Raw genomic sequence first — 46707 nt, 5'->3', positions numbered from 1 at the left:
CACGTACGGTTCTGTAGAGGAGTATGGGCGGTGACGCCTATGTTTACTCAAGGATATGTAAGGAAGTGATATATAATGGATAGCAAGGGAAAATATGAATACTGGTTAGATATTGCCGAGTACGATTTGGAAACTGCAAAAGCTAATTATAAATCAGGAAGATATCTATATGTAGTATTTATGTGCCAATAATCAATAGAAAAAATGGTAAAAGGTCTTCATATATTATATACTGATGAAGAAGCTGATAGAACCCATAATATAGCAAGAATTTTCAATAAGATATTTGATGTGACAGACAATAGGGAAATGATAGAGGATGCTGACTTTGATAAAATCAAGGAAGAACATATGGAATTCTTTGCTGAACTACTATATTATTATATATCTGAAAGGTACCCTACATACAAGCAAAAATTATCTTCATCTATTCCTAAAGAGAAAGCGAAAGATGTTTTAGATAAATCTAAGGAGGTGTTTGCATGGCTACAATCCCTGAGTCAATACAAAATACAATAGAACATTATGTGCAGAAGATAGGAAGACAGATACCTATAGAAAAAGCAATACTATTTGGTTCATATGCAAAAGAGAATTATGACGAAGGTAGTGATATCGATATAGCCATATTTTCTAGGTATTTTACAAACTTGGAAGGTCTAGCAGCTTTTAAATTTCTATTCATGCAGACATTAGATTATAATATAGATTTACAACCTCTTGCATTTACAGTAGATGATTATGAAAAACCAGTTGGAATAGTAGAAGAAATAATAAAAACAGGTATTGAAATTCCATTATAAAGCATAAGGCAAAGTCGCAAAGATACCGGTAAGGGATATTATGTATTACTTAAATCTGAAGTTCCTCAAGATAAAAGTGTCTAATCAATTTTGATTAGACACTTAAATTTATGCTTTGTAAAACTCCTTTTATTTAACACAGTTGATTAGAAAAGCAAAAAGAACAGTCCTCACTGCTTATATAAATGGATAATATTGTAAAACCCTTAAAATAAAAAATATTAACTGTCCTTTATATTTTACAGCATTTATTGCATTCATTATATTATTATAAACATCTTCAGGTGATTGATCTCCTCTAACATTTATACGTTCTAATGCTAAAGGATTACTATTTTTTGTTACAACTCCATAGTCAACACCTAATTGAATATCAAAACCCAATGAAAGAGCAGCAGATTGTGAAAATTCATTATAGTTTCCATAAGGAAAGCAAAAAATAAAAGGCTCCAGTTCTAGATTCTGGACCATTAATTTTCTAGATAATTGAAAATCATCATAGACTTTCTTATAATATTCATCTGTATCATCAGTTTCTTTAAGCCTTATATCTTCATTATGCAGATTATATGTATGACTTCCTATTTCAATTAACCCGCTATCTAGCATTTCTTTAGCTTGTCCCCACGAAAGGTGTTGATAATTTCCTGGTTTTTTTCCTCTAGAGCTTACGATTATATTAATATTTGCTTGGATATTATTTTTCTCTAATATAGGATAAGCAGTGGTATAGTTACTTTCATAACCATCATCAATAGTAATTACTAGAGGATTAACTGGTAGTTTTTCATCATGAAACAAATAATCTCTTAATTGTGATATTGAAATAGTATTGAATCCCTTTTGTTTTAAATAATTGAGCTGATTTTCAAAGAGTTCGGCAGATATAATCTCACCAACTCCTGTTTCGACTACAGTTTCTTCCACAAAGTGATGATACATCAGTATTGGGATTACTACCTCTTGCTCCTTATCTTTAACTATTGACTCAGAAGCTAAAGCTGATAGTGGATTCATAAGTAGAAGACAAATAACAACTGGTAGAATTTTGAATTTCATTTTGACATACTCCTTTGAAATAATATTTTTTAAAAAACTATGTAATACCTAGATTCCAAGTCAAATTTAAATTACCTCCATTTGCAGTTAACTTAGGTGGAATCTGGAAAAAAACCTTCTATATTATACCATTTTCATCGCAGAAGGCAAATTGAATGTTATGACAAGGATTCCCTAATTTTCTAGGATTGCAGCCTTAGAAATAGACATTAGCGAGTAATAAAAATTGCAGGGGCGGTTCTATCTGTTTCTCGACAGCCCCTTAGTTTGTAAAAAGAAAGAGGTCTAGCATTTGCTAGACCTAGAATATAATCTTCTTTTGCTCCTCCTTGCTAAGATTCATAAGATGAATAAAGAATGATTCTAAGGAATCTTCAAAATCATTATTTTTTAATCTAAGCTTATTTTTAGTTATGACTTCTTTTTCTCTATTCGTATTTAGAATTGGAATATTATTTTTCTTTTTGTAATCTGCTACTTTAAGTACAGTTTCCATTCTTTCTTCAAAAAGGTTAACTAATTTTTCATCAATTTCATCTATTCTATCCCTTAACTGCTTTAAGTCTTCCATATTGATCCTACCTTTCTTAAATTATTTAAAGGTTATTCATTATATAACTGAATGACTTAAGTATAGCAGTTTTTTTAGCAGCTTACAATTCTAAAATTGTCTTTGTGATTTCCTTTATGAAAACTTTCTTAAAAAAGGAACCTTTATATGAAATATAAACTTTTGGTCTAGATAGTCACATATATAATTTGTAATGGTTCCTGTAAAAAGTGCTCCTATAATAGTTCCAATACCAACACCATCAATATATCCAAGCATAGAGAGTGAAAGAGCTAAAGTTATAAATACAAATATAAAATCGAAAATAGTTTTTACTTTTTTAATAGGCATCTTAAGGTGTTCAGTCATATCACGAATGAAGGAATCAAAAGGTAATGCAGGTAACTTACATTTAATAAATAAACTGGCACCAATACTTAGCAGCAGTAATCCAACTAGAAAATATAGTGTACGCCAGAAAAAAGAGTCTGACCAAGATAGCATTATAATCTTGTTAACATCTAATAATGCACCAAATATTATTGCCACTAGGAATGATAGTAAGTAGCCTATTTTAAAATGTTTTGTCAATGATACTAATATAAATATGGTTGCACTTTGAATAATAAAGTTCCATGTTCCAAAGGATAGCCAAGTAAAAATATTACTTAGTACTAGAGGTACAGAGGAAAGAGTAGTAATACCAAAATTGCTTTTTGAAATCAGACTAACAGCAAAACTATTAATTATTATAGCTAGAATTAATGCCAGCTCACAGGAAAAAGATTTTTTTTCATTCAAGTTAAAATACTCCTTTCAATTTAAATATGGTTACAGTGTGAAATATTTTCGATCATTATTAAACAAAAGTGGATTCTCATCCACTTTCATTTAATATCCCATTAAGGCTACAGCTATTGGATATCCCACAAGAACAGTCACTATAACCGATATAATCATAATTGCAGAACCGTATTTCATCATTTGTCCCGTAGTTGTCCAACCAGATGCACTGGCTAAAGCAACATTAGGATGTGCAGGTGGAGCAGCAAAGGCATATGCTCCCATCATACCAATAATTGATGCTATAGCAGGAGCACTAACTGTCCCATTTGATGCAAGGCAAATTGGAATTGCAACGGCACAAACTACTGTGATTGTAACCATATTTGAAGATAAATTGGTCTGTACAGCTGCCCATAATGTAAAAACGAGAACGAGTATCATTGGACTTAGATTTCCAATCAATGGCGATATGTTTGAAGTTAACCAATCAGTTAGACCTATTTCTGGATTTGTCATAGCAGATCCTAGTGCTAGTGTAGCGGCAGTCATGATTAAACTTGCCCATGAAACACCTTTACTCATTGCATCCTTAAAGCTTAACAATGATTTTCCATCAATAGTTATGATGCTTAAAGCAACTGCACCAAGTAATGGTGGAAATGCTGTACCAAATGAATCAATATAGTTTGCAATAGTTGGTAAGATCGGTTTTATAAATCCTGGTAACACCCATAATGCTATAACCCCGAAGAAAATTGATAATATAATTATTTCTCGTTTTTCCATGGGATTAGTATCTTTTTTTAGGGAGCCCATATCAATAGTTGATAATTTTGACATATCAGGTTTCAAGAATAATTTAAAAACAAGAATCATAATAACGAAGCATATAATGCCTACTGGGATAGCAAAACCCATATATGCAGCATAGCTAATAGTTAAACCTGTTGCAGCTTCATAAAAACCCATTGCCATTATTGAGAAGACGTGTGCAATTGGAGTCATGCCGGAAGACAGACCACAGCTTATTGTTTGACCCATTACTAAGGTGTTTGCAAGTTTATCGTGTTTTTCCAGTCTAAGTACATTACATATTTCATCTAGAATTGGCAGGTAAATAACATATAATACAGATGGAGACATTACCAATCCTATAATTAATACAGATGCACAATATGAAATTAAAAACCACCAAGGTCCTTTTTTGGCTACTTTACTAGTGATAAATGCAACTGCACATCTTCTGACGAAGGATGTTTGTGATAGTGCATAGGTACACATAAATGTGAACAATAGAAATGAGAATGTTGACCCTCCTATGGAGCCTGATAACATACTATTAAATTTAATTTCAGGAATGAAGGCTAAGGCTGCAAGACATAATAGACTTGGCCAATCAATAGAAATAGTTAACCATAAAAGTATAATACCTAAAAATACTCCTAATACTTGCATTGCTGACGTAGAAAGTCCAGTAGGACCTGGTATAAATCTAAAGATAACAATTAACAATAATGAAATAAATATTATTATATTTTTTTTTAGAATCTCTGAGTTATTTTTATTAGAAGTTAAATCTTTTGACATTTCATACTCCCCTTTATATTAATGCTCCTTGTTTTTTAAGTTCATTTTGAATTTTAACTATATCATATTCTTCTTGATCTAGGGTTAAAGCAGCACTTACTCCTGCACCTTGTCCAGTTACAAAGCTTGTTCCCATTACTCTTACGGAACTATGAGAAATTGAATCACAGGAAATATTTCTACCACAGCACCAAAGATTTATTATATCTTTTGCTTTTAATGTTGATATAGGGATATCATAATAATCATTATCAGCAATATGAATATATATTAACTCTTTTATATCTTTGTGTATTTCTGGACTCCAACCCCCTCTTCCAATACTATTCTCTCTTTTTCTTCCTGATAATATATCTTTATAGTGTAAAGCTTCTTCACCGATAACTCTTCTGCTTTCTCTGATTCCAATTTTAGGACCTGTTGAAACTAATCTTATATCTTTCAAATAGGGTACATATTTTTTTAATACTTCTACATAACTTTGAGCTTGTTTTCTTAAATTAATTTCAGCATTTGTCAGAGTTTCAGCAGTCAAATCATCAATATGTAGACTAGGAATTGTAAGGAATCCATAGTCCTCAAAAGGAATTTTGATGATTAATCCCTTTTCTTTATGTAAATAAGGAATTCCATCTTTCTTTCCTTGAATAATTGCAGCCTCTAAATCTTTTGGATTAATGTCTTCATCCTTTGGCAAATTATCGATTCTAACTGATAAGCTTGCCATTTGTGTCTTACCATCTTCATCTCCCCATAAGGTTTCTAAACCTGTAAGATTTGCTACGTTTCCATCACCTGTTGCATCTATGAAGGCCTTTGCTTTAATATTTATATATCCTTCATCATCCATGCAAGTAATTCCTTCGATTTTGTTATTTGATTTCTTTACTTCTATCATTGTAGCATTAAGTAATAAATCAATACTAGATTCTTCAATTAAACCATCTAATGCAATTTTTAATTTTTCAGGATTGAATCGGATAGATGCATTTCCTGTTGCTTTAGAAATAAAATAGTTCGTATCTTCGTTCATATCACGAAGCTTTTGTAATACTCTTTCTCCAACTCCAAAAACAACTTGGTCTGGTTTTTCACCACGTGTAAAAAATCCACAATAACTTATTACATTTGAATGAGTTGCCTCACCACCTAAATAAGGGTTTCTTTCAACTAATAACGTTTTGGCATTACATTCTGATGCCCCTATAGCGGCTGCTACTCCTGCTGAGCCCCCTCCTATTACTACTACATCATATTCATAATTCCTTATCATATCCTCACCTCTGATGTCTTTATTGTTGTTTTATTTTTATCTTTACTACGTAATTTTTTATTGCTTTTTCACCTCCAACCTTAGGATAGTTGAAATATTTTAATTTGTCTAATTGTTATGTTTATAGTATAATATTGACAAAATCAATACATGAGGTGAACTTATGACTATTAGTCAAATATTATATGCTATTAAGCTAAGTGAGTATTGTAATTTTACCATAGCCGCTAAAGAGTTATTTATAACTCAATCTACCTTATCATTACAAATAAAAAAACTAGAGGATGAGTTAGGTGTTGTATTATTTATAAGGGAAAAAACTGGAGTTAGACTTACAGAAGCAGGGAGAGATTTTGTATATCATGGCAGGAAGGTTTTAACAGCCTTCGATAATTTAAAAATTAATATGGAGAATTATACTGAGTTATTGAAGGGCGAGTTAAGAATAGGGCTTCTATGGACCTTTGGAAGTACAGATATTGGTAGTTTCATATCTGAATTCATGGATAAATATCGTACCATAAAAGTTTCGTTCTGTTTCGATGGAAGTTCAAATTTAATTAGAAAATTAAATCATCGTGAAATTGATATTGCAGTTATAATACTGGATGAACATGAATCTCCAAAGGATAATAATCTAGATATTGATTTAATAGACGAGAGTAATATTATATTAGCTGTAAATAAGGCTCATCGTTTTGCACATAAAGATAGTGTAAGTTTTGAAGATTTGCAAGGAGAAAATGTAATGATGGTTTCCAAATATTCTAATCTATATCCTGAGATTTTTGATAATTTAAATTTGAATGATTCTAATATAAATATTATTGGTGATACAAGCATAGCAGATATTAGCTATCAAATTGCAGAGTATGGCTTTGGTGTTTCTTTTATGTCTTTAACCTCATTTAATAAGATTAATGCAGACTCCAATAAAGTGGTGCCAGTTCCAATATTCCCTGTAATTAAGCGTAATATTTATTTAATTTCTTTGAAGGAGAGTAGAAATAATAAAATAGTTAGGGCTTTTAAAGATCTTATATTTTCTAAGCTTTTGTGATGTTATAGACGCCTATGATACTGAGATAAGAGGACAGGAGTTGGTCCTTATTTTTATGTCTAGATTCACCCATAGTAAATGTCTAAATTTCATTCTATATATATTATCTATATTATATAATTAGTATAGGAGTATAATATTATGGATAGGTTAGGTTTTGATTATGACTGACATATCTTAAGGAGTCAGACGGGTATGTAAGTTCCAAAAATATTATATATAATGTAATATTCATACTTTATTAAACAATATTAAAAGGGAGGGGTATGATGAATAATAAAACAAAAAAATTAGAATTTTATGGTGGGGAATGGATGTCATTTCTGCCCTTTGTTGTATTCTTAGTCATGATTATAATTACAACATTCCATTATAAATCCATATCAGATGGTGCGTTGTGGGTGCCTGCATTTACTGCTTTAGTTGTTGCTTTTTTCTTTGCAAAGGATAAAGCTAAATATTCTAATGCCTTAATCAGTGGTATGGCTAGTAAAGATGCCATAGTTCCAATAGTATGTTGGATTTTTGCAGGAGTATTTTCTAGAATCTTGCGTACTTCAGGACTAGCTATGGGGATTGCTGGTTTAGCTGCTTCTATGGGGATTCAAGGGACTTTTTTCATAGTTATATCCTTTATAGCATCTGCAGTATTTGCTACGGCTTCAGGTACAGGTTTTGGCACTATTGCCGCTGGAATGGGAGTTTTATATCCAGCTGGTATTGCCTTAGGTGCGCATCCAGCCTTATTAGCTGGATCAATAATTTCTGGCGGAGCCTTTGGAGATAATCTAGCACCAGTTTCGGATACTACTATTTGTTCAGCTACTTCCCAAGGTGTTGATGTTCCAGGAGTAGTTAAATCTCGTTTGAAATATGCCATTTCTGCTGGTATTATAGTAATTATTGGAATTATCATAATAGGAAGTAGATATGAAGGTAATATTTCAGCTATTGAAACTATTTCATATAATCCAAAGACATTGTTTATGCTAATTCCAGTTGCATTGACAATTTGGATTGCTGTTAAGACTGGGGATATTATTATTGCTACTACAATAGGTTCTGTATTGGCAGGTGGCACTGCAGTATTATTTGGTCTAATGGATTTTATCCAGGTGGACCCTGCTGGAGATGTAGTTAAAGAAGCTTTAATTAGGATTTCAGGAGAAGGACTTGATAGAACAGTAGAGGGTGTGATTTATACTGGCATTAATAGTATGATGCAAGTTGTAGTTTTAGCTCTCTTATTGTTTGGATCAATTGAAGTTATGAGAGCAGGACATGGGGATATTAAACTGTTAAATGCTTTGGGAAAAGTTGCAAAGAGTCCTAGAAGTGCAGAGTTTGTCATAAGTTTTATGATTATAATACTTTCAGCTTTGATGGGACTCAATGCTCCAGCCATATTGGCAGTTGGTGCTTCCTTTGCAAAGCCCTTAGGTGAAAAACATGGAATTAGTCCCTATCGTATTGCAAATCTATTAGATGCACAATCTAATACTTTAGTTTATTCATTGCCATGGACTCCAGCTATAATTTATACCATAGGTTTTGCCAAAGATAGTGCTGTTCCATTAACAGCTGTTCAAGTGACGCCCTATGTATTATATTCCTATGCTATGTTAGCAGTAATGTTTGTTACAATAATAGTTGGGATTGGTAGATATGATAATATGAAATGCGATAAAAAGTTAAGTTAAAACAGGAGATTTTGATATGATACTTCCAAAATAGACAGTCTAATTAATTAAATATTAGATTATCTACTTGGAGGTATTTTTTATATATTGAAAATGTTATATGTTCTGATATAATTAGGGAGAATGTAACTAATTATGGATAAAAGGGTTGATAATATGGCAAAAATAGTAGTAGGACTTCCTGCTTATAATGAAAGTCAAGGTATAGGGAAGTTATTAAGTAGAATCAATACCGTAAAGGAAAATTTTGATGGAGAATTAGAAGTAATGGTTGTTAATGATGGCAGTAGTGATGATACGGAAGAATATTTAAAGGAATATTCTAGCAAATTCTCCTATATTAAGTATATCAATCATTCTTGTAATCAAGGATTAGCTCAAGGTATGAGAACTATTATTGACTATGGGACAATTAATTTAGAACCTGATGATATTTTAGTAGTATTAGATGCAGATAATACTCATAATCCCAATATTATACCTTCTATGGCTCAAAAAATTATATTAGAGGATTTAGATATAGTCATAGCATCAAGATTTGAAAAAGGTGGACAGGAAATAGGTTTATCATTTTATAGAAAGTTTTTAAGTAGGGGTGCAGGGTTATTTGCTAAAACTATTTTTAATGTCAAAAATGTAAGGGACTATTCCTGTGGATTTAGGGCCTATAGAGTTGAATTTTTAAAGAAAATGAAGGATTATTATAAGGAGGATTTAATTGAAGCCGAAGGCTTTGAGTGTATGATTGAGCTCATAGTCAAGGCAGGACTTTTGGGGGCTAGAATAGGCGAATATCCATTAGTTCTTGAATATAATCTAAAGGAAACTCCTAGTAAAATGAAAGCTGTAAAGACTATAATGGGATATTTCAAATTAGGATTTAAATATAATAAATTAAAAAGGAAGGTGAGGAAATAGTGAGTCAAATAGTATTAATCTTGACTTCTGTTTTTATGGGAGCAATAGGTCAAGTACTTTTAAAAGCAGGGGCTGACAAATTAGGAGAATTTAATTTGTCTTTTAACACTTTTTTTCAAAGTATATGGGCTATAATCAAAGTTCCTTATATATTGATCGGTATGATATTTTTTGGACTTAGTTTTCTTTTATGGATAAAGGTACTTACAAAATCTGAGCTTAGCTATGCTTATCCTATGGTTAGTTTAAGTTATGTAATAGTGGGTATTGCATCTGCAATATTTTTTAAAGAAGCCATTACAGTTAATAAAGTATGTGGAATAGCTGCCATTGTATTAGGTGTAGTTATTCTAAACAAATAATCAAAGGGGAAGTTTTAATGGGTAAAATGAGTAGAAAAGAGTTATTTATTACCATTTTATTATTTATTATTATGTTTTCTATGAGATTGCCATATATAAATAATTCCTCACCAGAATATGTTGATATGTGGAGGCAGGCAGATACAGAATCTATTGCTAGAAATTTTGTTGAACATCGTTTTAATATATTTTATCCCCAATTTAATTATGATGGACCATTACCCAATTATATACAGCTTGAATTTCAAATAACTACTTTTTTAATAGCTATTCTATATAAGTTATTTGGATATCATAATTTTTTTGCAAGATTAGTTCCTACAATGTTTTTCATACTATCTGTATATTATTTATTCTTACTTATGAGAGAAATATATTCTACTAAAATGGCATTGATAACTGTATTTATATATTCAGTTCTTCCAGTAAGTATGTTTTATTCAAGAGCCATTATGCCAGAATCTGCACTATTATGTTTTTTCAATGCTGCTTTTTATTATTTCTATAGATGGTATAGAGATGAAAAAAAATCATTATTGTTCTTGTCAGGACTCTTTACGGCTTTAGCAATTTCGCAAAAAACACCAGCTATTTTTATAGGCTTGGCAATGATTTTTATGTGTATAGATAAATATGGTATATACTTTTTAAAAAAATGGGAATTATGGGTATTTGGACTTATTGCTTTGATACCTCCGTATATTTATATTAAATGGAGTGGAATGATGGCAGAATTTACATTTATATCTGGTATTGGTACGAAACATATAATACCAAAGTTTGCAACTTCATTTTTCACTAAAGAAGCTTTTAACTTCTATAAGATGGGCTTACCTAAGGAGTTCACTTCATTAATACTTATATTGGCAGTCATAGGATTATTTACTATGAGAGACAAAAAAGAGAGGCCGCTTATTTATTTATTGATATCCATTTTATTAGAAGTTGTATTTATAGTATCCGTTATTAAGTTTAGATATTATCTAATTTTATTATCTCCTTTAGTAGCTATTTTATCAGGAAAGACCTTGTATAAATTTTTGGCAAAGAGAAGATTGGGTTTAGTATTTATATATTTCATATTGATATTTATATCTTACAGTTCTATTAATTTGGTAAAGGATGATTTTAAGGTTTCTGATGAAATTATGGAATTTAGTCAAGTAATCAATGAAAATACAAAAGATGGGGATTTAATAGTAGTAGGAACCCTTGATTCCACAAGAATTAGTGTTAGTAATAGACAAGGCTGGAGAGCTAATATAAAATTATATGATTATATACCAAAGGATATAGAAGGAGAGGTAAATTATTTTATAGAAAATGGGGCTAAGTATTTTGTAGTTGAAGATGATTTTATATATAATGACGATGGAAGTTATATCAAATATTTAGAAGATAATTTTAGGAAACTAGAGTTTAATAATAAATATAAGTTTTATGTTTTGAGTGATTAAGAGTCAGGATAGACTTCAATGTTTATCCTGTTTTTTCATGTAGTGGGACAAAAGTTCTTCAAATATATTTACTAATGTCCCGGTATTGACAGGGGTTATTTTGTAATATATAATTATAATAAATTATATGGAACATGTTTCATATAAATGTATAAAAAAGGATATGAGGTTAAAATATTATGCCAAATATTAGAGAAATTGCTAAGAGAGCAGGGGTGGGAATAGCTACTGTATCCAGATATATAAATAATACAGGATATGTAAGTGAAGAGGTAAAATTGAAGATTCAAAAAGAGATTGATGATTCGGGATATACACCTAATGCTTTAGCTAGGGCAATTTTTACTAAAAATTCTAAGACGTTAGGATTGATGATTCCCAATATTACAAATCCATTTTTTAATCAAATGGCTACTGTAATAGAAGAACATGCTAACAGATATGGATATACCTTATTTCTATGTAATACTGAAGATAATAAAGAAAAAGAGATGGAATACTTAGATATACTAAAAAGTCATCGTGTTGCAGGTATCATTGCTTCAAGGACAATGTGCAAAGATGAATATTTAAATATTCAGATTCCTGTTGTTTCCTTTGAAAATCGTATATCACCAGAAATACCCACTATATCTTCTAATAACTATAGCGGAGGAAAGATGGCATTTAGGCATTTATATGATAGGGGATGCAGAAAGATTTTGCATATAAAGGGGCCTAAGGTATTTGATGCTACTGAAATGAGATGCAAAGGATTTGTAGATGCTGCAAAAAAAGAGAAAGTAGAAGTTGATGTTATAGGATTTGAAAGTGATTTTCATGTTAAAATGCTTGATAAGGACTTAAATAATATCAAAGATATAGAAAAGTATGATGGAATATTTGTTTTTAACGATATTGCAGCTGCTATAGTAATGAAATATTTAAAAGAAAGAGATATTAGAATTCCAGAGGATATACAGATAATTGGCTTTGACAATAGTTTTATATGTGAACTATTACAACCTTCTTTAACTACAATTCAACAACCTATTGAGGAATTAGGATTTTTAGTTGTGGAATTTCTAATTAATTTAATTAACGATGAAGATGTAATTATTAAAAACCATTTATTAGAAACAAAGTTAATCCAAAGAGAATCAACACTTTTGTCATCATAAGTAATAGCTTAGTGATTGACATATCATTTGATGTGGTAAATCGTTCAGTATTATACTGAAGTTTACAAATTAATATTATTAGGGGGAAAGTGTAATGAAAAGATGCTCAAAAAGAATACTAGTATTTATCTCACTATTAATGACTTTAACATTAGTAGCAGCATGTGGTCAAAAAGATGCTAATAAGCAATCTTCCACTAATGCTGAAGGAAAAGAGTTCCAAATAGTAATGGTAGCAAAACATGAAGGTATTCCATGGTTTGACGACATGAGAAAGGGAGTAGACGAGTTTAACAAAGAATATGAAGGAAAAGTAAAAGCTTGGCAAATAGCTCCCGAAGGTGGAGACCCTGCTAAACAAGTACAAATGGTTGAAGATCTAATAGCACAAGGCGTAGATGCTATAGCTGTTGTTCCTAATGATCCAGATTCTATGAGACCAGTTTTAGAAAGAGCTAAGGAAAAAGGAATAATCATTATCAGTCATGAAGCTGCAGGTCTAGCTGACGTAGTAGATTATGATATTGAAGCTTTCGATAATGAATCATTTGGAGTACTTATGTTTGATGAATTAGCAAAAGCTATGGATGGCAAAGGTAAATTTGCTGCTATGGTTGGTGGTTTAACTATGGAAACTCATATGGCTTGGTATAATGCTGGAATGGAACATATTAAAGCTAATTATCCAGATATGACTCCTATATCTGAACAACCATATGAAGATAAAAATGATGATAAGATTGCGAGAGATAAATCTCTTGAAATATTAAATGCACATCCTGATTTAAAAGGATTTGTAGGAACTTCAGTTTCTGCAGGAAGCAATATGGCTTCAGTGTTAAAAGAAAAGAACAATACTGATATTAAGGTTGTTAGTTTAGGTATTCCTTCTGTATCAGGTCCTTATCTAGAAGAAGGTTTTATGGCACATGCTCAAACTTGGAGACCAGCAGATGTTGGTTATGCAAGTATGAATCTTGCTTATAAGATGCTTAGTGGAAAAGAAATTAAAGATGGAATAAATTTGGACAGACATGGATATGAAAGCATTAAAGTAGTAGATAAAGTTGTATATGGTAATGCTCCTTTAGAATTGAAAAAAGGAACATTTGAAGCTGGAAGTTATCCATTCTAATTTAGACGGCGTAAAGACAAAGGAATTAAAGGCATTCCTTTGTCTTTATTATCAATAAGATAGGAGAGAAATTAATGGGAAACATATTGTTATCAGCAAATAATATTTCCAAGAGTTTTGATGGAGTTCATGCTCTTAAGAATATTGATATAGAAATTGAAAAAGGTAATATTAAATGCCTTGCCGGTGAAAATGGCTGTGGAAAATCAACCCTTGTAAAAATCCTATCTGGTGTTTATACACCTGATGAAGGAGAGATAAATATTGAAGGTAAAAGTTATAGCCGTTTAACGCCAATAACAGCCATAGAGGAAGGTGTTCAAGTTATTTATCAGGATTTATCTTTATTTCTGCATATGAATATTGCAGAAAATATTGCCATGAATAAAATGATTTATAGCAAGAATACATTTATGGACTGGAATGATATATATAGAATTGCCCAAGAGCAGTTGGATAAAATAGGCGTCTCCTTAGATTTAGATACTCCCATTAGAAATTTATCCATTGCTAATAGGCAATTAGTAGCTATTTGTAGAGCATTAAGCTTAGATGCAAAGGTTTTATTTATGGATGAACCTACTACGGCATTGACTAAAAAAGAGGTAGACAGATTGTTGTCTATTGTCTTGGGATTAAAACAAAAAGGTATCTCTGTTATTTTTATAAGTCATAAGTTGAATGAAATTTTTGAAATATCCGATAATATAACTGTAATCAGAGATGGTGAAAAGGTAGGGGATTTTACTGCCAAAGAGTTAGATCCAAAGAGTTTATCCTATTATATGACAGGAAAAGAAGTTGGATATACTAGATATAAAAAAATAGGATCAGAGAAGAATAAAATTTTAGAAGTAAAGAATCTTACTAAAAAGGGAATGTTTGAAGACATAAGTTTTGATATTGAGAAAGGCGATATTTTAGGTATTACAGGCTTATTAGGTTCTGGAAGAACAGAAATGGCTTTATCTTTATTTGGATTAAATCCTCCTGATAGTGGAGAGATTTTAATTGATAATAACGCTGTTGAGATAGATTCTCCAACTACAGCAATTGAGCATGGAATTGCTCTTTTACCTGAAGATAGATTGACACAAGGGTTATTTTTGGAAAGTAGTACTAAAACCAATATAACGGCTACAATATTAGACAAAATCAAAAATGGTTTTGGAATAATAGATACAAGTAAACAGAAAATAATCTCCACTGAAGTGGTAAATAATATGAATGTAAATAATAAAGATATAGAACTCCATGTAAAAAAATTATCTGGTGGAAACCAGCAGAAAGTAGCTATTGGAAAATGGATGGTGACTAATCCTAAGATTTTCATATTAGATACACCTACTGTAGGGGTTGACATAGGTTCAAAATCTGAAATATATAATAAAATTCAAGAACATGCCAATAAGGGAATGGGAATTATACTTATTTCAGATGAGATAGAGGAAGTATTGGCAAATTGTAATAAAGTAATAATAATGCATGAAGGTAAAATAATAGAATATTTAGATGAGAATGAACTTGATAATGAGAATATCCAAGATAAAATTTTTCAAATTATCAACAATCCGTTAGGGAGGGTAGAAAATGAAGCAAAGTAATAATAATGCAGGAACAACCATTTCTAACAGAAGGTTTAGAAAATTAAAACAAATGGAAAAATATTTAATAAGCATATTAGCAGTATATATAATAATTGTTAGTATGGTAAGTAAAAACTTCTTGTCTATGAATACGTTATTTGACTTACTTAGGACATCATCTGGCACATTAATATTGGCTGCTGGAGTTTTAGTAGTTCTTATATCAGGAGGAATTGATGTTTCTTTTACTGCTATTGCTGTAGTAAGTGGATATTCATCTATAAGATTGATGATTACTTTTGGCATAGACAATATTTACTTTGCTTTATTACTATCAGCTCTTATCGGATGTATTTTAGGTGCTATAAATGCTTTAATAATCCACTTTTTTAAATTATCTACATTTATTGTTACATTAGGAACATCTAGTGCTTTTTATGGGTTTATGACTACATTTATAGGGACAAGCAGTATTTCAGTTGCAGATAAGCCTCAATCTTTATTTAGATTTGGAAATGCACGATTATTTACAATTACCAATGGATCCTCGTCTTATGGAGTTCCATTATTTTTTGTCATAGCCTTAGTAATCCTTATTGTTACTTGGTTTATTCTATATAGGACTATGCTTGGACGAAGTATTTTTGCAATTGGTAATTCAGAAGAATCTGCTCTTAGGGCAGGAATAAATATATTTAAAACTAAGATTTTTGTATATACCTATATGGGCTTACTATCAGGTATTATGGGGATAGTCTATTTTTCTGAAATAGATTTAATTAATCCTGTGTCTTTAGTTGGAACCGAATTGATGGTTATAGCTGCAGTTGTTATTGGCGGAATACGATTAACAGGTGGTGAAGGCACTATCTTAGGTGCAGTTTTAGGGGTATCAATTATTCAAATTTTTAAATCTACTCTTGTCTTTTTAGGCTTGTCGACTTCGCTGAATGATTTATTTATTGGAATAATCCTTATAGCTAGTGTTTCCATAATATCATATCAAGAACGCAAGAATAATAAAGAACAATTGATATTTACTAAATGATTATATGAGAGGTGATTAATTTGAAATCAGTCAGTGATATTCTTAGAAAGGATACAAATATCTTTGTATTATTAGGAGTCTTCACTATAGTTGTCTTATTCCTTGGGGGTATGTTAGGAGGAAGATTCTTTTCTATAAATAACTTTCAATCCATGGCTTTTCAAATCAGTGAGTTTGGGTTTTTAGCCATTGCTATGTCATTAGCCATGCTAACTGGCGGAATTGATTTATCTATAGTAGCCAATGCAGGACTTTCTGGAATCATGGCAGCATTTGTACTATCAGGAAAGTTTTTTAATATAGAGACTATGAACAGTGGAGTTACAATATTAATTGCAGTATTTGCAGCGTTGTTATGTTCCACATTATGCGGATTATTTAATGGGATATTGATATCAAAACTATCTATTCCGCCAATATTAGCTACTTTAGGTACTATGATATTTTACACTGGAATAGGTATGGCTTTAACTAATGGTGAAAGTGTTAGAGTGGGAGTTAAAGGCTTTTCTAAATTTAGTTCAAAAACATTATTTGATATACCTTATATATTTCTTTTATTAGTGATTACATTTATTGTGGTTTCTTTTATACTATCAAAAACGAAGTTTGGAAAACAAATATATATGGTCGGACAAAACTCAGTAGCTTTAAGGTTTTCTGGTATTAATTCTGAAAAGGTTTTAATAAAAACCTATGGTATGATTGGATTTTTAGTAGGGATATCTTCTTTGATTATTATTTCTAGGGTTAACTCCGCTAGAATGGGATTTGGAGATACCTATCAACTTCAAACAATTTTAGTAGCAGTATTAGGAGGAATTGACCCAGATGGAGGCAGAGGAAATTTATTTGGTGTTGCATTGGGAATAGTAGTATTACAATTTCTTCAAAGTGCATTTACAATATTCCAATTCACTCCATATGCTAAAAAACTTATATGGGGAGTACTATTATTATTTGTAATGATTATGAATTTCTTAATTGATAATGGAAAAATATTTAAATTATCAAAGAAAATAAAAAATAATTAAATAGGGGGATATAAGTATGAAGTTTGAGCAAGTTTATAAAACCATTTTAGGAGAACTTGACGAAGTCTTTGAAAGAGTAAATTATAATGATGTGGAAACCTTAATGGACATGATTAATAGCTCCCAGAGAATATTTTTAATGGGAGTAGGCAGAGAGGGTCTTGCAACTCGTGGTTTTGCCATGAGATTAATGCATTATGGCAAAGAAGTACATTGGTGCTGGGATGATACTACTCCTGCTGTTCATGAAGATGATCTTTTTATCTTTACATCTGGTTCTGGAGAAATAGGTCATATTCATTACGTAGTAAATGAGGTTAAGAAAGTTGGAGCTAAGATTGCCCTTGTTACAGGAGTGCCTGATAGAAAGACAGCAGATTTAGCGGATTTTGTTCTATGGGTACCTGCAAGTGTATATAAAGGCAAGGATAATGTGGTGCCATCTATTCAACCTATGGGAAATCTATTTGAGCAATCCTTATTTATACTATTTGATATGATTATTATGGCTCTTGTAGATAGTGGTAATAATACTTTTGAGAAAATGGCACATAATCATAGAAACTTTGAATAATTATTTTAAATAGATATATTGAGAGAAGGGATATAGATGTACTTTATTGGAATTGATGTTGGAACTACGTCAGTAAAAATTCTTGCCATAGATGAATCAGGTGAAATTATAAAAACTGTTACTAGAAAATACCCTATTTATTTCCCTGAACCAATGTGGTCTGAGCAAGATCCAGAAGATTGGTGGAATCAGACATTAGATGGATTAGATGAATTATTTAATGGGATTGACAGAGAAGAAGTAAAATCAATAGCATTAAGTGGACAAATGCATGGTTTAGTTATACTTGATGAGAAGGATGAAGTCATTAGACCAGCTATACTTTGGAATGACCAGAGAACTGAAAAAGAATGTTCTTATTTAAATGATGAAATTGGTATAAATAAAATCGCAAATTGGACTGGTAATGTTGCACTAACAGGTTTTACTGCACCTAAGATACTGTGGTTGAGAGAAAATGAATTAGAGAATTTTAATATGATTAAGAAGATTATGATGCCAAAGGATTATTTGGCATATAAATTAAGTGGTGAATTTGCAACTGATATGTCTGATGCATCTGGAACATTATATTTAGATGTAAAGAATAGACAGTGGTCTAAGGATATGTTAAATATCCTCGGTATATCAATTGAACAATTGCCTAAGCTTTATGAATCCTTTGAAGTTATTGGAAATATAAAAGAAGATATTGCTAAAAGATTAGGTCTATCAAATGATGTAAAGATTGTAATTGGCGGCGGGGATCAAGCAGTTGCAGCAGTTGGCGGCGGTGTAGTTGGGGAAAATACATGCTCAGTATCCTTAGGCACATCTGGGGTGGTCTTTGCCAATTCATCTAAATTTATAATAGATGATAATAAAAGGCTTCATTCATTTTGTAATGCCAATGGTAAATATCATATTATGGGAGTTACTTTAGCAGCAGCAGCTTCTTTAAAATGGTGGGTTGAGAATATAAGCAAATTAAATTTTGATAGTTTATTAGAAGAAGCAAAAAATGCAGAGATAGATAATCATATTTTCTTCCTACCTTATTTAATAGGAGAGAGAACTCCTCACAATGATCCAAATGCTAGGGGAACTTTTATAGGTATGAATATGGTAACAGAAAGAAAAGAGATGACTAGAGCTATTCTGGAAGGTGTAGCATTTTCTCTTCGTGATACCTTTGAAATCATGAAAGATATGGGAATGAATATTTCTGAAATTACCATTAATGGAGGAGGAGCAAAATCCAATCTATGGTGTCAAATCATGGCGGATGTTTTAAATATAAGAGTTAATAAAGTGAATTCAGATAATGGGCCAGCATATGGAGCTGCAATTTTAGCTACTGTAGGATATGGATTATTTGATTCTGTAGATGAAGCTTGTAATGCCTTTATAAAGGTTACTGATAGGATTGAGCCAAATAAAGAGCGGGTTTTATTATATGATGAAAAATATAATAAATTTAGGATGATATATCCTAGTGTTAGTAATTTATTTAAAGAATTAGTTTAGAAGAATAGGGGCTGCCCCTATTTCTTTCTTTATGGACAAATACTGCCCTGTGGGATATAATTATATCAAAATAGCTAAGGGGTGAATTCATATGAAGTTGAAAGGAAAAATTGTCTTATCTTCATTATTAATTTGTCTTGTATCTATCCTATCAATATCAGTTATCAACTACATAATATCTATCCAAAAATTAGAAAAAGAAATAGACAAAAATATGCAGCATGAAACCGTAAGTATAGCTAAGGACTCGGATAAATGGATGGCTCTGCAAAAGGATTCATTAGAAGAGGTTCTACAGGGACTTATTTACAGCGATAATTATGATTATGATTGGGTACACAATTATTTTGTTGAAAAGAATCATATGAATGAGGGCAATGAATATTATGTAGGGTTTCCAGATAAAAGTTTAATAGCAGGGTCAGGCTGGATACCAGATAGTAATTACGATACTACTGCTAGAGATTGGTATATTGGAGCTAAAGGGACTGACGGTATTTACATAACTGAGCCTTATTTAGATGTGGATATGGGTAATATGGTGATTACCATATCAAAGGAATTTAAGACTAAAGATGGAAAAGAAGGGGTAATGGCTTCAGATATTACTATAGATTACATATTAAATTTAATATCAAATATGGATTTAGAAGAAGGGGATTATGCATTTTTATTAGATAATAAAGGTAATATAATTATGCATTCCAATGAAGAATTTAATCCCTCAGAGGAAAAATTAACTAATATAGGTGAGATATTAGATGGCAAAATAGAATCCATAATTGGCAAAGAGTTAAGTATGAGAGATAGAACAATACGAGACTATGATAATGAGGACAGAATGTTCTTTTTTGCTAATATACCTGAATCAGATTGGACAGTAGGTGTAGCTTTATCCAGTTATAGAATCATGGATGCTGTTAATATTGTTATAAAATATACAATAGCAGCTGCAATTGCTATAATTTTAATTTCACTGATATTATCGAATTATGTAGTAGGTACTATATCTAAACCTATTATAGAGTCTGTGAAAATTGCAGAAGATATTAGTAATTTAAATTTATCTATGGCTATTGATGAAAATAAGCTAAAGAGAAAAGATGAAATAGGAGCTATGTATAATTCTTTCCAATTGATTATTGAAAAGTTAAGGCATTTTGCAAAAGAGATGAATTCCTCTGTGGCTACAAATCATCAAATATATACAGATACACTGGATAAGCTGAATTTTTTAGTAGGACAAGCAGAAGAAAACTCAGCCACTACAGAAGAATTATCTGCTGGAATGGAGGAAACATTGGCTGCTAGTTTAGCAATTAATGAATCTGCATCAGAGATAGACAAGGCCATATCGGATTTTGCTGAGAAAACTAGTGAAGGCTCAAATACATCATCTGAAATTAGCAATAAGGCAGATAAATTAAGTAATCAACTTATAAATGCTAGAAATATGTCTATGAATATGTATGATGAAGCAAAAGAAGAAATAAGAAAAGCTATAGAAGCTTCAAAAGAAGTAGAAAAAATTAATATATTATCAAATGCCATATTGGAAATATCTGAACAAACGTCTTTATTGTCTTTAAATGCAGCCATAGAGGCAGCAAGAGCTGGAGAATCCGGCAGAGGTTTTGCAGTAGTAGCAGAGGAAATAAGGAAATTAGCCGATAATTCCAATGCAACAGTTGGAGAAATACAAGCTGTAACAGATATTATAACTAAATCAGTGAAGCAACTAATAGACAAAGTGTCTCAAGTAATGGAGTTTTTAGATAAGGATGTAATAAAAGATTATGAGTTAATTGTTGAAGCAGTTAATAACTATAAAGATGATGGACATTTCTTAAATAATATAATATCTGACCTTAGTGCCACGTCAGAAGAGCTATCAGCTACAGTAAATGAAATATCCAATTCTATAAATGAGATGTCTATTACATTGGAGGAATCAACTTCAGCAACTACTAATATTGCAGAAAAGAATATGAATATGGTTGAGGCAATAAATCATATTAATTCCATAATGGAATGTAATAAATCTGTATCTAATAGATTGGAAGATCTGGTTTCAGAAATTAAGCTTTAATATATAGGACAGTATTCCTATCTAGGTGGTACTTTTTGACAAATGGGCATAGGTATATTACAATATAATTAAAGGAAAAAAAGAGTTAAATAAAAAATAGGAGGGAGTAGAATGAAGAAAAAAATTGGCAAGAAGCAGGTGCTATTTATTGCAACTATAGTCATACTTAGTTCATTTTTAGTATCTACAGCATTTGCAGCTGATACATATGCTACGTTAAAGGGAGTGTTTGCAGATATTAAGATTTTTAGCAATGGACAACAAGTATATTTAGATACTAAACCTTTAATCATCAATAGCACGACTTATGTACCTGTAAGAGCGTTAGGAAATGTACTTAACAAAGAAATTGGTTGGGACCAACAGACTCGTAGAATTGATATCAATGATAGATATGATGAAGGTTATAACTATACATTGATTCAATTAAATGAGAAACAGAATCAAATCCTTAAATTAGAGGCAAGGATAAAGGAACTAGAAGAAGAAACTTCAGGAAGTAAGAAAGGTAAAATTTCAACTTTATCTGATATGGAAAAATACTTAAATAAAGAATATGATGTATATGAAAAAGTTAACTTCGATATTAGATTATCAGGAAGTACAAAGAACGTAAAGGTAAAGATTTACGTAAATAAGAAGGATGATTCAAGATGGAGTTCATTATCATCATCAGAGATTAAATACTATCTTCAAGATATAGTTGATGATATTTTAGATGAATTTAAAAATGCAGATATATCTGGATATATTGAAAATGAATATTCAGGAAAGAAAGATGTAGAGTTTGAAATTAATTCAAAGGGAAAATTAACAATAGACAATGATTACAAGTCTAGTGGTAAGATTAAAGATTTAGATGATATGGAAGATTATCTAAATGATGAATTTTATAAATATGATGGTATATATTTTGATTTTACCTTAAAAGGAAGCGAAAAAAATATTAGAGTAAATATTGATGTAGATAGCTCTGACTGGAAAAACTATAAAAATCAAGAAAAGTTCCTAGAAAAGGTATATAGTAAGATTATATACGAATTCAGTAAGGCTGATATATATGGATATATTAGCAATGATTATTTTGAGTTTGATTCAAAGGGATATGTAAAGATAAAATAAAGAAAGATTTAAGGCTGGATAAATTCAATTTATCCAGCCTTAATTTTTTTCGGTATATATGCAATTAAAACAATTTATGAAATTTTCTTAAGTTTATATTATAAATACATTATTAACCAATTTTTTTCATAGTCTTTTTTTCTAATCTATCTACAAATATAGTTCCGGCTAAATCTCCTAAACAGTTAGTAGTTGTAGTTCCCATATCAAATAATCTATAGAATGCTGCAATAATGCCTACGATTTCTGTTGGTAGTCCAAATGCTTCTACCATGACTAAAAGCTTAACAATACCACTTCCTGGGATTCCTCCCCCTCCAGTTGAGAAGATTGCTGATAGGAAAATAACTTTCAGCATAGTTCCTATATCAAGAGGTGTCCCAACTACTTGGCTAATAAATACAATAACTACGCCGTATAATAGAACACTTCCATCATAGTTCATTTGAGAACCTAATGGTATAGTAAAACCAGAAATGCTTTCAGGAACATCAAACTTTTCCTTAGCTACCTTAATATTTACAGGAATTGAAGCTATACTACTACATGTTGCAATTGTATAGATCCAAAGCTCAGCACTATCCTTTAAGAATTTAATTGGATTGATTCCTGAAGTAATCCAAAGTGTACCACCATAAACTATAATTGCGTGAAGAATACATGCTAGATAATAAGTGCCTGCTAATGTTGCCATACTAGTAAATATACCTGCACCATATTTAGCAAAGGAATCTGCCATTAAGAAAAATATACCAATAGGAGATGCAATCATAATCATACCAATAAGAGAAAATACCATTTCACTAAGAGCATTAAATCCATTAATTACAGTTGCTTTAAGGTTTTCATTTTTTATCCTTAAAATTGCAACACCTAGTAAAATTGCAATAATTAAAGTTTGTAAGATATTACCATTTGCAAAGGTTGCAAACATATTAGAAGAGAACATGCCTGTAAAAAATTCTGAAATAGTGATATCGGTTCCACCAGTGATTTCCTTTGAGGCTAATCCAGTAAAATTAGCAATAGTTCCTGGTTTAATAATGAATGCAACTGCTATACCTATTGCTGTTGCAATTAAAGTAGAAATAAGATAATAAGACATAATTCTTACACTAATACGTCCTAAGGATTTAGTATCCTTTTGTGAAGTAATTCCTGTGATTATTGTGACTAGTACCATTGGCACAACAATCATTTTAATCATGTTCAGCCATATATCACCAACGAAGCCTACTTTGGTCATAGGTTCTCCTATAAGAAGTCCAAAGATGGCTCCTAAAACCATAGCAATAAAAACCTGTGTAGTTAAACCAATTTTCTTTCCGCCGATTTTCATAAACACACAACCTTTCTTGTATTATAGTTTTTAAGTTAACGTATGAAATAAATTAACTCTATAGAGAAGCATCAATATCTTTAATAATTTTTACAGAAGCAATGGCATCTTCATGATTAATACCATTATGGAAAACCAAACGTACTTTGTTTTCTAACACAGGACGTATCAATAATCCCTTTTCTTTTGCTAAGTTACAATATTCTTCCCCAGTTAATCCTGTATTACGAATATCTAACATAACAATATTGGATTGTACATTATCTTCGATTACAGTTTTCTTTAAATCTTGAAGATTTTCAGCAACGTATTTTGCATTTTCCATATCTAGTTTTAATAATGGAATATTGTGTTTAAGGGCATATATTCCAGGGGCAGCAATTATTCCAGCTTGTCTCATATTACCGCCTAATAGTTTTCTCTTCTTTCTTACTTCCTTAATAAAGTCCTTATTGCTACATACTAAAGAACCTATAGGAGCACCTAAACCTTTGGAGATACAGAACATAACAGAGTCAACATATTTACAGATATCCTTTGCTTCTACTCCTAAACTTGTTGCTGCATTAAATAATCTCGCTCCATCCATATGAACATGAACATTAAATTCTTTGGCTAAGTCATATATCTTTTTTAAATCATCGATGCCAATACACGTTCCACCAGAGAAATTATGAGTATTTTCAATACATATAAGTTTAATATCGTTTTTACTTAATAGCTCCCTAAGGTCATCAATGTCTGGTACCTTTTTATCATTTAGTTTGTAAAAAACAGGAATTAATTGTCCAAAATCTTTATCGAAAACAATCTTTTCACTTTTGTAAATATGCTGTATTTCTTCAACTAAAACCTTATCTCCTGGATTACAATGTGCCAAAATAGCAGTAGTATTTCCTAAAGTACCAGAGGAGAAAAGAACTCCTTCATCCATTCCAGTTAATTGGGCAGCTAAGTCTTCAAGTTCATTTACAGCTAAATCTTCTCCTCTTCCTTCACTATTTACTCTTCCATCATCACCTAGTTTTGCTGAAAGGATAGTTTCTAACATTTCCTTAGTTGGAAGAGTTAGAGTATCACTTCTTAAATCAATCATAAATATCCTCCTTTGTTATAAATATAATATAGATTATAATTTAACTAATATATGTAGCAAATATTGTGCCAAAAAATTGTTATTATAGTATAAATTTTTAACATAGTGTTTTACAGTGTTATAGACTGTATAGGAATAATGATTGATAAATAAAATACATTTGAATAAAAAGATAACGTTGCAAATGTTTCTAAAGAAACGATTGCAACGTTATTTGCAACTATTCATAAATATTAAACTTTTTCATAAGTCTCCATAATGTAGTTCTGTGGATCCCCAGCAGATTAGCTGCTTCTATTCTTTTTCCATCAGATAGCCGAAGAGCCTCTTCAATTTCTTCTTTAGTAATGGCTGCTAATTGAATATTAATATCTTTTAAATCATCTCTTGTTTCGCAATCAGGTTCATATCTTTCAATCATATTTTTTATGATTTCACTATCTATTATATCTGATGTATTAATAATACTAATTTTTTCAATGAAGTTTTGTAATTGTCTTACATTACCTGGCCAACTATATTTCTGTAAAGCAATAATTGCATCATTGGTTATTTTCACATTTTTATCTATGGAATATTTTATAAAAAATTCTTTAATCAACTCATAAATATCCTCTTTTCTCTCTCTAAGAGGTGGTATTGCTAAGGTTAATACATTTAAACGATAGAATAAATCTTCCCTAAATTTATTTTTTGTAACTAAATCCCTAATTTTTTTATTTGTTGCGGATATAATCCTTACGTCTATAGGAATAATTTGATTGCTTCCTAATCTCATTACTTTTCGTTCTTGTAAAACCCTTAAAAATCTTCCTTGCAAAGTTAAAGGCATTTCAGATATTTCGTCTAAAAATATGGTACCATTATGAGCAAGTTCAAATAAACCGGCTTTTCCACTTTTTTTAGCTCCAGTAAAGGCTCCAGCTTCATATCCAAATAATTCGCTTTCTAAAATACTCTCTGGCAGGGATGCACAATTAACTGCAACAAAAGGTCCATGTTTTCTAGGACTAAGATTGTGGATACTTTGGGCAAATAACTCTTTTCCAACTCCTGTTTCCCCTAATATCAACACTGTGGAGTCTGTTTTTGAAAATCTCTTTGCAATATTTACTGCATCTTCCATAGCTTTGCTTTTACCCTTAATGTTTTCAAAGGTGTAAGTAGCATATAGACCTTTAGTTAATATTTTATCTCTAATTTTATGTTCACCAGTGGTAATAGTGTTTATATCATTAAAAGTAGCTATGGCTCCAATAACTTCTTTATTATCAAGTTTTAGGGGAATCATATTATAGAGAATATTTGTACCGTTTAAATAAGCTATTTCTTGTAGTTTTTCTTTACCTGTCTTTAGAGTGTGTAATAACTCTTTTAATTCTGGCAGTACATCAAATAGTGGAGAACCTTCTAACTGCCTGTTATTATCGTCTAGGATTAATTTTGAAGCGGTTTTATTCATTAATGTAATAATTCCCTTATTATCAATAGCAATATATCCCTCTTTTGTATTTTCCAATATTGCATTTAATTCTTCGCTTTTTCTATTATTAAAAAATATTGTTTGTAATATTAATTCAGCTTCATTATATGCATGAATTAAGGCTTTTTCGCTATAATCTATTCTAACATAGTGCATATTAAGATCTTTTGCCAATCGGGTTTGGTGTGCGCCGCCAACAATTACATCAATATTTTCTTCCTTTAGTTTAGCAACCTTTGTTTCCATCTCATTTTCGTTTTTTACAAATACTTGCTTAATATTTACATTAAGTAATGGGTTAATTAATTCCAATCCTTTCCATAGATTATCATAGCCTATGACTCCAATATTTGGTCCCATTTTGCTTGCCTTAATCAAAGCTTGTATCATATCTTCAATTGGAATAGGGATTTCCACAACTGGTATATTAAGTGAATTTCGTATTCTCATGGCAGTACCTCCACGAGCTAATATTACCTTAAACCCCTTTTCAATTAATTTTTGTGGATTATGAGGATCGTAGATTTGAATATCTACATCCTTTCCCATTTTTTTGAAAATACTATCTGCAAGTTGAATAAGATCTTCATTAAAAGCTGCATAACAAATATAACTCATATTTTCCTCCCCTAAATAAAAGGCATATTATTAAAGTATGGAGCTATATCACTAATTCTAGTGAATAACTCCATACTTTAATAGTATCAAAAGTTATAAATCTTTGCAATATTGTATGAATCAATTGTTTTAAGGGATTTATTTAAGAGCTCCTATGGTTTTAGATAATTCGATTATACTTTCCGATAATTGATTTAGTTTTCCCTCTATTCTAACCAATAAATATATAGATAGAACTATTGGGAAACCAAGATTAGCTATACCAGAATATATTTCTTCCATATTAATCATCACCCTTTATTTTAATTAATAATTAACAGCTGACAATTTAAAAATTAAAACAAAAATATTAAAATTGTTTGAAAACTAGCAAAGGGGACGATCTGTCCCCTTTGATTAGATGCTTAGTTTGTTAACTGTTGTACTTATTATTCTAGCATCATTAGCCTTTACTAAATCTAACATTTTAGAATTAAATACATTACAGTCTATTATAGTAGCCATAGCTTGAGATACTTCCTCAGGAGTTATATCAGACTTTGGCTCATCTATGCTGATTACAAACTTCTTATTTGATTCATCAAGAAATTCCATTTCTAGTTTTGTCTTTTCCATTAGATCACCACCTTCTATAATATATTTATAGCCTTGCCTGTCTCACTAAGATTGTGAGATAATAATTTGTAAGAAAGAATTATCTTTCCTACAATAAATGAATAACAGTCAATAGTTTCAATAGAATATTATATTCTATTTAACTATTTATCTTTTAGCTATTCATTAATTAAGGTAGTAGTTTCTACCTTTTGCACTTTTAATAAAGATTTTTCCTGTAAATCAGCTATAGCTTTGGCCGCAGTGTGTAAGTTTGTATCATCGGCTGTAGTCTTTATTTGTGCAAATGTTTTAGAATGGGTTTTTTGTTTTCCATTTACCATTCCGCCGTCAAGCTCAAGTTTTAGTGTTAATTTTTCCTTTAAAGTTTCCATTGCCATATTCTCACCTCCTTCTTACATTTAATAAATAGAATTAGAGTTGAGAAATTACTATGGTAAATTTAATTATTTTAGGGTATTAAGTAATTAAAGATTAATAGTGAGGTGCATAAGATGAGTAAACAGAAATATGATTTTGATAGAATAATTGATAGAAGAAATAGCAATTCCATGAAATGGTCAGGAGATAATGATGTATTGCCTATGTGGATAGCAGATATGGATTTTAAAGTTGCAGACGAAATATTAGATTCTATGAAAAAGACTATTGACCATGGTATTATAGGATATGATTATAGACCAGATTCTTTTTATGATGCTATAATTAATTGGGTAAAGGATAGGTATAATTGGGATATTAAACAGGAATGGATTATATTTACTCCTGGTGTAGTACCGGGATTAGGTATTTCAGTGAAGACTTTTTCTAAAGAAGGGGATAAGGTAATTATACAGCCCCCAGTATATCCTCCTTTCTCCGGAGTAGTAGAAAATAATAATAGGATAGTGGTGGAAAATCCTCTTAAATATAGGGATAATAAATATATAATGGATATAGAGGATTTAGAGAAGAAAATAGATAAAGACGTAAAGGTAGCCATGATTTGCAATCCTCATAATCCAGTAGGCAGAGTATGGACTAAAGAGGAGTTAGAAGCATTTGGCAATCTATGTATGAAAAATAATATTATAATAGTATCCGATGAGATACATTGTGATTTAACCTTTAAAGGACATAAACATATTCCTTTGGCATCTATATCTAAGGAATTTGCCAATAACACAATAACATTTATGGCGCCAAGTAAGACCTTTAATATTGCAGGATTATTTGCTTCCGTAGCTATTATACCTAATGAAAACCTTAGAAGTCTTTATAATGCTACTATTGAAAATATGTCAATAACCCATACAAATGGATTTTCCATAAGAGGATTTGAAGCTGCATATAAATATGGTGGTGAATGGTTAGATAAAGCTCTTAAATATATAGAAGACAATGCAGATTTTGCAGTTGATTATATAAATAGAAATATTTCTGAAATAAAGACATATAAGCCTGATGGAACATTTTTAATGTGGTTAGATTTTAATTCTTTAGGAAAAACCTCCTATGAAATAAATGAGTTATTAATTAATAAAGGTAAAATCCAATTAAATGACGGTGCAACCTTTGGAAAGTCGGGAGAAGGATTCTTTAGACTAAATATAGCTTGCCCAAGAGAAGTTTTGACAGATGGGCTAAAAAGGATAAGAACAGCTGTAAAACGGTAATTAAAGACCTTCAGTGAATTTAATTCATTGAAGGTCTTTTTATATGAATATCATGTTGATTGTGATGAAGAAAAAGACATGGTATAATAAGTTAAAATAAGCATAAATGTTGTTTGAGTTATAAGAAATTTATAGGAGGAGACATTCTATGTATCAAGTAGATGAAATTGATATAAAAATTTTGGAGATTTTAAAAGAAGATGCACGTACTTCATATTCAAAGATTGCAGAGCTTGTCCATTTGTCTAGGGTAGCAGTAAGAGATAGAATTCTTCGTATGCAGGAGGAAGAGGTAATATTAGGATTTACTGTTCAAATAAATAGCAAGGCTTTTAATAAAGAGGTATCTGTATTCTTTGATATAGAAATAGACCCTAATCAAATAACGAATGTTGTACAAAAACTAATATTACAAGAAGACATCGCAATTATTTCACAGCATACGGGAAATGTGGGATTACATGTTCATGCATATATTGATAAATTAGAAAACTTATCAGAGTTCATGTATGAAAAACTCTATTCAATTAGAGGGGTTAAAAATGTAATGTCCCATGTTTTGATAAAAAATTATAAAACTAATGCTTATTTATGCTAAGAATTTCATATGGCAATCAATTAAATTATAAAAAAGTATCTATAATTCAGATGAATTATAGATACTTTTTTATAATTTTCTTTACTTCAAAAGTAAACAATTAGCAAATGTTAAGAAAAATTAGATTAACAGAACATTTTGCAAAAAATAAAAGGGTGGTTTATGCAAATGTAAAGAATGTAACATGATACACTTAATCTAAGATTTAGATAATCTACTTTTAATTTTACATATTGTTGATGCAATGAAAATAAATCTAAAATCTTAAAATAGGAGGAATAATTTTTAAGATTTAAAATATAAGACCAAGGCGCCAGGTCTTGTATATTAAATAAAAATATAAGCTGCAATATTGATTTAAATTTGAAAGGAATGATTATTATGTCAGATATAGCATCCCCTAGTGGAAAATTGACTAATGAAAAGTCAAAGGATATTAAAAAAATGGCTTGGTTTATCATAATTATTTCAATTTATGTAATAGGCAGTAGAATAACCCCTCCAAAAGGTCTAAGTATAGAAGGGTGGAAGGCAATTCTTTTAATGATATGTGCTACCGTATCATGGGTTTCAGAATTTATACCAATAGGTATATCTTCATGTGTCTTGCTCTTTTTACCTAATCTATTAAAGATAGAACAAACAGGAGTTGTTATGCAAAACTTTGCAACACCTACCTTATTTTTTATATTATCAGCTTTAGTAATAGCTCGAGCATTTGTTGATAGTGGTTTAGGATATAGAATATCACTATATATAACACCAATATTTGGTAAAAAGAGCAAAATGGTTCTTTTGAGTCTTATGTGTTGTACTTCAGCTATATCTGCCGTATTAGCTGATATACCATCTGCTATTATTATAGGAGGTATTGCTTACACCTTGCTTCAAAAGAATAATTGCGAACCAGGAAAATCAGTATTTGGGAAAAGCGTCATGATAGGTATACCAATTGCGGCAGCAGTTGGTGGAATAGCAACACCAGCAGGTAGTGGAGTTAATATATTAGCTATAAATCTACTTAAGAGTGTAGCTGGAATTGATATAAGCTTTTTACAATGGTCAGTTATTGGATTACCTATGGCAATAGTACTAACATTTATATCATGGGTAGTTATAAGTAAAATATATAAGCCAGAAATGGAATATGTGTCAGGATTAGACACTATAGAAGAAGAAAAAGCTGCATTAGGGCCTATGTCAACTGATGAGAAGAAGTTTACATTTTTATTTTCAATAACTTTAATTCTTTGGTTCACTCAGTCAATAACAGGTCTTGAAACAGCATTTGTTTCCATGTTGACAGTTTTAGTGCTTTTCTTGCCAGGTGTAAAACTCATGGATTGGAATCGAGCTCAAGAATCAATAAGCTGGGAAACATTATTACTTGTTGGATCTTGTAATGCTATTGCCATGATATTAAGTACAACAGGAAGTGCAAAATGGTTAAGTGATACATTTTTAAGCGGCTTTGCTTCAGCAGGAATTTTCGCACTAGTCAGTGTAGTCACTATATTTGGTATATTCATTCATCTTTTAGTTCCGATTTCTGGTGCTGTATTGGCCATGTCTGTACCAATTATAGTTGCACTATCAGGTACTGCAGGGGTAGATCCTATTCTTTTAATACTACCTTTGGCATATACGGCATCATGTGTATTTTTGATTCCATTAGATCCAACCACTATGACTACCTATGGATATGGATATTGGAAACTTAGTGAAATGCCGAAGCCAGGATTTATAATTGCGCTTGTATGGATTCCACTTTTAATTGGATTGATGATGGCTGCAAATTATATTGGATTCATATAAAAACTATTTCTATAGAGAGGTGATTATGTAATGTGGGAAATTAAGTTTTATGCAAGAGGGGGACAAGGTGCAGTAACAGCAGCTGATATATTGACAAATGCTGCTATTATTGAAGGTAAATTTGCTCAATCAATTCCTTCTTATGGACAAGAAAGAAAGGGAGCTCCCGTCTATGCATTTGCAAGGATTGACGATAAGGAGATTGAAACTAAATCATATGTTTATAGGCCAAATTGTGTAATGGTTTTCGATATGGGTTTAGAAGAATTAGGCATTGATATTTATGAAGGCTTAGTGAGTGGTAGTGCTATTGTTGCCAATACATTAGAGGCTGGTAAGATTAATAACAAAAATTTAAGTAAGATAGCATCAATAGATGCAAATGGTATTACAAACCTAGTGGTAGGAGATGTTCCACCTAATGTTGCTATGCTTGGAGCATTATCTAAATTAACAAAATGTGTATCCATTGAAAGCTTGGAGAAAGCAATTCTAACAAAGATAAAAGGAAAGGCAGGTGAACTCAATGCAAAAGCTTGTAGAAGAGCGTATGAAGAAACTATTATCCATGAAAAAGCTTAGGGGTCCATATTCTGTAAAAATATCTGATGTTAAAACAGGTACATGGAGGAGATATAGACCAGTGGTTAATCAAGAAAAATGCATTAAATGTGGTATTTGTGCTGATTATTGTCCATGTGGTGTAGTGGAAATTCTAGATAAGGTAATTATTGATTATGACTATTGTAAGGGCTGCGGTATTTGTGTTGAGGGTTGCCCGAAGAAAGCTATTGATTTTATTGAAGAAAGTAAGTTGAAAAAGGAGGATGAAAGATAATGGGAAAAATTATGGCATTAGATGGTAACGCTGCAATAGCTCATGGCGTAATGCGTTCTAAAGTACAACTTGTAGCAGCATATCCTATTACTCCTCAAACACCAATTGTTGAGACAATATCTTCACTTATAGATAATGGATTATATGATGCTAGTTATATTAATGTTGAATCTGAACACTCTGCTTTAAGTGCAGTAGCTGGAGCAGCATCAACAGGAGTACGCTGCTTTACTGCCAGTGCTTCTCATGGATTGGCTTTAATGCATGAAATGACAGGAGTTGTTTCCGGATCCAGATTACCAGCAGTAATGGCTGTTGTAAATAGGGCACTTCCATCTCCTATGAGTTTGTGGTGCGACCATTCAGATATTATGACTCAAAGGGATCAGGGATGGATACAAATATTTGCTAAAAGTCCTCAAGAAGCCTTGGATTTTGTAATGGTTGCATATAGGACTAGTGAAGATACTAGGGTACTTATTCCTACTATGGTATCAATAGATGGGTTCTTCCTTTCACATCTTACAGAGCCTGTAAATGTACCTGATGAAGAAGAAGCAGAAAAATATATTAAGGAGTTTGTACCTCAAAACTTCATCCTTGATACTGATAATCCTTATGCAATTAATAACTTGACTTCGCCAGAAATATTTACAGAAATAAAATATGACCAAAAGGTTGCCATGAATAATGCATTAGATGTTTTAGAAGAAAAGTTTAATGAATTCGGTGATATATTTGGCAGATATTATTCTTTAATAGATCCATATGAAATTGAAGAAGCAGATACAGTATTAGTATGTATGGGTTCAATGGCAGGAACTGCAAAACATGTAGTAAAAGAATTAAGGAAAAAAGGAAAAAAAGTGGGACTACTGAGAGTTGTTAGTTTTAGACCATTCCCTCATAAAAAAATTGCAGAATGCTTAAAGAATACAAAAAATATTGCAGTAATCGATAGGGTATCTTCAATGGGTTCCTTTGGACCTCTGTATGAAGAAGTATTAGCCAGCCTTAAAATAAGTGGCAATAATGCTAATACTTATAGCTATGTTGCTGGATTAGGCGGAAGAGATATTTGGGAAAAAACAATTGAAAATGTATTCTCTAAGACTGATGAATTAGTAGAAAAAGAAATATCTTGTCACAGCCCTATTTGGATTGATTTAAAGAAAGAGGGTGCTGATAATGAGTAGAATAGACTTATTGAGTAAAGGATTAACTACCTGTGAAGGATGTCCTATGGAACTTATAGCTCGTGCTTCTTTGGAAGTTTTAGGATCAAATACAGTAACTATGACACCACCAAGTTGCTCTGCCATATTAACTGGAGGTGGAGATGAAACAGGATGGGGAATACCTTCAGTTCAAACAGTGTTAATGTCTTTGCCTGCCTATGCATCTGGAGTCTCAGAGGCACTTAAAATCCAAGGAAAAACAGATGTAAATGTTATGGGATTTGCAGGTGATGGGGGAACATTTGATATTGGCTTGCAAGCGTTGTCTGGAGCCATTGAAAGAGGTCATAAGGCGATTTTTATATGTTATAACAATGAGGCTTATATGAATACAGGAAATCAAAGAAGTAGTGCAACAATGTTGGGAGCTTGGACTAAAACTACTCCAACGGGAAAAAAAGAGAGCAGTAAAAATATAGATTTTATGCTTTTACACCAAAGTCTTGCATATCAAGCAACTGCTTCCATTGGAAATATACGTGATTTAAAAAAGAAAATTGAAAAGGCTTCTGTTCAAGATGGGCCAAGCTTTATCCATGTGCATGCTCCGTGTAATACAGGATGGAAGTTTCCTGCAAATAAAACTATAACAGTAGCAAAACTAGCAATACAATCAGGACTATGGCTGTTATGGGAGAAAGATAATGGTAAAGTTAAAATAAATCAAAAACCAGTCGATTGGGAAAAAGCAAGGGATTACTTACAGTTGCAAGGACGATTTGCAGGAATAACTGATGATATTATAAATGAGATTATAAAACAATCGAAACAACGTTATGAAATTTTACAAAAATTGGAGGGATTAGAATGTCTTTAGATTACTTTTATTACCCAAAAAGTATAGCTATAATAGGTGCATCCAATAATCCTAGTAAAGCTGGATATCAAATTGCAAATAATATGATGAGATTAGGATTTGAAGGAAAAGTATATTTTGTAAATCCAAATGAAGACACTATTTTTGGTCAAAAAGCCTATAAATCTATATTAGATATTGAAGAATCAGTAGATTTAATTGAAATCATTATTCCTGCTAAGGGAGTGATAAAGGTTTTTGAAGACGCAGAGGAAAGAGGAGATATTAAAGCTGCTATTATTATGGCATCTGGATTTAGTGAAACGGGAATTCTGGAAAATATTGAAATGGAAAAAGAGATGTTAAAAATTGCTAAACGTGCAGGAATTCGTGTGTTTGGACCAAATTGTGTTGGAGTTATGAATACAAAAAATAATCTAGATACAACTTTTTCTCCAAATATAACTCAGATGCAAGGTGGTATGAGTGTTATATCTCAAAGTGGGTCAATAGGAAGTGCACTATTGATGTTTGCTTGTGATCAACCTGTACCAATGGGATTCAGTAAATGGGGTCATGTTGGAAATATGAGCGATGTTACATCAGAAGAACTTTTAAGCTATTATAGTGAAGATGAAGATACAAAAGCTATAGTAATGTATATGGAAGGAATGAAAGATGCGCGAACTTTCTTTAATACTGCAAAAGAGGTTACACCAAAAAAACCACTAGTCGTATTAAAAGTTGGAAGAAGTGAAATTGGCTCAGTTGCAGCAGCTTCTCATACAGGTTCTCTAGCGGGATCAGATAAGATGTTTGATGGAGCATTTAAACAAGTTGGAATAATTAGGGCGGAAACAGTAGAAGAACTTATAGATACAGCAAAGGCTTTTTCAATGGTAGATAAAATCAATGGCAATAGAATTGCAATACTTACTGAAGCAGGTGGTCCAGGAGTTATTTCAATGGACGAAGTAGGACTTCACCCAGAGGTAAAGATGGCAAAGTTTTCAACTGAAACAGAGGAAAGGTTAAGAGAAATACTTCCTAAAATGGCTTTAATTTCCCATCCTGATGGATATGTAGATATGACTGCGGCAGCAGATGGACCACAACATGCAGAGGCATTAGAGGCAATCTTAAAAGATGATGGGGTTGACGCAGTGTTGTTATTAAGTGTACCACCTACTTTTTTAACCCCTACAGAAATAGCAAAAGTAATTAATGAAAAAATGGAAGTTGCAAAAAAATATGGAAAACCAGTATTTGCATGTTTCCTTGCTGGTAATTGGGTAAAGGAAGCTCATATAATGATGGAAAATGCTGGAATACCTACTTTTGAAATGCCTCAAAGAGCAGCTAAGGCACTAGTAAATGTGATAAAATACAACAACTATTTAAAGAGCTTAGAGTTGAGGGGGAATAACAATGATTAAGTTTTATAATGAGTACAAATCAAAGAACCTCTTAAAAGAATATGGAGTACCAGTAGGAGAATATAAACTTGCTGCAAGTAAGGAAGAAGCAATTGAAATAGCAGAGGATTTTGGATATCCCCTTGTAATGAAAATTGTTTCAGATCAAATTATTCATAAAACTGAAGCCAAAGGTATAAAACTAAATGTGCAAAGTGCTGAAGAAATCGGAATGTTTTATGAAGAATTAATTCAGAATGGAAAAAACTATGATCCCAATGCTGTTATAGAAGGGGTTATCATATCTAAAATGGTTCCGTCAGGAATAGAAGTTATTATTGGTGCATTGCGTGATCAGCAGTTTGGACCTGTAGTTATGTTTGGATTAGGTGGAGTATTTGTAGAAGTATTTAAAGATGTTGAATTTAGAATGGCTCCACTAACTAAACACGAAGCAATTGATTTAATTAAAGATATCAAAGCCTATTCTATGTTAACTGGAATTAGAGGTATGGAGCCTGTAAACATAGATACTTTAGCCGATGTATTAGTGCAAATAGGTAAATTAATTTTTGAAAATGAGAATATAATGGAAATAGATTTGAATCCACTAATATGCTATGATGGAAAGATTCAAGCTCTAGATGCAGTTATAGGATTTCAAGAATAATTTTAAAGTTTACTTTAATAAAAGAGCACTGTAATGGTGCTCTTTTAGCAAGTAAAAAAGGAAAAGGTGTTGACATGAGTAAAAAAAACATTTATCTAATTATATCAATATTAATACTAGTGACTATTATTTTTATAAAACCTTTTGGATTGGACTTTAATCAGTCGATGATATTAGGTTCTGTTATTATGGTAATATTATGGTGGGGAACTAATTGCATTTCAAAAAGCTTAGCATCCATTATAATTATAACTATATTTTTTATATTTAGTGATAGCAGTCCTCAGACAATTTTAAAGTTCCCTTTGTCTAGTAATTTAATACTAATAATATCCTCATACTTAATAGCTCATGGAATAAAAGTTTCAGGACTAGCAGATAGAATATCAAGGTTAATCATAAGTAGATATGCTAATTCAAGCTTTTCTTTAATAGTACTATCCTTTGTATTATCATTTATTTTAATTTTTTTAATACCACAAACATTTCCAAGGGCAATTATATTAGCAGCCATATATGAAGAATATCTAAGTAAGGAAAAAATCTCCTCTAGACAGAAATCAATAGTATTATTTTCAGTATTTGTAGCAGTATCTGTTACATCTATGGCCTTTATAAATGGGGATGTGATACTAAATAATGCAGCTATACAATTTGCAGGGCTTAAACTATCTTATACTGAATGGGTAAAATATATGTTTATACCTTCCATAATCATAAGTGTATTTATGTTTGTTGGCTTTGTCATTTCCTTTTATAAGGATATTAAAGGAGATAAATTTGAACCTAAAAGAATGAATGTGGAAAAAACAGGATTTACTTCAATGGAAAAGAAAGGCGGAATAATTACTGCATTAATAATATTATTATGGACTATGGAACCAATACATAATATAGATGCTGCTTGGGTTAGCGTTTTAGGTGTTATAATAATGCATGTTTTGGGATTAATAAAACTAAAAGACTATAAAATCGTAAAACTTGATCTATTATTATTTTTAACAGCAGCTTTTTCAATTGGTGGAGTTCTCAATGAAGAAGGAATTGCAGGAATAATATTTAATAAGATACTACCTTCAACTAATAGTGATAATATGTTAGTTTTTTATAGTATCTTAGTTGTAATGGCATTGCATATGATTCTAGGAAGTTCTATGACCACTATGTCAATATGTATGCCAGTCATTATGTCATCTTTACCTAATACAATCAATCCAATTTCCATGATGCTTATAATATATACAATAATAAATGTTCATTATATATTGCCCATTCATCATGTAGTAATAATGATAGGAGAAGGTGAAGGACATTATCACTCTTCTATGACAATTAAATATGGAGTATTTCTTTCAATATTAGCTTTTATATCAGTTTATTTAATACTGATTCCATATTGGAAGATAGTAGGGTTATTTTAATAAAACTAGGATAAATTATCCTAGTTTTATTAAAATAATATAAAAAAGGACTTGTAAAAGAGCTTAAAATAGAAATTGGTATAAGAATCCAATACAGGCTTGATTTATTAAGTTTATCTATAGTACGTCATACGAGTATAGGCAAACTTAATTGGACTTCAATATCTCGGAATGGTAGACTAAATTTGACAAAATTTATACAAATATTTTATAAGGGGGAAATTGTAGTGAAAAGAATAATAGCATTATTGTTAATGTTTACTATGATCTTTACATTTACAGGTTGTGCTAAAAAGCCAACTGTAGAAGAGCCTAATACAAATTTAGAAGCTACTGAAGATAAAGATAATGAGGAAGTTAATGAAAAACCTTTTGAAGGTACTACTTTAGAGGTGTTATTTGCTTATGGCGGTGCAGATAACTCATTCCCTGCTTTTACTGAAGAAACTGGCATAAAGATTGAAGCATTGAGTATGTCAACTGGTTCAGCTCTTGCTAAATTACAAGCTGAAAATGGAAAGACTACTGCTGATATCTGGTTTGGTGGTGGAGTAGACAGTTATTTAAATGCTAGAGATTTAGGATATTTAGAAGCATATAAATCACCAAATGTATCTGCTATAAATCCTCAATATTGCGATAAAGATGGGTATTTCTCAGGACTTGCACTAGTTCCAGCTGGCTTTATAGTAAATGATGATCTTCTTAAAGAAAAAGGTTTAGAAGCTCCAAAGACTTGGGAAGATTTAGCTGATCCAAAATATAAAGGTGAAGTAATGATGGCTAATCCTGCAATATCAGGAACTAACTATGCCATAGTTAGTGGACTTATTCAAGCATGGGGAGAAGAAAAGGCTTGGGATTATTTTAAACGACTTGACAAAAATATTGAATTCTATGCAAAGGGCGGCGGTGAACCACTTGATAAAGTAGCAGCTGGTGAATTTGCAATAGGTGTTGTTGCTATTACTGGGGGAACTTTTGCTGCTGGAGATACTAATCCAACTAGTGTAGTTTATCCAGAGGATTTAATTCCTTGGACTCCTGCACCAATAGCTATATTTAAGGCAACAGAGAATTTAGAGGCTGCTAAGGTATTTATAGATTGGTATTTATCACAAGAAGGACAAACTATACTTAGAGAAGCAGATGCTAGAATCATGGCTAGAGATGATGTAGATGCTCCAGAGTTAATGAGTGGTTTAGACAAGAGTAAACTTATAGATTTTGATTTGGAATTAATGGGTAGTGAAAGAGATAAAATCCTTGAAAAATGGGGAGTTTTAGTTGGTGATAAATAGTAAAAGTAAAAGGGGAAGAGCTTATTTTAAGGCTCTTTCCTTTGACTATATAATAGATAAATTGATTTTACTTATGATAATTATAAGTTTACTTATTTTTATTTTATATCCCATAGTAATGGTCATATCCACTTCTTTATATGAAAATGGAGTATTTTCTCTTGAGAACTATAGGACATTATTAAGTCCTAAAAATATTAAATTAATAAAGAACAGCTTATTTGTCTCAACATTATCTTCAATACTTGGGACTTTTTTTGCATTATGTATAGCATTATTTACATTTCTACAAAGAGGACAGTTAAAAAAGATTATTTATCGTTCATTAATGATTACTATGATATCTCCGCCCTTTGTTTCTGCATTGGCATTAATCATGCTTTTTGGACGGAGAGGACTTATAACCTATAATTTATTAGGACTTAGTGTAAATCCATATGGATGGCAGGGAATTGTTTTACTTCAAACTATTGGACATATTTCACTTGCGTCTATGATGCTTATAACAACATTAAATTCCATGGACTCTAGACAAATATTAGCATCTAGGGACTTAGGTGCTACACCTATGGAGACTCTTTTAAATGTAATATTGCCTGCTATTTTTCCTGGAATTATGTCTGTTTTATTTTTGCAATTTACTATGAATTTAGCTGATTTTGGTACTCCAATAATCATAGGTGGAAGGTATAAGGTATTGGCAACAGAGGCATATATGACTATATTTTCTACGGCTAATTTAGGTAAAGGTGCTGCTATATCAGTTCTTCTGATACCACCGGCTATAATTGCATTTTATTTTTATCGCAAAAATATGGCTAAAATAGACAATTTATCAGATGGAGTTAAGTCTATTGGAGGAGATAATTATGAATTCAATTTGCCAATAGGGTTTAGACTTATACTTGGTTTAATAACAGGATTATTTTTCTTTCTAATGATTTTAAAATATGGAAATATATTTTTATCCGCTGTATCTACTAATTCATCTGGAAAATTAATATTTACTTTAGACCATTTTAATAAAGTTAAATCTGCCAATTTACCAGCTTTGTATAGAAGTATTGTTTTGGCTGTAACTTCTGGAATTATATCTTCAATAATAGGTATTTTGCTATCCTATTATACCCACAGAAGAAATATTCCGATGATGAAGAATATGGAGTTTATTTCATCCTTGCCCTATATAATTCCTGGGATATTCTTTGGATTAGGTTACATTGTAGCCTTTAATAATGAACCATTGCTATTAACTGGGACCTCAGCAATTGTAATATTAAACTGCACCTTTAGACATATTTCTGTATCAAATAAAGCGGCAAATGCTACCTTTACAACTATGGATAGAAAGATTGAAGATGCAGCCAGGGACTTGGGGGCATCTAGATTTAGAATATTTGTAGATATTATATTTCCATTGTTAAAACCTACTTTTCTTACTAGTTTTATAAATACATTTACGGCTTGTATGACTACAGTTGGGGCAATTATTTTCTTAGTATCACCGAGAAATGTTGTAGCTAGTATTGAAATGTTTAAAGATATATCAGATGGCCAATATGGCTTAGGTGCAGTAATGGCAAGCTTTTTAATTATTATAACTGTTTCTGTAAATTTAATTGCCATGAGGCTATTGTCTAAGGAGAGGGAGTAAGTATGTTTTTACAATTAAAAAATTTAACTAAGCTTTTTGATAACGATAATGGAGTTAGAGATTTTAATCTAAATGTTGAAAAAGGAGAATTTGTAACTATATTAGGACCTTCAGGATGTGGCAAAAGTACTACTTTAAATTTGCTAGGAGGTTTTCTAAAGCCAGATAGTGGTGAAATCTTATTAGATGGAATGGATCTTACAGTTCTTCCACCAGAAAAAAGACCAATTTCCACTGTATTTCAAAGCTATGCCCTTTTCCCTCATATGAACGTAACAGAGAATATAGCCTATGGAATTAGATTCTATCGTAAGGAAAAGAAGAGAAAAGCTATGGAAATAGCTAAAGAATATATTGATATAGTAGGACTTACAGGATATGAGAATAGCAGAATAGGAAATTTAAGCGGAGGGCAACAGCAAAGAGTGGCACTTGCTAGGTCCATGGCAACTAATCCGAAGATATTATTATTAGATGAACCACTTAGTAATTTAGATGCAGGTCTTAGGATAAGGATGCGTAGTGAGTTAAAGGAACTTCAAAAGAAGCTTAATATAACAATGCTATTTGTGACCCATGATCAATCTGAGGCCCTTTGCTTGTCAGATAAAATAGTAGTAATGGATAAAGGTAATATAATACAAACAGGTACACCGAGGGAAATTTATTTTTATCCTGCCAGCGAGTATGTGGCATCTTTTATTGGTAAATCTAATTTATTAAATGAAGACCATAAGACCCATATAATTCGACCAGAGGATATTAATATGATTAAAGATAGTAAAGGAGAATATATAATTAAGGATAAAGTATTTATGGGACAATATACAGAATACAAAATTACCAATGAAAAACATGTCTTAGATGTAAGTTTATCTGGAAAAGAAGGCAGTAATTTTGAAATTGGAGATTCAGTCAATATAGAAATCAAATAATAAGTATCATTTTTGGTGCCTGGCACCAAAAATGATACTTATTTTATATGAACATTAAGTTAATCTATATAAGCATATAAGTGTATATATAGGGTATATATGTTGTAAGATAAACTAAGGGGGGAAAGTTCATGAAACTAAAAGGAAAACTACTAATATTTACTACAATAATTTGTATTATCTCAACATCACTTATTTCAATTATTAACTATTCTATATCAACAAAGAAACTTGAAAAAGAAATAAGTAATAATGTAACTATGGAAGCGAACAAGACAGCCCAAGAAATGGACAAATGGTTAAGGCTGCAAAAGAATACCCTAGGTTCTATACTGGATATGATTTCCTATAATGATAATCATGAAGTAGATTATATTAGGGGAATTATGACAAAGATAACAAATGACAATCCTGGCAATACATATTATATTGGTTATAGCAATAAGAATACTTATTTTCCAGTTGGGGTAAGTGTTGCAGAGGATTATGATGGAACAACTAGGCCTTGGTATATAGGTGCAATGTCTAGTGAGGATTTTTTCATCACTGAACCTTACATAGATGCCATAACTGGTGACATGGTAATTACTGTTTCTAAAAAGTTTAAAACTAACAATAATATTGAAGGAGTAATGGCAACAGATATATCTATTGAATATTTAGTAGAACTAACTAATGAAACTAATTATGGAGAAGGGTCCTATGCATTTTTGTTAGATGATAAAGGTAATGTATTAACCCATCTAAATGAGGAATTCAAGCCTAACAAAGATGGTAGCTTTAAGAAAGTAAATGAGTTGTTGGAAGGAAAAGTCGCTAGTCTTCTAGGTAAAACAGAGGTAAATGTTAAGGATAGAATTATAAAGGATTTTGATGGCATAGATAGAATTTTTTTCTATGGAAATGCAAAGGAATCTAATTGGATAGTAGGAATAGCCGTAGATGAAGAGAGTGTAATGGGAACTGTTAATAGGGTGATTTTCCTTACAATACTGGCAACAATAGCTGTAATTTTTGTATCAACTATATTAGCTTTATATATGGCAAATACTATAACAAAACCTATTAAGGACTCAGCTAAAATGGCTGAAGATATATCTAATTTGGACTTATCTAAATCAATTGAAGAAAAGAGTTTAAAGAGAAAAGATGAATTAGGTATTATGTATCAATCATTTGATGATATTATTAGAAAACTAAGGGCATTTATGGAAGATATGGATAACTCTATTAGGATAAACCATGAAGTTAATAGAGAAACCTTGGATAAGGTACGTTATTTATTGGGTCAGGCAGAAGACACTTCAGCTACTACAGAGGAACTGTCTGCTGGTATGGAAGAAACATCTGCTACAACCATATCTATAAATGAATCAGCCAGTGAAATCGAAAGAGCATTATCAGATTTTGCAGAAAAGGTAGAAGACGGTGCAATTACGTCTAATGAAATAAGTGTAAAGGCAGATAAATTAAGCAATCAATTTATTCAAGCTAAAGATAAATCAATGGATTTATATTCCAATGCAAGAATAGAAATAGAAAAGGCAATAACTGCTTCAAAAGAAGTAGAAAAGATAAATATACTATCAAATGCAATATTACAGATATCAGAACAAACATCACTATTATCTTTAAACGCAGCCATAGAGGCAGCTAGGGCTGGAGAATCTGGGCGAGGATTTGCAGTAGTGGCAGAAGAAATAAGAAAATTAGCCGATAATTCCAATTCAACAGTAGGGGAAATACAAACTGTAACTGAAGGTATTACAAAGGCAGTTGAACAACTAATAGAAAGAATATCAATTGTAATGAGTTTCTTGGAAAGAGATGTAGCTAATGATTATGAGATGATGGTAGATGCAGTAATTCAGTATAAGGAAGATGGATCTCATTTAAATGATATAATTTCAGATCTTAGTGCAACAGCAGAAGAACTTGCAGCAACTGTAAATGAAATATCGGTAGCTATCAAAGAGGTATCAATAACTGTGGAAGAGTCAACATTAGCTACTACTAATATAGCAGATAAGAATATGAATATAGTAGAAGCTATAAATGAAATAAGTAGAATAATAGAGAAAAATAAGGACGTATCCGACAAATTAGAAGAGATAGTATCTCAAGTTAGACTAAAATAAGTATCAAAAATGGTGCCTGGCACCATTTTTGATACTTATTGTTAATAAATTGTTACTTTATGAGTTCGTAACAAATATGTTTAATATCTTAAGCATAGTATTATACTAATGAAATAAGAATCATCAATAACTCATATTAGAAATAAAAATCAGATAAATAAATTTTAAAATATATTGGATAAATTTTCAAAAATAAAGAGGATTTATGAAAGATATGTAGAATAGATTATATATATGGTGTAGTATGTAAAGTTACACTAACCAAAAAAATAGGGAGGTTTATATATGAAACAGAGAAACAGAAGAATTGTCAGTTTATTCCTATCATTGGTCCTGATGCTTGGTATAATGATAGGATCAGTGCCAGTATTTGCAGAAGAAGCTAAAGTATTAACTATTGTACATGTAAATGATGTACATGGAAGACTAAATCTTGATGAAAGAGAAGGTAGTATAGGCCTTGCAAGACTAAAGACTAAAGTAGATGAATTAAAGGCAAAGAATCCTAATTTGCTTTTATTAAATGCAGGAGATACTTTGCATGGTGCTATTGATATCAATATAACTCAGGGCGAAACTATGATTAATCTAATGAACAAAATTGGTTTTGATGCCATGGTTCCTGGAAATCATGATTTCAACTATGGATACAAAAGACTATTAGAGTTAAAAGATAAGGCAGAGTTCCCTATATTAGGATCTAATGTTATTAAAGAATCAGATGACACTTCAGATTTTGAACCATATAAAGTTTTTGATGTAGATGGTATAAAAGTTGGTATATTTGGTTTAAGTACGGAAGAAACCAAATATAAATCACACCCAAGCAACACAGAAGGAATTAAGTTTGCAAATCCAGTTGAAGTTGCTAAGAAAATGGTAAAAGAATTAAAAGATAAGAAAGTAGATGTAATAATTGCAATAGCTCATCTAGGTGTAGATGAATCAACTGAATCTAATGTTTATGATGTAGCAGAAAATGTTGAAGGAATTGATTTAATAGTTGATGGTCATAGTCATACTGAATTACCTAAAGGTGAAGTAAAGGGAGATACTTTAATAGTTCAAGCTGGTTCTTTCTTAAAGAATATCGGAGTAGTAGAACTTGAAATATCAGAAGGCAAAGTAAGTAAAAAAACAGCTAAGTTATTTGGATATAATGAAGGTAAAGATTTAAAACCAAATACTAGCATTGAAGAAGAAATAAAGAAAGTAGAAGAAATAAATAAACAATTTAAAGAAGCAGTAGTAGGTAAATCAAAGGTAAATTTAGTTGGAGAAAGAGAAGTTGTTAGAAAAGGTGAATCAAATCTAGGAAATCTTTTAACTGATGCTATGGTTAAATCTACAGGAGCAGATGTGGCTCTAACAAATGGTGGGGGAATCAGAGCATCTATTCCAGCAGGAGATATAAAGGTAGGAGATATATTAACTTCCTTCCCATTTACAAATACTCTTGCAGTAATAGAAGTAACAGGAGAAGAAATTGTTCAAGCTCTTGAGCATGGAGTAGATATGTATCCAGAAGATGCAGGACATTTTCCACATATAAGCGGTATGACTTTTAAACTTGATGGCTCAAAACCAGTAGGAAGTAGAACATCAGATGTAAAAGTAAATGGAAAAGCAGTAGAATTAAAAGGTAAATATAAACTAGTTACAAATGACTTCATGGCAAGTGGCGGAGATGGATATACTATGTTTACAGGAAAACCATTTGTTGCTGAAGGTGGATTATTATCAGATGTTTTAATTGAATACTTTAAAGAATTAGGAGAGGTTGAACCTAAGGTAGAAGGAAGAATAGAAGTTATAACTGAAACAAAGCCAGAGGTGAAACCAGAAGAGAAACCAGCACCTGCTCCGGCAGTACCGACACCAGCGCCAGCACCAAAACCAGCTCCACAACCAGAAGCAAAACCAATTACAGCACCACAACAAACTTTAGAAGCACAAAAATATGTAGTAAAATCAGGAGATGTTCTTTGGAAAATAGCTAAACAATTTAATACTACTTGGGAGAAGTTAGCAGAATATAATAAACTAAAAAATCCACATTTGATATTCCCAAATCAAGTAATATTAATTCCATAAACAGGATTTTATAAAGAAGATAAGTATCATTTTTGGTGCCTGGCACCAAAAATGATACTTATTTTAAATTTAATTAATAAAAATAAAGGATTTTGAAAGATATTGTAGAATATATAATATATGCATAGAAGCAATCTGGTAATATGTCAAGAACAAATTTTTAAATAAAAGAAAAGAAT

41 protein-coding genes and 1 pseudogene are annotated in these 46707 nt (G+C 31.3%); 31 read left to right on the top strand and 11 right to left on the bottom strand.

The annotated features are described in order from the left end of the window. The first annotated feature begins 75 nt into the window (after positions 1-75). Together ABWP20_RS11785 and ABWP20_RS11780 are read left to right on the top strand one after the other, a co-directional pair. Positions 76-519 (top strand): annotated as a pseudogene (locus ABWP20_RS11785) (HEPN domain-containing protein). Continuing rightward, positions 483-803, top strand: a complete 321-nt coding sequence (locus ABWP20_RS11780) for a nucleotidyltransferase family protein (protein ID WP_353096007.1) — start codon at positions 483-485, stop codon at positions 801-803. The pseudogene ABWP20_RS11785 and the gene ABWP20_RS11780 overlap by 37 nt, the downstream one beginning before the upstream one ends. Before the next feature lie 177 nt (positions 804-980). On the opposite strand, the gene ABWP20_RS11775 is transcribed toward ABWP20_RS11780, so the two are convergent. The 5 genes from ABWP20_RS11775 to ABWP20_RS11755 all read right to left on the bottom strand — a co-directional run bounded on the left by ABWP20_RS11775 (position 981) and on the right by ABWP20_RS11755 (position 6058). Continuing rightward, on the bottom strand, positions 981-1862 hold the full coding sequence (locus tag ABWP20_RS11775; protein ID WP_353096006.1) for a polysaccharide deacetylase family protein: 882 nt from the start codon (positions 1860-1862) through the stop codon (positions 981-983). A 301-nt stretch (positions 1863-2163) separates the two neighbouring features. Further along, a complete protein-coding gene (locus ABWP20_RS11770) occupies positions 2164-2433 on the bottom strand; it encodes a chorismate mutase (protein WP_353096005.1) in 270 nt (89 codons plus the stop codon). A gap of 114 nt (positions 2434-2547) precedes the next feature. Beyond that, positions 2548-3213 (bottom strand): DUF6198 family protein, encoded by a 666-nt coding sequence (locus tag ABWP20_RS11765; protein ID WP_353096004.1) that lies wholly within the window; start codon positions 3211-3213, stop codon positions 2548-2550. Between the two features lie 90 nt (positions 3214-3303). Beyond that, a complete protein-coding gene (locus ABWP20_RS11760; RefSeq protein WP_353096003.1) occupies positions 3304-4785 on the bottom strand; it encodes an SLC13 family permease in 1482 nt (493 codons plus the stop codon). Positions 4786-4798: 13 nt separating this feature from the next. Continuing rightward, complete coding sequence (locus ABWP20_RS11755; RefSeq protein WP_353096002.1) at positions 4799-6058, bottom strand: FAD-dependent oxidoreductase; 1260 nt, start codon at positions 6056-6058, stop codon at positions 4799-4801. Positions 6059-6221: 163 nt separating this feature from the next. Here ABWP20_RS11755 and ABWP20_RS11750 point away from each other — a divergent pair, with 163 nt between their 5' ends. The 14 genes from ABWP20_RS11750 (at position 6222) to ABWP20_RS11685 (ending at position 22809) form a co-directional block, all read left to right on the top strand. Then, positions 6222-7118, top strand: coding sequence for a LysR family transcriptional regulator (locus tag ABWP20_RS11750; RefSeq protein ID WP_353096001.1), 897 nt, complete (start codon positions 6222-6224; stop codon positions 7116-7118). A gap of 269 nt (positions 7119-7387) precedes the next feature. Further along, entirely contained in the window at positions 7388-8818 is a 1431-nt protein-coding gene (locus ABWP20_RS11745) for a Na+/H+ antiporter NhaC family protein (RefSeq protein WP_353096000.1), read from the top strand. Positions 8819-8953: 135 nt separating this feature from the next. Next, complete coding sequence (locus ABWP20_RS11740; RefSeq protein ID WP_353095999.1) at positions 8954-9736, top strand: glycosyltransferase family 2 protein; 783 nt, start codon at positions 8954-8956, stop codon at positions 9734-9736. Next, the gene (locus ABWP20_RS11735) at positions 9736-10098 is read left to right on the top strand and encodes an EamA family transporter (RefSeq protein ID WP_353095998.1); all 363 of its coding nucleotides are present in this window, start codon (positions 9736-9738) and stop codon (positions 10096-10098) included. Before ABWP20_RS11740 ends, ABWP20_RS11735 begins: the two co-directional genes overlap by 1 nt. Before the next feature lie 17 nt (positions 10099-10115). Further along, on the top strand, positions 10116-11555 hold the full coding sequence (locus tag ABWP20_RS11730) for an ArnT family glycosyltransferase (RefSeq protein WP_353095997.1): 1440 nt from the start codon (positions 10116-10118) through the stop codon (positions 11553-11555). Positions 11556-11734: 179 nt separating this feature from the next. After that, on the top strand, positions 11735-12715 hold the full coding sequence (locus tag ABWP20_RS11725; protein WP_353095996.1) for a LacI family DNA-binding transcriptional regulator: 981 nt from the start codon (positions 11735-11737) through the stop codon (positions 12713-12715). Positions 12716-12809: 94 nt separating this feature from the next. Next, positions 12810-13850 (top strand): substrate-binding domain-containing protein, encoded by a 1041-nt coding sequence (locus tag ABWP20_RS11720; protein ID WP_353095995.1) that lies wholly within the window; start codon positions 12810-12812, stop codon positions 13848-13850. 74 nt (positions 13851-13924) lie between these two features. Next, on the top strand, positions 13925-15454 hold the full coding sequence (locus ABWP20_RS11715) for a sugar ABC transporter ATP-binding protein (protein WP_353095994.1): 1530 nt from the start codon (positions 13925-13927) through the stop codon (positions 15452-15454). Continuing rightward, positions 15441-16484: an ABC transporter permease gene (locus ABWP20_RS11710; protein WP_353095993.1), complete on the top strand. Its 1044-nt coding sequence runs from the start codon at positions 15441-15443 to the stop codon at positions 16482-16484. The genes ABWP20_RS11715 and ABWP20_RS11710 overlap by 14 nt, the downstream gene beginning before the upstream one ends. Before the next feature lie 20 nt (positions 16485-16504). Continuing rightward, positions 16505-17518, top strand: coding sequence for an ABC transporter permease (locus ABWP20_RS11705; protein WP_353095992.1), 1014 nt, complete (start codon positions 16505-16507; stop codon positions 17516-17518). A gap of 16 nt (positions 17519-17534) precedes the next feature. Next, on the top strand, positions 17535-18092 hold the full coding sequence (gene hxlB, locus ABWP20_RS11700; protein WP_353095991.1) for a 6-phospho-3-hexuloisomerase: 558 nt from the start codon (positions 17535-17537) through the stop codon (positions 18090-18092). Positions 18093-18128: 36 nt separating this feature from the next. After that, on the top strand, positions 18129-19598 hold the full coding sequence (gene xylB / locus ABWP20_RS11695) for a xylulokinase (protein WP_353095990.1): 1470 nt from the start codon (positions 18129-18131) through the stop codon (positions 19596-19598). 91 nt (positions 19599-19689) lie between these two features. Continuing rightward, a complete protein-coding gene (locus ABWP20_RS11690; protein ID WP_353095989.1) occupies positions 19690-21687 on the top strand; it encodes a methyl-accepting chemotaxis protein in 1998 nt (665 codons plus the stop codon). Between the two features lie 111 nt (positions 21688-21798). Continuing rightward, positions 21799-22809 (top strand): stalk domain-containing protein, encoded by a 1011-nt coding sequence (locus ABWP20_RS11685; protein WP_353095988.1) that lies wholly within the window; start codon positions 21799-21801, stop codon positions 22807-22809. A gap of 112 nt (positions 22810-22921) precedes the next feature. On the opposite strand, the gene ABWP20_RS11680 is transcribed toward ABWP20_RS11685, so the two are convergent. The 6 genes from ABWP20_RS11680 to ABWP20_RS11655 all read right to left on the bottom strand — a co-directional run bounded on the left by ABWP20_RS11680 (position 22922) and on the right by ABWP20_RS11655 (position 28340). Then, complete coding sequence (locus tag ABWP20_RS11680) at positions 22922-24148, bottom strand: dicarboxylate/amino acid:cation symporter (RefSeq protein ID WP_353095987.1); 1227 nt, start codon at positions 24146-24148, stop codon at positions 22922-22924. 58 nt (positions 24149-24206) lie between these two features. Continuing rightward, on the bottom strand, positions 24207-25244 hold the full coding sequence (locus ABWP20_RS11675) for a threonine aldolase family protein (RefSeq protein ID WP_353095986.1): 1038 nt from the start codon (positions 25242-25244) through the stop codon (positions 24207-24209). A gap of 220 nt (positions 25245-25464) precedes the next feature. Beyond that, positions 25465-27345 (bottom strand): sigma 54-interacting transcriptional regulator, encoded by a 1881-nt coding sequence (locus ABWP20_RS11670; RefSeq protein ID WP_353095985.1) that lies wholly within the window; start codon positions 27343-27345, stop codon positions 25465-25467. Positions 27346-27483: 138 nt separating this feature from the next. After that, a complete protein-coding gene (locus ABWP20_RS11665) occupies positions 27484-27627 on the bottom strand; it encodes a YvrJ family protein (protein WP_353095984.1) in 144 nt (47 codons plus the stop codon). Positions 27628-27741: 114 nt separating this feature from the next. Next, positions 27742-27960, bottom strand: a complete 219-nt coding sequence (locus tag ABWP20_RS11660; protein ID WP_353095983.1) for a DUF2922 domain-containing protein — start codon at positions 27958-27960, stop codon at positions 27742-27744. Positions 27961-28118: 158 nt separating this feature from the next. Next, positions 28119-28340 (bottom strand): DUF1659 domain-containing protein, encoded by a 222-nt coding sequence (locus ABWP20_RS11655; RefSeq protein WP_353095982.1) that lies wholly within the window; start codon positions 28338-28340, stop codon positions 28119-28121. 114 nt (positions 28341-28454) lie between these two features. On the opposite strand from ABWP20_RS11655, the gene ABWP20_RS11650 reads away from it, so the two are divergent. The 15 genes from ABWP20_RS11650 (at position 28455) to ABWP20_RS11580 (ending at position 46528) form a co-directional block, all read left to right on the top strand. Further along, a complete protein-coding gene (locus ABWP20_RS11650) occupies positions 28455-29615 on the top strand; it encodes a MalY/PatB family protein (RefSeq protein WP_353095981.1) in 1161 nt (386 codons plus the stop codon). 148 nt (positions 29616-29763) lie between these two features. Beyond that, positions 29764-30213: an Lrp/AsnC family transcriptional regulator gene (locus ABWP20_RS11645; RefSeq protein WP_353095980.1), complete on the top strand. Its 450-nt coding sequence runs from the start codon at positions 29764-29766 to the stop codon at positions 30211-30213. Between the two features lie 381 nt (positions 30214-30594). Further along, a complete protein-coding gene (locus tag ABWP20_RS11640) occupies positions 30595-32028 on the top strand; it encodes an SLC13 family permease (RefSeq protein ID WP_353095979.1) in 1434 nt (477 codons plus the stop codon). A gap of 30 nt (positions 32029-32058) precedes the next feature. Next, complete coding sequence (locus tag ABWP20_RS11635; RefSeq protein ID WP_353095978.1) at positions 32059-32610, top strand: 2-oxoacid:acceptor oxidoreductase family protein; 552 nt, start codon at positions 32059-32061, stop codon at positions 32608-32610. Next, entirely contained in the window at positions 32579-32866 is a 288-nt protein-coding gene (locus ABWP20_RS11630) for a 4Fe-4S binding protein (protein WP_353095977.1), read from the top strand. The genes ABWP20_RS11635 and ABWP20_RS11630 overlap by 32 nt, the downstream gene beginning before the upstream one ends. After that, the gene (locus tag ABWP20_RS11625; RefSeq protein ID WP_353095976.1) at positions 32866-34062 is read left to right on the top strand and encodes a transketolase C-terminal domain-containing protein; all 1197 of its coding nucleotides are present in this window, start codon (positions 32866-32868) and stop codon (positions 34060-34062) included. Before ABWP20_RS11630 ends, ABWP20_RS11625 begins: the two co-directional genes overlap by 1 nt. Further along, positions 34055-34921 (top strand): thiamine pyrophosphate-dependent enzyme, encoded by an 867-nt coding sequence (locus ABWP20_RS11620; protein ID WP_353095975.1) that lies wholly within the window; start codon positions 34055-34057, stop codon positions 34919-34921. The genes ABWP20_RS11625 and ABWP20_RS11620 overlap by 8 nt, the downstream gene beginning before the upstream one ends. Next, on the top strand, positions 34912-36336 hold the full coding sequence (locus ABWP20_RS11615) for an acetate--CoA ligase family protein (protein WP_353095974.1): 1425 nt from the start codon (positions 34912-34914) through the stop codon (positions 36334-36336). Before ABWP20_RS11620 ends, ABWP20_RS11615 begins: the two co-directional genes overlap by 10 nt. Further along, positions 36329-36985 carry an acetate--CoA ligase family protein gene (locus tag ABWP20_RS11610; RefSeq protein ID WP_353095973.1) on the top strand — a complete coding sequence of 219 codons (657 nt, stop codon included), beginning with the start codon at positions 36329-36331 and terminating at the stop codon, positions 36983-36985. Before ABWP20_RS11615 ends, ABWP20_RS11610 begins: the two co-directional genes overlap by 8 nt. A gap of 74 nt (positions 36986-37059) precedes the next feature. Then, positions 37060-38406 carry an SLC13 family permease gene (locus ABWP20_RS11605; RefSeq protein ID WP_353095972.1) on the top strand — a complete coding sequence of 449 codons (1347 nt, stop codon included), beginning with the start codon at positions 37060-37062 and terminating at the stop codon, positions 38404-38406. Positions 38407-38633: 227 nt separating this feature from the next. After that, positions 38634-39707 (top strand): ABC transporter substrate-binding protein, encoded by a 1074-nt coding sequence (locus tag ABWP20_RS11600; RefSeq protein ID WP_353095971.1) that lies wholly within the window; start codon positions 38634-38636, stop codon positions 39705-39707. Beyond that, a complete protein-coding gene (locus tag ABWP20_RS11595) occupies positions 39697-41361 on the top strand; it encodes an ABC transporter permease (protein WP_353095970.1) in 1665 nt (554 codons plus the stop codon). The genes ABWP20_RS11600 and ABWP20_RS11595 overlap by 11 nt, the downstream gene beginning before the upstream one ends. 2 nt (positions 41362-41363) lie before the next feature. Continuing rightward, positions 41364-42296, top strand: coding sequence for an ABC transporter ATP-binding protein (locus ABWP20_RS11590; RefSeq protein ID WP_353095969.1), 933 nt, complete (start codon positions 41364-41366; stop codon positions 42294-42296). 131 nt (positions 42297-42427) lie between these two features. Next, the gene (locus ABWP20_RS11585) at positions 42428-44434 is read left to right on the top strand and encodes a methyl-accepting chemotaxis protein (protein ID WP_353095968.1); all 2007 of its coding nucleotides are present in this window, start codon (positions 42428-42430) and stop codon (positions 44432-44434) included. Between the two features lie 285 nt (positions 44435-44719). Further along, positions 44720-46528, top strand: coding sequence for a 5'-nucleotidase C-terminal domain-containing protein (locus ABWP20_RS11580; protein ID WP_353095967.1), 1809 nt, complete (start codon positions 44720-44722; stop codon positions 46526-46528). The last annotated feature ends 179 nt before the right edge of the window (positions 46529-46707 follow it).

This window comes from Tissierella praeacuta (genome assembly GCF_040396155.1).
Classification (GTDB): domain Bacteria; phylum Bacillota; class Clostridia; order Tissierellales; family Tissierellaceae; genus Tissierella; species Tissierella praeacuta_A.
This window is presented reverse-complemented; position numbering and strand designations above follow the sequence as displayed.

Coding starts and splice junctions, on each gene's coding strand:
- ABWP20_RS11780 (WP_353096007.1), top strand. CDS start 483: ATGGCTACAATCCCTGAGTCAATACAAAATACAATAGAACATTATGTG.
- ABWP20_RS11775 (WP_353096006.1), bottom strand. CDS start 1,862: ATGAAATTCAAAATTCTACCAGTTGTTATTTGTCTTCTACTTATGAAT.
- ABWP20_RS11770 (WP_353096005.1), bottom strand. CDS start 2,433: ATGGAAGACTTAAAGCAGTTAAGGGATAGAATAGATGAAATTGATGAA.
- ABWP20_RS11760 (WP_353096003.1), bottom strand. CDS start 4,785: ATGTCAAAAGATTTAACTTCTAATAAAAATAACTCAGAGATTCTAAAA.
- ABWP20_RS11755 (WP_353096002.1), bottom strand. CDS start 6,058: ATGATAAGGAATTATGAATATGATGTAGTAGTAATAGGAGGGGGCTCA.
- ABWP20_RS11750 (WP_353096001.1), top strand. CDS start 6,222: ATGACTATTAGTCAAATATTATATGCTATTAAGCTAAGTGAGTATTGT.
- ABWP20_RS11745 (WP_353096000.1), top strand. CDS start 7,388: ATGAATAATAAAACAAAAAAATTAGAATTTTATGGTGGGGAATGGATG.
- ABWP20_RS11740 (WP_353095999.1), top strand. CDS start 8,954: ATGGATAAAAGGGTTGATAATATGGCAAAAATAGTAGTAGGACTTCCT.
- ABWP20_RS11730 (WP_353095997.1), top strand. CDS start 10,116: ATGGGTAAAATGAGTAGAAAAGAGTTATTTATTACCATTTTATTATTT.
- ABWP20_RS11725 (WP_353095996.1), top strand. CDS start 11,735: ATGCCAAATATTAGAGAAATTGCTAAGAGAGCAGGGGTGGGAATAGCT.
- ABWP20_RS11720 (WP_353095995.1), top strand. CDS start 12,810: ATGAAAAGATGCTCAAAAAGAATACTAGTATTTATCTCACTATTAATG.
- ABWP20_RS11715 (WP_353095994.1), top strand. CDS start 13,925: ATGGGAAACATATTGTTATCAGCAAATAATATTTCCAAGAGTTTTGAT.
- ABWP20_RS11710 (WP_353095993.1), top strand. CDS start 15,441: ATGAAGCAAAGTAATAATAATGCAGGAACAACCATTTCTAACAGAAGG.
- hxlB (WP_353095991.1), top strand. CDS start 17,535: ATGAAGTTTGAGCAAGTTTATAAAACCATTTTAGGAGAACTTGACGAA.
- xylB (WP_353095990.1), top strand. CDS start 18,129: ATGTACTTTATTGGAATTGATGTTGGAACTACGTCAGTAAAAATTCTT.
- ABWP20_RS11690 (WP_353095989.1), top strand. CDS start 19,690: ATGAAGTTGAAAGGAAAAATTGTCTTATCTTCATTATTAATTTGTCTT.
- ABWP20_RS11685 (WP_353095988.1), top strand. CDS start 21,799: ATGAAGAAAAAAATTGGCAAGAAGCAGGTGCTATTTATTGCAACTATA.
- ABWP20_RS11680 (WP_353095987.1), bottom strand. CDS start 24,148: ATGAAAATCGGCGGAAAGAAAATTGGTTTAACTACACAGGTTTTTATT.
- ABWP20_RS11675 (WP_353095986.1), bottom strand. CDS start 25,244: ATGATTGATTTAAGAAGTGATACTCTAACTCTTCCAACTAAGGAAATG.
- ABWP20_RS11670 (WP_353095985.1), bottom strand. CDS start 27,345: ATGAGTTATATTTGTTATGCAGCTTTTAATGAAGATCTTATTCAACTT.
- ABWP20_RS11665 (WP_353095984.1), bottom strand. CDS start 27,627: ATGGAAGAAATATATTCTGGTATAGCTAATCTTGGTTTCCCAATAGTT.
- ABWP20_RS11660 (WP_353095983.1), bottom strand. CDS start 27,960: ATGGAAAAGACAAAACTAGAAATGGAATTTCTTGATGAATCAAATAAG.
- ABWP20_RS11655 (WP_353095982.1), bottom strand. CDS start 28,340: ATGGCAATGGAAACTTTAAAGGAAAAATTAACACTAAAACTTGAGCTT.
- ABWP20_RS11650 (WP_353095981.1), top strand. CDS start 28,455: ATGAGTAAACAGAAATATGATTTTGATAGAATAATTGATAGAAGAAAT.
- ABWP20_RS11645 (WP_353095980.1), top strand. CDS start 29,764: ATGTATCAAGTAGATGAAATTGATATAAAAATTTTGGAGATTTTAAAA.
- ABWP20_RS11640 (WP_353095979.1), top strand. CDS start 30,595: ATGTCAGATATAGCATCCCCTAGTGGAAAATTGACTAATGAAAAGTCA.
- ABWP20_RS11635 (WP_353095978.1), top strand. CDS start 32,059: ATGTGGGAAATTAAGTTTTATGCAAGAGGGGGACAAGGTGCAGTAACA.
- ABWP20_RS11630 (WP_353095977.1), top strand. CDS start 32,579: ATGAAGAAACTATTATCCATGAAAAAGCTTAGGGGTCCATATTCTGTA.
- ABWP20_RS11625 (WP_353095976.1), top strand. CDS start 32,866: ATGGGAAAAATTATGGCATTAGATGGTAACGCTGCAATAGCTCATGGC.
- ABWP20_RS11620 (WP_353095975.1), top strand. CDS start 34,055: ATGAGTAGAATAGACTTATTGAGTAAAGGATTAACTACCTGTGAAGGA.
- ABWP20_RS11615 (WP_353095974.1), top strand. CDS start 34,912: ATGTCTTTAGATTACTTTTATTACCCAAAAAGTATAGCTATAATAGGT.
- ABWP20_RS11610 (WP_353095973.1), top strand. CDS start 36,329: ATGATTAAGTTTTATAATGAGTACAAATCAAAGAACCTCTTAAAAGAA.
- ABWP20_RS11605 (WP_353095972.1), top strand. CDS start 37,060: ATGAGTAAAAAAAACATTTATCTAATTATATCAATATTAATACTAGTG.
- ABWP20_RS11590 (WP_353095969.1), top strand. CDS start 41,364: ATGTTTTTACAATTAAAAAATTTAACTAAGCTTTTTGATAACGATAAT.
- ABWP20_RS11585 (WP_353095968.1), top strand. CDS start 42,428: ATGAAACTAAAAGGAAAACTACTAATATTTACTACAATAATTTGTATT.
- ABWP20_RS11580 (WP_353095967.1), top strand. CDS start 44,720: ATGAAACAGAGAAACAGAAGAATTGTCAGTTTATTCCTATCATTGGTC.